At 73.9% G+C, this 55,235-nt stretch carries 53 protein-coding genes and 1 riboswitch (2 of these 54 only partly in view); of the genes, 19 read left to right on the top strand and 34 right to left on the bottom strand.

Annotated features, from left to right (window positions below; translation table 11 throughout):
* On the bottom strand, window positions 1–556 hold the 5' portion of the coding sequence (locus HDA43_RS19440) for a methyltransferase domain-containing protein (protein ID WP_246424461.1). It extends 161 nt beyond the left edge of the window; 556 of the gene's 717 nt are visible here — the first part of the coding sequence; it begins with the start codon at window positions 554–556; its stop codon lies beyond the left edge, outside the window.
* A 94-nt stretch (window positions 557–650) separates the two neighbouring features.
* Between HDA43_RS19440 and HDA43_RS19445 the strand changes: the two genes are divergently transcribed.
* The 3 genes from HDA43_RS19445 (at window position 651) to HDA43_RS19455 (ending at window position 3,408) form a co-directional block, all read left to right on the top strand.
* Window positions 651–1,055, top strand: a complete 405-nt coding sequence (locus tag HDA43_RS19445; RefSeq protein WP_218912320.1) for a MerR family transcriptional regulator — start codon at window positions 651–653, stop codon at window positions 1,053–1,055.
* 121 nt (window positions 1,056–1,176) lie between these two features.
* Window positions 1,177–2,460 (top strand): serine hydrolase domain-containing protein, encoded by a 1,284-nt coding sequence (locus tag HDA43_RS19450; protein WP_179823733.1) that lies wholly within the window; start codon window positions 1,177–1,179, stop codon window positions 2,458–2,460.
* Window positions 2,461–2,625: 165 nt separating this feature from the next.
* Complete coding sequence (locus HDA43_RS19455; protein WP_179823735.1) at window positions 2,626–3,408, top strand: MerR family transcriptional regulator; 783 nt, start codon at window positions 2,626–2,628, stop codon at window positions 3,406–3,408.
* 252 nt (window positions 3,409–3,660) lie between these two features.
* On the opposite strand, the gene HDA43_RS19460 is transcribed toward HDA43_RS19455, so the two are convergent.
* On the bottom strand, window positions 3,661–5,208 hold the full coding sequence (locus HDA43_RS19460; RefSeq protein WP_179826226.1) for an MDR family MFS transporter: 1,548 nt from the start codon (window positions 5,206–5,208) through the stop codon (window positions 3,661–3,663).
* 149 nt (window positions 5,209–5,357) lie between these two features.
* On the opposite strand from HDA43_RS19460, the gene HDA43_RS19465 reads away from it, so the two are divergent.
* On the top strand, window positions 5,358–5,951 hold the full coding sequence (locus HDA43_RS19465; protein WP_179823737.1) for a TetR/AcrR family transcriptional regulator: 594 nt from the start codon (window positions 5,358–5,360) through the stop codon (window positions 5,949–5,951).
* 84 nt (window positions 5,952–6,035) lie between these two features.
* Here the strand turns inward: HDA43_RS19465 and HDA43_RS19470 are convergent, their stop codons facing one another.
* Window positions 6,036–6,659, bottom strand: a complete 624-nt coding sequence (locus HDA43_RS19470; protein ID WP_179826227.1) for a TetR/AcrR family transcriptional regulator — start codon at window positions 6,657–6,659, stop codon at window positions 6,036–6,038.
* A gap of 103 nt (window positions 6,660–6,762) precedes the next feature.
* Between HDA43_RS19470 and HDA43_RS19475 the strand changes: the two genes are divergently transcribed.
* Window positions 6,763–7,974, top strand: coding sequence for a cytochrome P450 (locus HDA43_RS19475; protein WP_179823739.1), 1,212 nt, complete (start codon window positions 6,763–6,765; stop codon window positions 7,972–7,974).
* A 79-nt stretch (window positions 7,975–8,053) separates the two neighbouring features.
* On the opposite strand, the gene HDA43_RS19480 is transcribed toward HDA43_RS19475, so the two are convergent.
* Both HDA43_RS19480 and HDA43_RS19485 read right to left on the bottom strand, forming a co-directional pair.
* The gene (locus HDA43_RS19480) at window positions 8,054–8,320 is read right to left on the bottom strand and encodes a DUF3040 domain-containing protein (protein WP_179823741.1); all 267 of its coding nucleotides are present in this window, start codon (window positions 8,318–8,320) and stop codon (window positions 8,054–8,056) included.
* Between the two features lie 93 nt (window positions 8,321–8,413).
* A complete protein-coding gene (locus tag HDA43_RS19485) occupies window positions 8,414–9,469 on the bottom strand; it encodes a helix-turn-helix transcriptional regulator (RefSeq protein WP_179823743.1) in 1,056 nt (351 codons plus the stop codon).
* 78 nt (window positions 9,470–9,547) lie between these two features.
* Here HDA43_RS19485 and HDA43_RS19490 point away from each other — a divergent pair, with 78 nt between their 5' ends.
* Complete coding sequence (locus HDA43_RS19490) at window positions 9,548–10,309, top strand: alpha/beta fold hydrolase (protein ID WP_179823745.1); 762 nt, start codon at window positions 9,548–9,550, stop codon at window positions 10,307–10,309.
* Window positions 10,310–10,416: 107 nt separating this feature from the next.
* Window positions 10,417–10,911, top strand: a complete 495-nt coding sequence (locus tag HDA43_RS19495) for an FBP domain-containing protein (protein ID WP_179823746.1) — start codon at window positions 10,417–10,419, stop codon at window positions 10,909–10,911.
* Window positions 10,912–10,921: 10 nt separating this feature from the next.
* Here the strand turns inward: HDA43_RS19495 and HDA43_RS19500 are convergent, their stop codons facing one another.
* Entirely contained in the window at window positions 10,922–11,905 is a 984-nt protein-coding gene (locus HDA43_RS19500; RefSeq protein WP_312873442.1) for a GDSL-type esterase/lipase family protein, read from the bottom strand.
* A 181-nt stretch (window positions 11,906–12,086) separates the two neighbouring features.
* Here HDA43_RS19500 and HDA43_RS19505 point away from each other — a divergent pair, with 181 nt between their 5' ends.
* Window positions 12,087–13,316: an isochorismate synthase gene (locus tag HDA43_RS19505; RefSeq protein WP_376770513.1), complete on the top strand. Its 1,230-nt coding sequence runs from the start codon at window positions 12,087–12,089 to the stop codon at window positions 13,314–13,316.
* 147 nt (window positions 13,317–13,463) lie between these two features.
* Here the strand turns inward: HDA43_RS19505 and HDA43_RS19510 are convergent, their stop codons facing one another.
* The 3 genes from HDA43_RS19510 to HDA43_RS19520 all read right to left on the bottom strand — a co-directional run bounded on the left by HDA43_RS19510 (window position 13,464) and on the right by HDA43_RS19520 (window position 15,833).
* Window positions 13,464–14,102, bottom strand: a complete 639-nt coding sequence (locus tag HDA43_RS19510) for a DedA family protein (RefSeq protein ID WP_179823750.1) — start codon at window positions 14,100–14,102, stop codon at window positions 13,464–13,466.
* Window positions 14,103–14,320: 218 nt separating this feature from the next.
* Window positions 14,321–14,950: a YigZ family protein gene (locus HDA43_RS19515; protein WP_179823752.1), complete on the bottom strand. Its 630-nt coding sequence runs from the start codon at window positions 14,948–14,950 to the stop codon at window positions 14,321–14,323.
* A 79-nt stretch (window positions 14,951–15,029) separates the two neighbouring features.
* Window positions 15,030–15,833 (bottom strand): inositol monophosphatase family protein, encoded by an 804-nt coding sequence (locus HDA43_RS19520; protein ID WP_179823755.1) that lies wholly within the window; start codon window positions 15,831–15,833, stop codon window positions 15,030–15,032.
* A 180-nt stretch (window positions 15,834–16,013) separates the two neighbouring features.
* On the opposite strand from HDA43_RS19520, the gene HDA43_RS19525 reads away from it, so the two are divergent.
* The 3 genes from HDA43_RS19525 to HDA43_RS19535 all read left to right on the top strand — a co-directional run bounded on the left by HDA43_RS19525 (window position 16,014) and on the right by HDA43_RS19535 (window position 20,615).
* Window positions 16,014–16,754, top strand: coding sequence for a GntR family transcriptional regulator (locus tag HDA43_RS19525; protein WP_179823756.1), 741 nt, complete (start codon window positions 16,014–16,016; stop codon window positions 16,752–16,754).
* 230 nt (window positions 16,755–16,984) lie between these two features.
* The gene (locus tag HDA43_RS19530; protein WP_179823758.1) at window positions 16,985–18,016 is read left to right on the top strand and encodes a hypothetical protein; all 1,032 of its coding nucleotides are present in this window, start codon (window positions 16,985–16,987) and stop codon (window positions 18,014–18,016) included.
* A 181-nt stretch (window positions 18,017–18,197) separates the two neighbouring features.
* Window positions 18,198–20,615 carry a helix-turn-helix transcriptional regulator gene (locus tag HDA43_RS19535; protein WP_179823760.1) on the top strand — a complete coding sequence of 806 codons (2,418 nt, stop codon included), beginning with the start codon at window positions 18,198–18,200 and terminating at the stop codon, window positions 20,613–20,615.
* Window positions 20,616–20,680: 65 nt separating this feature from the next.
* On the opposite strand, the gene clpB is transcribed toward HDA43_RS19535, so the two are convergent.
* The 9 genes from clpB to menB all read right to left on the bottom strand — a co-directional run bounded on the left by clpB (window position 20,681) and on the right by menB (window position 31,468).
* Entirely contained in the window at window positions 20,681–23,287 is a 2,607-nt protein-coding gene (gene clpB, locus HDA43_RS19540) for an ATP-dependent chaperone ClpB (protein ID WP_179823762.1), read from the bottom strand.
* Window positions 23,269–23,589, bottom strand: coding sequence for a chaperone modulator CbpM (locus HDA43_RS19545; protein WP_179823764.1), 321 nt, complete (start codon window positions 23,587–23,589; stop codon window positions 23,269–23,271). Before HDA43_RS19545 ends, clpB begins: the two co-directional genes overlap by 19 nt.
* On the bottom strand, window positions 23,586–24,566 hold the full coding sequence (locus HDA43_RS19550) for a DnaJ C-terminal domain-containing protein (protein ID WP_179823767.1): 981 nt from the start codon (window positions 24,564–24,566) through the stop codon (window positions 23,586–23,588). Before HDA43_RS19550 ends, HDA43_RS19545 begins: the two co-directional genes overlap by 4 nt.
* Entirely contained in the window at window positions 24,566–25,201 is a 636-nt protein-coding gene (locus HDA43_RS19555) for a nucleotide exchange factor GrpE (protein ID WP_179823769.1), read from the bottom strand. The genes HDA43_RS19550 and HDA43_RS19555 overlap by 1 nt, the downstream gene beginning before the upstream one ends.
* Window positions 25,194–27,089 carry a molecular chaperone DnaK gene (gene dnaK / locus HDA43_RS19560; protein ID WP_179823778.1) on the bottom strand — a complete coding sequence of 632 codons (1,896 nt, stop codon included), beginning with the start codon at window positions 27,087–27,089 and terminating at the stop codon, window positions 25,194–25,196. Before dnaK ends, HDA43_RS19555 begins: the two co-directional genes overlap by 8 nt.
* Window positions 27,090–27,283: 194 nt before the next feature.
* Window positions 27,284–27,898 (bottom strand): YflT domain-containing protein, encoded by a 615-nt coding sequence (locus tag HDA43_RS19565; RefSeq protein ID WP_218912321.1) that lies wholly within the window; start codon window positions 27,896–27,898, stop codon window positions 27,284–27,286.
* 143 nt (window positions 27,899–28,041) lie between these two features.
* Window positions 28,042–28,680, bottom strand: a complete 639-nt coding sequence (locus HDA43_RS19570; RefSeq protein WP_179823779.1) for a DedA family protein — start codon at window positions 28,678–28,680, stop codon at window positions 28,042–28,044.
* 201 nt (window positions 28,681–28,881) lie between these two features.
* On the bottom strand, window positions 28,882–30,537 hold the full coding sequence (menD, locus tag HDA43_RS19575; protein ID WP_179823781.1) for a 2-succinyl-5-enolpyruvyl-6-hydroxy-3-cyclohexene-1-carboxylic-acid synthase: 1,656 nt from the start codon (window positions 30,535–30,537) through the stop codon (window positions 28,882–28,884).
* Window positions 30,538–30,622: 85 nt separating this feature from the next.
* The gene (gene menB / locus HDA43_RS19580) at window positions 30,623–31,468 is read right to left on the bottom strand and encodes a 1,4-dihydroxy-2-naphthoyl-CoA synthase (protein ID WP_179826229.1); all 846 of its coding nucleotides are present in this window, start codon (window positions 31,466–31,468) and stop codon (window positions 30,623–30,625) included.
* A gap of 131 nt (window positions 31,469–31,599) precedes the next feature.
* On the opposite strand from menB, the gene HDA43_RS19585 reads away from it, so the two are divergent.
* The 3 genes from HDA43_RS19585 (at window position 31,600) to HDA43_RS19595 (ending at window position 35,024) form a co-directional block, all read left to right on the top strand.
* Window positions 31,600–32,787, top strand: coding sequence for an AMP-binding protein (locus HDA43_RS19585; RefSeq protein ID WP_376770514.1), 1,188 nt, complete (start codon window positions 31,600–31,602; stop codon window positions 32,785–32,787).
* Between the two features lie 155 nt (window positions 32,788–32,942).
* Window positions 32,943–33,344, top strand: coding sequence for a hypothetical protein (locus HDA43_RS19590; RefSeq protein WP_179823783.1), 402 nt, complete (start codon window positions 32,943–32,945; stop codon window positions 33,342–33,344).
* 237 nt (window positions 33,345–33,581) lie between these two features.
* Window positions 33,582–35,024 carry an RNA polymerase sigma factor gene (locus tag HDA43_RS19595; RefSeq protein WP_179823784.1) on the top strand — a complete coding sequence of 481 codons (1,443 nt, stop codon included), beginning with the start codon at window positions 33,582–33,584 and terminating at the stop codon, window positions 35,022–35,024.
* A 115-nt stretch (window positions 35,025–35,139) separates the two neighbouring features.
* On the opposite strand, the gene HDA43_RS19600 is transcribed toward HDA43_RS19595, so the two are convergent.
* The 3 genes from HDA43_RS19600 to HDA43_RS19610 form a co-directional block, all read right to left on the bottom strand.
* Window positions 35,140–36,060, bottom strand: a complete 921-nt coding sequence (locus HDA43_RS19600; protein ID WP_312873444.1) for an SRPBCC family protein — start codon at window positions 36,058–36,060, stop codon at window positions 35,140–35,142.
* Window positions 36,057–36,398, bottom strand: a complete 342-nt coding sequence (locus HDA43_RS19605) for an ArsR/SmtB family transcription factor (RefSeq protein WP_179823787.1) — start codon at window positions 36,396–36,398, stop codon at window positions 36,057–36,059. The genes HDA43_RS19600 and HDA43_RS19605 overlap by 4 nt, the downstream gene beginning before the upstream one ends.
* Window positions 36,399–36,569: 171 nt before the next feature.
* Entirely contained in the window at window positions 36,570–36,968 is a 399-nt protein-coding gene (locus tag HDA43_RS19610) for a hypothetical protein (RefSeq protein WP_179823789.1), read from the bottom strand.
* A gap of 147 nt (window positions 36,969–37,115) precedes the next feature.
* On the opposite strand from HDA43_RS19610, the gene HDA43_RS19615 reads away from it, so the two are divergent.
* Both HDA43_RS19615 and HDA43_RS19620 read left to right on the top strand, forming a co-directional pair.
* Window positions 37,116–37,703, top strand: a complete 588-nt coding sequence (locus HDA43_RS19615; RefSeq protein WP_179823791.1) for a TetR/AcrR family transcriptional regulator C-terminal domain-containing protein — start codon at window positions 37,116–37,118, stop codon at window positions 37,701–37,703.
* A 493-nt stretch (window positions 37,704–38,196) separates the two neighbouring features.
* A complete protein-coding gene (locus HDA43_RS19620; protein ID WP_179823793.1) occupies window positions 38,197–38,388 on the top strand; it encodes a DUF5999 family protein in 192 nt (63 codons plus the stop codon).
* A gap of 24 nt (window positions 38,389–38,412) precedes the next feature.
* Here HDA43_RS19620 and HDA43_RS19625 read toward each other — a convergent pair whose 3' ends face one another.
* The gene (locus HDA43_RS19625) at window positions 38,413–39,018 is read right to left on the bottom strand and encodes an alpha/beta hydrolase family protein (protein ID WP_179826234.1); all 606 of its coding nucleotides are present in this window, start codon (window positions 39,016–39,018) and stop codon (window positions 38,413–38,415) included.
* A 109-nt stretch (window positions 39,019–39,127) separates the two neighbouring features.
* Here HDA43_RS19625 and HDA43_RS19630 point away from each other — a divergent pair, with 109 nt between their 5' ends.
* A complete protein-coding gene (locus HDA43_RS19630; protein ID WP_179823795.1) occupies window positions 39,128–39,466 on the top strand; it encodes a hypothetical protein in 339 nt (112 codons plus the stop codon).
* Between the two features lie 77 nt (window positions 39,467–39,543).
* Here the strand turns inward: HDA43_RS19630 and HDA43_RS34430 are convergent, their stop codons facing one another.
* The 12 genes from HDA43_RS34430 to HDA43_RS19690 all read right to left on the bottom strand — a co-directional run bounded on the left by HDA43_RS34430 (window position 39,544) and on the right by HDA43_RS19690 (window position 54,096).
* Window positions 39,544–40,227 (bottom strand): class I SAM-dependent methyltransferase, encoded by a 684-nt coding sequence (locus HDA43_RS34430; protein WP_218912322.1) that lies wholly within the window; start codon window positions 40,225–40,227, stop codon window positions 39,544–39,546.
* Window positions 40,228–40,459: 232 nt separating this feature from the next.
* Window positions 40,460–41,239, bottom strand: a complete 780-nt coding sequence (locus HDA43_RS19640; RefSeq protein ID WP_179823796.1) for a tetratricopeptide repeat protein — start codon at window positions 41,237–41,239, stop codon at window positions 40,460–40,462.
* A gap of 391 nt (window positions 41,240–41,630) precedes the next feature.
* On the bottom strand, window positions 41,631–44,486 hold the full coding sequence (gene gcvP / locus HDA43_RS19645) for an aminomethyl-transferring glycine dehydrogenase (protein ID WP_179823798.1): 2,856 nt from the start codon (window positions 44,484–44,486) through the stop codon (window positions 41,631–41,633).
* A gap of 160 nt (window positions 44,487–44,646) precedes the next feature.
* Window positions 44,647–44,739, bottom strand: a riboswitch (glycine riboswitch).
* A 15-nt stretch (window positions 44,740–44,754) separates the two neighbouring features.
* Entirely contained in the window at window positions 44,755–45,375 is a 621-nt protein-coding gene (locus HDA43_RS19650; protein ID WP_179823800.1) for a MerR family transcriptional regulator, read from the bottom strand.
* 144 nt (window positions 45,376–45,519) lie between these two features.
* Complete coding sequence (locus tag HDA43_RS19655; protein ID WP_179823802.1) at window positions 45,520–45,990, bottom strand: bifunctional nuclease family protein; 471 nt, start codon at window positions 45,988–45,990, stop codon at window positions 45,520–45,522.
* Between the two features lie 78 nt (window positions 45,991–46,068).
* Window positions 46,069–46,719, bottom strand: coding sequence for a transcriptional regulator FtsR (ftsR, locus tag HDA43_RS19660; RefSeq protein WP_308426328.1), 651 nt, complete (start codon window positions 46,717–46,719; stop codon window positions 46,069–46,071).
* A 26-nt stretch (window positions 46,720–46,745) separates the two neighbouring features.
* The gene (locus HDA43_RS19665; protein WP_179823806.1) at window positions 46,746–47,258 is read right to left on the bottom strand and encodes a double zinc ribbon and FHA domain-containing protein; all 513 of its coding nucleotides are present in this window, start codon (window positions 47,256–47,258) and stop codon (window positions 46,746–46,748) included.
* 365 nt (window positions 47,259–47,623) lie between these two features.
* Window positions 47,624–50,125, bottom strand: coding sequence for a mannose-1-phosphate guanyltransferase (locus tag HDA43_RS19670; protein ID WP_179823808.1), 2,502 nt, complete (start codon window positions 50,123–50,125; stop codon window positions 47,624–47,626).
* A 10-nt stretch (window positions 50,126–50,135) separates the two neighbouring features.
* Complete coding sequence (clsA, locus tag HDA43_RS19675; protein WP_179823816.1) at window positions 50,136–50,735, bottom strand: cardiolipin synthase ClsA; 600 nt, start codon at window positions 50,733–50,735, stop codon at window positions 50,136–50,138.
* A gap of 317 nt (window positions 50,736–51,052) precedes the next feature.
* A complete protein-coding gene (locus tag HDA43_RS19680) occupies window positions 51,053–51,469 on the bottom strand; it encodes a hypothetical protein (RefSeq protein WP_179823818.1) in 417 nt (138 codons plus the stop codon).
* Window positions 51,470–51,535: 66 nt separating this feature from the next.
* Window positions 51,536–52,237, bottom strand: coding sequence for a response regulator (locus HDA43_RS19685; protein ID WP_179823820.1), 702 nt, complete (start codon window positions 52,235–52,237; stop codon window positions 51,536–51,538).
* Window positions 52,234–54,096 carry a sensor histidine kinase gene (locus HDA43_RS19690; RefSeq protein ID WP_246424462.1) on the bottom strand — a complete coding sequence of 621 codons (1,863 nt, stop codon included), beginning with the start codon at window positions 54,094–54,096 and terminating at the stop codon, window positions 52,234–52,236. Before HDA43_RS19690 ends, HDA43_RS19685 begins: the two co-directional genes overlap by 4 nt.
* A 153-nt stretch (window positions 54,097–54,249) precedes the next feature.
* On the opposite strand from HDA43_RS19690, the gene HDA43_RS19695 reads away from it, so the two are divergent.
* Both HDA43_RS19695 and HDA43_RS36455 read left to right on the top strand, forming a co-directional pair.
* Window positions 54,250–54,864: a class I SAM-dependent methyltransferase gene (locus tag HDA43_RS19695; protein ID WP_179823822.1), complete on the top strand. Its 615-nt coding sequence runs from the start codon at window positions 54,250–54,252 to the stop codon at window positions 54,862–54,864.
* 157 nt (window positions 54,865–55,021) lie between these two features.
* Window positions 55,022–55,235 carry the start of an acyl-CoA dehydrogenase family protein gene (locus HDA43_RS36455; RefSeq protein ID WP_179823824.1) on the top strand. 968 nt of this gene lie beyond the right edge of the window, so 214 of the gene's 1,182 nt are visible here — the first part of the coding sequence; its start codon is at window positions 55,022–55,024; its stop codon lies beyond the right edge, outside the window.

Raw genomic sequence — 55,235 nt, forward strand, 5'->3', positions numbered from 1 at the left:
TGGCCGCGTCGGTGAAGACGCCGGTATGGACTTCCACGGCGACGTCGTCGAACCCGGCGTCGAGCAGCAGGTTGCGGTAGCGGCGGGCGGCGCGGGGGTCGGCCGTCTGGTCGGCGCGGGCGTGCACGATGGTGCGGGTGAGCGCCGGATCGTCGGAGTCGATGAGGAATGCGTCCCAGTCCTGGCCGATCAGGACGATCCGCCCGCCGGGCACGAGCACCCGCGTGGCCTCCTCCAGCGCTTTCCCGGCGTCGGCGAGGTCGTGGAAGACCTTGTCGGCGCGGTACCCGGCCACCGTGCCGTCCTGGAGAGGCAGGTCACAGGCGTCACCGACGCGGAAGTCGGCGTCCGGCCGGCGGCGGCGGGCCGTCGAGATCATCTGCTCGCTGAGGTCCACCCCGATCGCCCGCGCACCCAGTTCCGTCAGCTCGGCCACCGCCCGGCCGGCGCCACAGCCCACGTCCACCACGCCCGCGCCGGCCGGGTGGTCGAGCAGTTCATAGGACCGGGCACGCAGCGCGGCGGCACCTGGCAGGGCGTCGGCCGCATCCAGCATGCGGATGGGCGATTCCGTGTGATCAGATGCAGTCGTCGATCTGGACATGGCACCCAGCATGCGACTTAATGTCGACATGAAGTCAAGTGCGACGATGAGCATCGGGGACATCGCGGCACGGTTCGGCCTGGCAACGCACGTCCTGCGGCACTGGGAGGCGATGGGCCTGCTGGCGCCGGCCCGTATCGGCGGGGACCGCCGCCGGTACGGCACCGAGGACCTCTATCGCGTGGCGGCCATCCTGCGCGCCAAGGAGGCCGGCTTCGGCCTGGACGACGTTCGCGAGATGATCACCGCGTCCGATCCCGCGGAACGGCGCGCCGTCCTGGTGCGACAGCGGGCCGAGCTCGCCCGTCGCATCGCCGAGGCCCAGGTCTCGCTTGAGCTCATCGACTGCGCGCTGGACTGCGAACACGAAGACCTGGCCGGTTGCCCGCACTTCCAAGCCATCCTGGCCGAGCGCATCTCCCCCGCTCCCCCGCCGCACGTCCGCGTGTGACGACCCGGGTCCGCCACGGTGCCGGCCGCAGACGGTTGAGGTTGACCTTGGGTCAGGGTGGAAGCTCGGCGCAGCGGCACGACGCCGACCGGGACATGACAGATTCGAAGGACAGGCCACCATGACGCACGCCCTTTCCGACCATGACGGGAACGCCCTGCGGACCGCCGCGTACGGCGTCGTGCCGCTGAGGACCGCCGCCGGTGGTCATCACGAGATCGCCGAAGCCCCCGGCGCCGCAGGGGCGGCCGCCGCGGACAGCGGGGCCGCACCGGAAACCGCGGCCGGGCAGAGCCGCCCGGAGCTGCGGAAGGCGATCGAGGAGATCGTCGAGTCCGGTTTCGTCGGGGTGTCGCTGCGCGTGCACGACGAGCGGGGCGAGTGGGCCGGCAGCGCCGGGGCGGCCGAGCTGGGCGGGACCGCCAAGCCGCCGATCAACGGACACGTCCGGATCGGCAGCAGCACCAAGACCTTCACCGCGACCCTGGTGCTGCGATTGGTGGCCGAGGGCAGGCTCGGGCTGGACGTCCCGGCGGCGGACCATCTGCCCGGGTTCGGGCTGGACCGGCGGATCACGGTGCGGATGCTGTTGCAGCACACCAGCGGGGTGTTCAACTTCAGCGGCGAGGTCTACGACGACGGGACGGTCGTGCCGGGGATCCCCATCCCCTACGGCACCACGGGCAAGGAGTGGGTGGGCAACCGGTTCAAGGCCTACCGGCCGCAGGAGCTGGTGGAGCTGGCGTTGTCCAAGCCTGCGCGGTTCGAGCCGGGGACGGGCTGGAGCTATTCCAACACCAACTACGTGCTGGCCCGGCTGCTGATCGAGAGGGTCACCGGCCGCCCGCTGGCGGAGGAGATGCGGCGGCTGATCCTGGGGCCGCTCGGGCTGTCGGGCACCGTGGTGCCGGACGCCTCGCCGGAGATCCCCGCGCCGCACGCCCGCGCCTACTACCGGTACGAGGAGGCCGGCGAGCGGAAGACGATCGACGTCACCCGCCAGAACCCCTCCTGGATCTCCACCGGCGGTGACATGATCTCGACCACCCAGGACCTGCACACGTTCATCTCCGCGCTGCTGGGCGGCAGGCTCCTGCCGGCCCCGCTGCTGGCCGAGATGTGCACCCCGTACCCGACGGGCATCCCGAACATGGACTACGGCCTGGGAGTGTTCGTGGTGACCACGGACGGCGGCGGCACCGTCATCTCCCACAACGGCGCCGCCGTGGGCCACGCGGCGCTGATGTACGGCACCCCCGACGGCGGTAAGACCCTGACCGCCGCACTGAGCTGCGTGGACGACGCCGGCCTGTCCATCGCAGCGGCGTTCCAGAAGGCCCAGCGGAGGCTCCTCAACGAGGTGTTCTGCGGCGGGCAGGCCGATCCGGCCCAGCCGACGGGCTGAGCGCCTGTGACCCGTACGCCTCAGGGGGCGATCCCTTCCGGTCGTGCGTCAGGTGGAACGCGAACCGGGGCCGCGCCGAGCTCGTCAAGCTCGGCGCGGCCCGTCCACATGCTCGGCCGTGGTCTGCTCGGTCGCCGGGCTTGAGCACAGGGCAGGATTCTGCAGATGAACGGAGTCACGATCGGGCAGGCGGCGGCATTCGTCGGCGTCACGGTGAAGACGGTGCGGCACTACCACAAGCTCGGCCTGGTGAAGGAGCCGGAACGCGACGGCTCCGGCTACCGGCGGTACGGATCGGCCGAGCTGTTACGGCTGGTGCAGGCCCGGACGCTGGCCGCCGCCGGGGTGCCCCTGGCCGAGATCGGGTCCCTGCTCGACGCCGGCCCCGCGCCGTTCGCCGCCGCGCTCGCCGACGTCGAGCGGCGGCTCACCGAACGGATCGAGGAGCTGATCACGCGGCGTGACACGCTGCGCCGGCTCGCCGACGGTGACCGGGCTCTGCTGCCCGACCGTGCTGTGGCGCTGCTGGAGCGGCTGTCGGGCCTCGGCTTCTCCGCAGACGAGGTGGCGGCCGCCAGGGAGGGCTGGGTGCTGGCCCGGGCCCTGGTCCCCGAGGGCTTCGACGACTACCTCACTCATGTCGAACACGCCCTCGACGACACCCGGTTCGTCGCCTTGATCAAGCGCGGCGCCGAAGCCGCGGCCTGGGAACCGGACGACCCGCGCATCGCCGAGCTCGCCACCGCCATTGCCGACCACTTCCTCGCCAACCCCGCACAGCTGAGGATCGTGACCGGTCTGCAAGCCCGCACCGAGACCGCGGCCCGGTACGAGCTGATCGCCCTCCACGGCGAGGAGCGGGGATCGGCCGCGGCCCGGGGGGTCACGCTCGTCGAGGCCAAGCTCCGCGCCGCCGGCATCCATATCCCCGGACCGGGCGCCCGCTGACCGCGCCGTGCCCCGGTCCTTCGGCCCGGTGACCGGCCGGGATCCGCCCGCGGACACCGCTGGAGCGGCTCGTCCCACGCTGGGCGCATCCCCCCGGCCGGCGCGGGACGTCGAGGTGGGCGGGGCCGAGCGGGGGCAGCCGGGCGGCGTCCTCGCCGGCATGCGGAAAGGCCGCGCTCCCGCGGGCGATGCGGGGGCGCGGCCTTTCCGGCTTCTCCGGTCCCGGTCAGGTGGCCGGGCGGCGGTGACCCGTCAGGAGGCGCCGACCTTCTGTCCGCCGGTCTCCCCGGCCGCCTGCGCGGGCAGGTCGAGGCTGTCGCGCAGCCGGGCGGGCCGCAGGAACGCCGCGGCGATGAGGCCGACCACGGCGATGCCCGCCGAGATCAGGAAGATGTGGCCGGTGGCGTCACCGTAGGCGGCCCGGACGATCGTCTTGACCGGCTCGGGCAGCGCGGCGATGTTGAGGCTGCCGCCGGCCGCCGATCCGCCGCTGACCGGGATGTGGGCCTTGGCAAGGCCCTCGGTGATGCCGGTGGCGACGCGGTTGGCCAGGACGGCGCCGAGCACCGAGACGCCGACGGTGCCGCCGAGGGAGCGGAAGAAGGTGATCGCGCCGCTGGCGGCGCCGATCTCCCGCAGCGGGACGGTGTTCTGCACGACCAGCACGAGGTTCTGCATGGACATGCCGACGCCGACGCCGACGGCGAGCATGTACACCGAGATCAGCGGGATCGGGGTCTCGTGGTCGATGGTGGCCAGGCCCGCGAAGCCCGCCAGCAGCACGACCAGGCCGACGAGGATGTAGGGCTTGGTGCGGCCGCTGGCCGAGACCATCCGGCCGCTGATCGTCGACGACAGCAGCACGCCGAGCATCATGGGGATGGTCAGCAGACCGGCGGCGGTGGGACCGTAGCCGCGGCCGATCTGGAAGTACTGGCCGAGGAAGACCGAGCCGCCGAACATGGCCATGCCGACCGCGAGGCTGGCCAGGATGGCCAGCGCCGGGGTGGCGCGCCGCAGGACGTGCAGCGGCACGACCGGCTCGCGGACCTTCGCCTCCACCCAGGTGGCCACCATCAGCACCAGCACGCCGCCGCCGGCCATGGCCGCGGTCTGCCACGACAGCCAGTCGAAGGAGTTGCCGACGAAGGTGACCCAGATGAGCAGGACGCTGACGCCGACGGCGATGAGGGTGGCGCCCCAGTAGTCGATGCTGACGTCCGCGCGGCGCACGGTCGGCAGGTGCAGGGTCTTGGCCAGCAGCGCGAACGCGGCGATGGTGAAGGGCACGGCGATGAAGAAGCACCAGCGCCAGCCGAGCCAGGAGGTGTCGGCGATGACGCCGCCGAGCAGGGGGCCGCCGACCGTGGCCACGGCCATGACCGCGCCGAGGTAGCCGTTGTAGCGGCCGCGCTCCTTGGGGGAGATCATCGCGGCGATGACGACCTGCGCCAGGATCTGCAGGGCGCCCATGCCCAGGCCCTGCAGCGCGCGGAAGGCGATGAGCTGCCCGGTGTTCTGCGCGAAACCGCAGGCCAGCGAGCTCACCATGAAGATCACGATGGAGATCTGCAGCAGCAGTTTCTTGTTGAACAGGTCGGCGAGCTTGCCCCAGATGGGGGTGGAGGCGGTCGAAGCCAGCAGGGAGGCGGTGACGACCCAGGTGTACTGCGACTGGCTGCCCTCCAGGGCGCCGATGATCTGCGGCAGCGCCACCGAGACGATGGTGCCGCTGATCATGGCGACGAACAGGACGAGCAGCAGGCCGCTGAGGGCTTCGAGGACCTCACGGTGGGTCATCGGCTCCGCCGCGGGCGGCGCTGCCGGCTGTGCGCTCACGCGCAACCTCCGATCAAGGGAGAAGGGAATGCAACCCGGACACCATACATGCCCAATGGGAAACTTTGCGCATTGAGAACTTATTCCCATTGGGTAAGCTCGTCCGCATCATGGACAGCACACCGGGGCTGCGCGAGCGCAAGAAGGCCGAGACCCGCCAGGCGGTGCACGAGGCCGCGCTGCGGCTCGCCATCGAGCACGGCCTGGACAACGTCACCGTCGAGGCCATCGCCGACGCCGCCAACATCTCCCGCCGGACGTTCTCCAACCACTTCGACGGCAAGGAGGACGCGCTGCTGTACGGCGACGAGCAACGCCTGGGCACCCTGGTACGGCGCGTCCACGAGCAGCCGGCCGGCAGCTCCGCCTGGCAGGCGCTGCGCGGCGCGCTGGAACAGCTCTACGACGAGTCCGATGAGGCCGGCGGCTCCGACCGGGAGCTGCACCTGCGCACCCGCCTGGCCATGCGCCACCCCTCACTCCTGGCCAGGCAGCTGGCCAGCAGGGTCCGGCTGGAGAGCGAGCTGAGCCGGGCGGTGACCGGAAGGGCGCGGCCGAACGGCGTCGACCCCGAGGTGATCACCGCCGCGTTCCTGGCCGCGCTGCGCATCGCCATGCAGTGGTGGTGCGCCGAGCAGGAGAGCCGGACGCTGCGTGAGCTGATGGGCAGGGCGCTGGACCAGATGTCCCGCCCGTTCGGCTGACCGGCCGGGACGGCCCGGCCGGCCGTTCAGCCGGACCCGGCACGGCTCAGGCGGACACGCCGGCGTCGCCGTACCGGGTCCGGCTCAGGCGGACACGCCGGCGTCGCCGCGACCGCCGGGGTCGAGCGCGCTCAGCAGCGGCCACGTCAGGTCGGCCATCCGGCCGGGGGACTGCGGGCACTCGCGCTGGAGCCAGTCGGCGGCCACGCCGATGAGCGCGCCGGCGACGAACGCGGCCAGGACGTCCTGCGACGCCTCCGGCGGGCCGGTGGGCCCGGACGGACGGCCGGCGGCGTCGCGGCGCAGGCGGTCGCGGACGGCCGCGGCGAGGCGGCGGCGGACGTGGTCGGCGACGTGGGCGCTGCCCCGCGGCCCGAGCAGGCCGCGGTAGAGCCCGGCGTGCCCGGCCAGGCTGGCGAAGAAGGCCGCCAGCGACCCGGGCCCCTCCCCTTCCGGATCGGGCCCCGAGGCGGGCAGGAGCCCGATCAGGTCGTCGATCATCGCGGTGCAGGCGGCCTCGGCCAGCTCGTGGACGTCCCGGTAGTGGTCGTAGAAGGCGGTGCGGCTCACCCCGGCGCGTTCGGCGACGTCGGAGACGCTGATCCGCGACAGGTCCCGCTCCTCGGCGAGCTCCAGCAGCGCGCGCGCCAGGGCCGCGCGGGTACGGCGGACGCGCCGGTCACCGGAGGGGACGCCGCCGTCCTTCATCGTGGCCACGCCGTAAGTCTAACCTTGCTTACAACTGTCAGTTATCTTGCAGCTGTAAGATAACGTGGCGGGGTAGCCGACCATCTCTCGAAGGAGACGCCGGATGAGCGCCGAGGAGCAGGTCCTGAACTACCCGATCCCGACCGACGCGGCCCTGGAGCCGCCCGCCGAATGGGCCGAGCTGCGCGGCCGGTGCCCGGTGGCGCCCGTCCGGCTGCCCAGCGGCGACCGGGCGACGCTGCTGACCCGCTACGAGGACGTCAAGCGGGTGCTGGCCGACCCGCGCTTCACCCGCCGGCTCACCGCGCCCGACGCCGCCCGGCTGTCCGCCGAGGGCGGCGGGGTGTTCAGCAGTGAGATGGCGCAGATCATCCCCGACGGCGGCGAGGAGCACCTGCACTGGCGCCGCCTGGTCATCAAGTGGTTCACCGCCAGGCGCATGGCCGCCCTGCGGCCCGCGATGACGCGGATCGCCGAGGACCTCGTCGACGACATGATCAAGCGCGGCGCGCCGGCCGACCTCAAGGCGTCCCTGGGCTTCCCGCTGCCGGTGTACGTGATCTGCGACATGCTCGGCGTGCCCGCCGCCGACCGGGACCGGTTCTCGTACTGGTCCGACACCATGCTCAACCTCACCCGCTACGACGGGGCCGAGATCGCCGCCGCCCAGGGCGAGTTCTTCCGGTACATGTCCGACCACGTCGCGGCCAAGCGCGCCGAGCCGGGCGACGACCTGCTGAGCGAGCTGATCGCGGCCGGCGGCCCCGAGGACGGCGGGCTGTCCGACGTCCAGATCGTGGTCACCGGCATAGCGCTGCTGGTCGCCGGGCACGAGACCACCGCCAACATGATCGGCAAGATGGTCTCCATGCTGCTGGCCGACCGCTCCCGGTGGGAGCGGCTGCTGGCCGACCCGTCGCTGATCCGCACCGCGGTGGAGGAGAGCCTGCGGCTGGACGCCAACTCCGGTTTCGGCCTGCCCCGCTACCTGAACGAGGAGGCCGAGGTCGGCGGCGCGGTCCTGCCCCGCGGCACCACCGTGGTGTGCAGCATGGCCGCCGCCAACCGCGACGAGGACGCCTTCGGCGACGCCGCCGAGATGGACCTGACCCGCAGCCCCAACCAGCACCTGGCCTTCGGCTCCGGCTCCCACTCCTGCCTGGGCCAGGCGCTGGCCCGCACCGAGCTGCAGGTCGTGCTGGAGGTGCTGCTGCGCAGGCTGCCGGCCCTGGAGCTGGCCGTGCCCGCGGCGGAACTGGAGCGGGTGGAGGGGCTGGCCGTCGGCGGCCTGCGCACGGTCCCGGTCCGCTGGTGACCGGCGGCGCCGTACCCGGCGCCTCGTGACGCGCCCGCGCCCCCTCATGAAAGGGCCGGGGGCGACGGCGCGGGGAGGGTCAGAGCGGCAGCGCGGCGGCCTCGTGACGCAGGACGAGGATGAGCAGTGTGGCGATCAGTGTGGCGATCAGCAGCCAGCTCGTCATGAGGACGACCGTCGAGCGGCCCGGCCGCCGCGACGGGCGCTCGCGCCTGCGGCCGTCCTCCTCGCGGCGCCGCACCCGCCTGTCGAACGACTCCAGGCGAGCCGCCAGCCTCGGGTCCTCATCGATGAGGTGGCGTTCGATCCGCAGCAGAATCCGCTCTTCCTCCTGCGACCAGGCCATGCCGCACCTCCCCGGAACGCAAGGCGTGTGCGGGTTTCCTGCCCAATCATGATGATCGTTATCCATTCCCGGGGCTGTTGATTTACGGCTTCTTTACACCGGCGGGCGGTCCCCGGGCGCGGGGACCGCGTCGGCGCAGCGGGCCAGCCGCCCGGCCAGGGCCCGGACCTCCTCGCGCAGCCCGTCGGGGGTGACGACGGTGAACGGCCGGCCCAGCCCGGCCAGCATCAGCGCCATACCGTCCAGCCGCTCGGCCCTGGCGCGCAGCAGGACCCCCCGCGGCGTCGGCGTCAGCGTCGCCACCGACGCCGGCACCCGCTCGCGCGCCTCCGCCGGCGGCATCTCCAGCAGCACCTCCACCTCGTGCCGGTACGGCACGGCCGCCAGCGAGGCGACCACGTGCGCGACCGGGTCGAAGCCGTCCGGCACCTCGAAGGACCGCCGCCCCGCCTCGGGTCCCCGCGCCCGGCCCGGCCGCTCCGCCGGCCCCGGACGCCCGTCCGGCTCCCCGGGCCCGGCGGCCGGCTCCACGCGCTCGACCCGGTCCACCCGGAAGGTGCGCACCTGCCCGCTGGCGTGGTCCAGCCCGGTGACGTACCAGCGGCCGGAGTGGAAGACCAGGCCGTAGGGGTCGAGGTCGCGTTCCGAGGACTCCTGCCGCCAGGAGCGGTAGGCCAGCCGTACCGTGTGCCCGCGCCGGGCCGCCTCGGCCAGGGTCAGCAGCGGGCCGGCCTTCGGGCGGGCCTCCGCCGGGGCCGGGTCCCGGGTGTGCCCGAGCGTGGCCTGGACCGCCTCGACGCGCTCGCGCAGCGCCCGCGGCAGCACCCGCTGGATCTTGGCGAGCGCGCTCTCGGTCGCCGTCTCCCCCACCGACAGCCCGGTCCGCCGCCCGGCCAGCAGCCCCAGCACCACGGCGGCGGCCTCGTCGTCGGTGAACATCAGCGGCGGCAGCCGGTAGCCGGGCAGCAGGCGGTAGCCGCCGTAACGGCCCCGGGCGGCCTCGACCGGCACCCCCAGCTCCGACAGCCGCACCGCGTAGCGGCGCACCGTCCGCTCGTCCACCTCCAGCCGCGCGGCGAGCTCGGGCCCGGTCAGGCCGGGGGCGGCCTGCAGCAGCTCCAGCAGGGCGAGCACCCGGGTGACCGTCATCGAAACTCCTCACTGATCAGGACCGGCTCTGTCCGGATTCGATCCTACGGTGGAGCCGTTCCGACGAAGGAGAGATCGATGAGCACCTATGTCCTGGTACCCGGATTCTGGCTCGGCGCGTGGGCCTGGGAGGAGGTCACCGGGCCGCTGCGCGCGGCCGGGCACGACGTCCACCCCCTCACCCTGACCGGCCTGGGCGACCGCTCCCACCTGGCCGGGCCCGGCGTGGACCTGGAGACCCACATCGACGACATCGTCCAGGCGATCGTCTACGCCGACCTGCGGGAGGTGATCCTGGTGGCCCACAGCGGCGCCGGCGCCCCCGTCACCGGCGCGGCCGACCGGATCCCCGAGCGGATCTCCCGCGTCGTCTACCTCGACAGCGGGCCGATGGCCGACGGCCTGACCCAGCTCGACCTCTACGACCCGGCCCAGCGGGAGTTCGTCGAACACAGCGTCGCCGCCTGCGGGGGGACCGCCTACCCGCCGCCCTCCTGGGAGCAGCACGAGCGCTCCGGCGTCAGCCTGGAGGGGATGGGCGCCGCCGAGCGCGCCAGGTTCACCGCCCGCGCCACCGCGCAGCCGTACGGCACGCTCACCCGGCCGCTGAAGCTCGGCGGCGGCGCGGACCGGCTGCCCAAGACGCTCATCTCCTGCTCCTACCCCCTGGAGCAGGTCCGCGCGCTGGTCGAGGCCGGTCACCCGTACTTCGCCGCGCTCGCCGGGCCCGAGTGGAGCTTCGCCGCGGTGCCCACCGGCCACTGGCCGATGTTCTCCGCGCCCGCGGCCACCGCGGCGGCGCTGGCCGAGCTCGGCGAGCCCGGCGGGCCGCGCGGCTGAGAGATCGGCACGACCGAGAGACCGATGCGACCGGGGACCTGCCCCCGCCTTTCCTAGGCTGATTAATCCTTTGCCTATATCTTTTAGGCAAGGTAGCGTTCCGCGGCATGAAAGCAGTCTCTGAACAGGAGATCCGAGGCTCGTTCGTCAACTGTTCCAAGGGAGAGGCCAAACGGCTGACGCTCCCGCGGGACCTGGCCGAGCGTCCCTGGGACGACCTGGACTTCCTGGGGTGGCTCGATCCGGCCGCCCCCGAACGCGGCTACCTCGTCACCGAGCACGGCGGCGAGGTCGTCGGCGTGGCGCTGCGGCTGGCCGCCCGGCAGCGCGGCGGCCTGCACCGCGGCATGTGCTCCCTGTGCCTGACCATGCACCCGGGCACCGGCGTCTCCCTGATGACCGCCCGCAGGGCGGGCCCGGCCGGCCGCGACAGCAACTCCGTCGGCCTGTACGCCTGCACCGACCTGGACTGCTCGCTGTACGTGCGCGGCAGGAAGCTGCCCGGCCTGGGCGGCCGGCTGCAGGAGTCGCTGACGGTGGAGGAGCAGATCGACCGCACCCGGACCAGGCTGACGGCGTTCCTGGAGAAGGTCCTCACCTGAAGGGACCCGCTCAGGTGACCCGCTCCCCGGCCGGCTCGCGCAGCCAGTCCTCGATCAGCGGGAAGGTCAGCTGGGCGATCAGCCGCTGCCCGGAGGCGCTGGGGTGGAAGAAGTCCCACTTGCTCAGCTGGTCCCGGGTGAAGCGGCAGTCGAACAGCGCGTTGCCGTCGAACCGGCAGGCCGGGCCGTAGGCGGCGCACACCTGCGCCAGCGCGGAGTTGTAGCCGGCGACCCGGGCCCGAACCCGGTCCCGGCGCTCCCGGTCGGCCGGGGCCGTCGAACGCGGCCGGGCCAGCATGCTCGGGCAGATGCGGCCCACCGCCCAGAACGCCCGCGCCGCCACGCTGTTCCTGCCCACCTGCCACAGCCGCCTGAGGTCGGGGACGCTGGCCAGGAACACCCGGACGTCCGGCCGCCCGGCCCGCAGCGTCTCCAGCGCCCCGGCCACCCGCCTGCGGTAGACGTCCACCGGCGTCATCTGCCGCTCGTCGGCCACGCACGCGTCCTGCGCGCCGACCAGCACGGTGACGTAGTCGGCGCGCCGGGCGACGGCCCCGGCCATCTGCCGGGCCAGGTCGGCGCTGGTCGCCCCGGGCACGGCCAGGTTGACGCCGTGCCCGGCGACCGGGGCGCCGCCGCCCAGCAGCCGCAGGTAGTGGCTGCGCACCCGCTCGTCGTCGCCCGTCGCCCAGGACCGCGCCGGGCACGGCACGTACCAGCCGCAGGCGTTGAACCCCGAGCTGATCGAGTCGCCGACCGCCACCATCACCACCGGCCGCCACCCGGCGGGCGCGCCGCGACCGGCCGCCACCGCCCGCGCCGCGACCGGCCGCCCTCCGGCCGCCCGGAACCCCGTCCGGGCCCCCGCCACCCGCACCGGCGCCGGCACCGTCCGCTTCGCCGTCCCCGCCTCCACCGGCCGCGACCCGGCCGCCCGCGCCGGCGCCGCCGGGCAGACGGCCACGAGCGTCACCACGCCTGTGAGCACTGTCACAATCCTGCCGGCCATGGCACCTCCGAGCGGTCGATCACCCCTGTCATGGGATGTATCACCGCAGGACACCGCGGCGCCCTTCGTTGACCGAGCACCATGGCTTTCTTGACGTAACGTGGCGGAGGCACTGATACCGGGGCCGTCGTCGAACACGTTCAGTTTCCGGCATAGAGTGTTCCGGGTGAGTGTCGCGCTCGGACTGACCCGCCCCCTCGTGGTGAGAACCACCCTCGTCGGTGACCCCGGCGACCTGCTCGCGCGACTTCCGGAGGCCGCCCCCTACGCCTGGATCAGGCGCGGCGAGGGGCTGGTCGCCTGGGGTGAGGCCGCGCGTGTGGCCGTGCCGCCCGGCCCCGGCCGCTTCGACTGGGCCCGCCGGTGGCTCTCGGCGATCCTCGGAGAGGCCCACGTCGACGACGGCGTCGGCGTCCCCGGCTCCGGGCCGGTCGCCTTCGGCTCCTTCACCTTCGACCCGGACGCCCACGGCTCGGTCCTCGTCGTCCCCCAGGTCGTCCTCGCCCGCCGCGGCGGCCGCGCCTGGCTGACCACCGTCGGCGACGAACATCTCGACCTGGTCACCCCGCCCGCCGACCCCGGCCGGATCCGCTACGGCGACGGCAGCCTGACCGCCCCGGAGTGGGAGCACGCCGTGGCGCTGGCCGTACGGCAGATCAGGTCCGGGCGGCTGGAGAAGGCCGTGCTGGCCCGCGACCTGACCGCCGTCGCCGAGCGGCCGATCGACGTCCGGCTGCTGCTGTCGCGCCTGGCCTCCCGCTACCCGGAGTGCTACACCTTCTCCTGCGCCGGCCTGGTCGGCGCCACCCCGGAACTGCTGGTCCGCCGCACCGGCGAGACGATCGAGTCGCTGGTGCTGGCCGGCACCGTCTCCCGCGGCACCAGCCAGGCCGACGACGACGCGCGAGGCGCCGGCCTGTTCGCCTCGGAGAAGGACCGCTACGAGCACACCTGCGCGGTGGAGTCGGTGCGCGAGGCGCTGGCCCCGCTGTGCGCGGAGCTGACCGTGCCCACCGAACCCGAGCTGCTGGTCCTGCCCAACGTCCAGCACCTGGCCAGCCCGGTCACCGGCCGCCTGGCCGACGGCGCGTCGGTCCTGGACGTGGTGGCCGCCATGCACCCCACCGCCGCCGTCGGCGGCACCCCCACCCACACGGCGCTCGACGTCATCCGCGAGCTGGAGGGCATGGACCGCGCCGGATACGCCGGCCCGGTCGGCTGGATCGACGCCCGGGGCGACGGAGAGTGGGGCATCGCGCTGCGCTGCGCCCAGATCGAGGGACCCCGGGCCCGGCTGTTCGCCGGCTGCGGCATCATGGGCGACTCCGACCCGGCCGCCGAGCTCGCCGAGGCCCAGGCCAAGCTGCGCGTCATGCAGTACGCCCTGGAGGGCTGAGCCCTTCCCCGGGGGCGCCCTGCCCCGGGGGCCCCGCGGCGGCACGGAGCCCCCGGCCGGGACCACCCGCACGGCGGCTCCGCGGTGACCGTGGTCGGCCCGCCGGGCGGGCTCACCATCTCGAACACCCGGGCCGCCGTCCTCAGCTCAGCGCTCCGCGTGGTGCCTGCCCCGGCGCCGCACCCGGAGCACGACGAACACCACCACGGCCAGCGCCACCACGCCCAGCACCACCTTGGACAGGATCCCGGCGTAGCCCTCCACCAGCTCCCAGTTCTCCCCCAGCAGGTATCCCGCCATCACGAAGACCGTGTTCCAGATGAGACTGCCCAGCGTGGTCAGCGCCAGGAACACCGGGACCGGCATGCGCTCCACCCCCGCCGGAATGGAGATCAGGCTGCGGAAGATGGGGATCATCCGCCCGAAGAACACGGTCTTACGGCCGTGCCGGGCGAACCACGCCTCGGTCTTCTCGATGTCGGAGACGTCCACCAGCGGCAGCCTCCGCGCGATGGCCACCACCCGCGCCCGGCCCAGCAACGCCCCCACCCCGTACAGCGCCACCGCGCCGACCACCGACCCCAGCGTGGTCCAGAAGATCGCCTCGAACAGCGTCATGTCCCCCTTGCTCGCGGTGAATCCCGCCAGCGGCAGGATCACCTCGCTCGGCAACGGCGGGAACAGGTTCTCCAGCGCGATCGCCAACCCCGCTCCCGGGGCTCCCAAGGTCTCCATCAGGCTGACCGCCCAGCCGGCGACTCCGTCGACAGTCGTTGAGGTGCTCATGCCCCGAACCCTACGAAGCCGTGAGCACCCGCGAGAATGCGGGAACCCGGCGGCTCCTCACGGCCTCACCCCACCCCGGGGACGCGGAAAACCCCAGCCCCGCGCCGACCGGCCCGGCCATAGGGCCGCCCGGAAAGTTCCGGGAAACCATGTGATCCATCCCACATCCCCGCACCGGCCCACCGGCCCGGCCGCCCCCGCCGGCTGCGGGCCGCGCGTCACCCGGCCCTCAGGTGGACCGCCTCCCCCTCCTCGACCTCCGCCCGGCCCGCCGTCAGCGTGGCCACCCAGCCGCCGAACACCGGCAGGTCCGCCTCCCGCACCGCGACCGTGAACCGGACCCCCGCCCCGTAACCGACCTCCCGCACCTCGTACGGCGAGGCCCGCAGGTCGCTCTCCAGCCGTCCGGCCCGCACGTGGTCCACGCTCACCGCCACCAGCCGCGCCGGGACCATCTCCACCAGGCGGGCCCGGTCGAGCGTCTTGCCGACCGCCGAGCCGTAGGCCCGCACCAGCCCGCCCGCGCCCAGCTTCACCCCGCCGAAGTACCGCGTCACCACCGCCACCACGTCCGACAGCCCCCGGCGCAGCAGCGTCTCCAGCATGGGAGTGCCGGCGGTGCCGCCGGGTTCGCCGTCGTCGTCGGCCTTCTGGACCCCCCGGTCCCCGCCGATCACGTAGGCCGAGCAGTTGTGCGTGGCGTCGCCGTGGGAGCGCCTGCGCCCGGCGACGAACTCCCGCGCCGCCTCCTCCGAGCCCGCCGGGGCGACCGCGCACAGGAAACGCGACCGCTTGACCTCCGTCTCGTGCTCGATGATCTCGTCCACGGTCAGGTACGGCTGGCTCATCGCACCAGGCTACTCGCCTTTACAATGTAGATTAATAAGAGGTCCCCGGGGGCGCGGTGCCCGGCGGCCCCGCGCCGCCCTACGCCGTCGGCGCGGGGCGGCACACCTCGGCCATCACCGAGCCGGCCAGGTCGAACCCGCCGACGTGGGCGAGGTAGCCGCCGGGGGCGAACAGGGAGTCGCCCAGCGGCAGGTAGACGCCGCCGGCCTGCCGGATCAGCAGCACCCCCGCCGCGACGTCCCACGGCTTGACCCCGGAACCGTAGGCCACGTCCGCCCAGCCGGCGGCGACGTGCGCGAGGTGCAGCGCGGCGCTGCCCGGCCGGCGCACCGAGGCGAACGCCTCCAGCATCCGGCCGAACCGGTCCAGCGACCCGGCCCGGTCGGCGGCCAGGTCACCGGCCGTGGGGTAGCCGCTCAGCAGCATCGCCTCCCGGTCACCCGTCGCGCCCCGGCTGCGCAGCCGTACGCCGTTGCACCAGGCGCCGCCCAGGTCGGCGCGGAACTCGTCGTCGCGCACCGGGTCGTAGACCACCCCCGCCACCGGCTCCTCCCCCACGGCGGCGGCCACCGACACGCAGAAGAACGGCAGCCCGGCGGCGAAGTTGGCCGTCCCGTCGATCGGGTCGACGTACCAGCGCGGCTCACCGGAGCCGGTGGTGCCGCCCTCCTCCCCGATGATCGTGCTGTCCGGGAACCGCCGGGAGATGATCTCCCGGATGGTCTCCTCGGCGGCGCGGTCGTGCTCGGTCACCGGGTCGTGGAAGTCGCGCTTGGTCTCGACCTCGGGCCGGGACCGGAACGCCTTGCGGAGCCGCTCGCCGACCGCGCGGGCGGCCTCCGCCGCGACGTCGCACAGTTCACGCGAGGTGCTCAGGTCCATCGAATCCTCCAGCGGCGTCTGCGGGCCGCGCCGGCCTTCGGCACCCGCATGGTCATCCCATTTTCCCTGATACGTCCCTTTCGCTCCGCCCCGAGCCCCCGGGGCGGGACCGGGGCGAGTTGGTCATGACATTCTGATGTCCGCTACCCTGACCAGGACAGAAGTCCACGGGAGGGCGGCATGAGCGCCGATCTCGGCATCGAGCTGGACAGATCCAGCCCGGTCCCGCTGTACTTCCAGGTTGCCCAGCAGATCTCCGACGCCATCGGGCGCGGTGACCTCGCTCCGGGGGCGCGCCTGGACAACGAGATCGACCTGGCCGATCGCCTGGGGTTGTCGCGGCCGACCGTCCGCCAGGCGATCCAGTACCTCGTGGACAAGGGCCTGCTGGTGCGCAAGCGCGGCGTGGGCACCCAGGTCGTGCAGGGCCGGGTCAACCGCACGGTGGAGCTCACCAGCCTCTACGACGACCTGCGCCGGGCCGGTCAGGAGCCCGCCACCCGGGTGCTGGCCCTGGAGCCGGTCCCGGCCGACGGGGCCCTCGCCGCGACCCTCGGCGTCCCGGACGGCACCGAGGTGCTGCGCCTGGAGCGGATCCGCTACGCCGCCGGGGCGCCGCTGGCGCTGCTGCACAACTGGCTGCCCGTCGGGGTGGCCCCGCTGACCGCCGAACGGCTCACCGAGCGCGGCCTGTACGAGCTGCTGCGCGCGGCGGGGGTGCGGATGCGCGTGGCCAACCAGCGGATGGGGGCGCGGGCGGCCACCGCCGCCGAGGCCAGGCTGCTGGACGAGCGGCGCGGCGCCCCGCTGCTGACGATGCTGCGCACCACCTACGACGACCAGGGCCGGGCCGTGGAGCACGGCTCCCATGTCTACCGGGCCTCGCACTACTCCCTGGAGTTCACGCTCATCGAGCGCTGACGGGCCGCCCTTCGCGGGCCGCGTCGGCGCGGGAGCCGGCGGAGGCGTTCACCCCTCCGGCCGACGGGGTGGAGTGGGCCCACGGCAGGACACCGCCGGTGCGGGCGAAGGCGTACCAGCGGCCTGGGCGTTTTCCGGATGACCACGGTTTCGGGGACATACCCGGTCCGGGCCTAATACGGTGGCTTGTTGACGATCGGCTAAGCCCGTAAGCCTTCCGGAGCCTCTCCATGCGTATCGCAGCGGCAATCCTCTCCTTCGTGCTCGCCATCACCATCCCGCCCGCCCGGCCGGCCACCGCCGCGGTCTCCGCCTCGCCGCTGCCGGGCGGCAAGACCACCTATGTCATCTCACAGGGACATCTGAAGGCCGCCTCCCAGCAGAACTGGGTACGCCTGGGCAGCTACCGCTTCGCCGCGGACGGCACGGTGAGCGCCGCCCTGTACCTATGGTGGCAGCGTCATCCCAGGGCCAGACAGCGCACCGGCACCGTCCCCGATCCGAGCTGCACCACCAGGGCGGGCGGCGTCGCGACGCGTCCCCGCGCCTGCGAGGTGCTCACCGCCGGGGGCTTCACCGGCGCCCCCGACGAGAGCCGCACCGGGACGTACACCGTGGCGGGCGACGTGCTCACCATCCGCTGGAAGATCGCCCAGACATGGACGGAGCAGTGGTACGTGCGGCCCTCGCCTGACGGCAGGCTGGCCCGCCTGGACCTCAAGCAGAGCACGCTGGCCACGCACGGGTACGGCTACGGCAGCAACGCCGCGCTCAGCACCCGCCGCGCGATGAGCTCGGTGAAGGCGTTTCCCGGCTCCCTCAGGCAGGATCTGACGAGCTGGGCGGGCGGCGAACTCGTCACGTCCGGCGATCAGCCGTTCGGCCACTCCGCCTTCCGTTCCTGCGCCGCCACCACCTCGTGCCTGACCTACCTGCAGCCATCCTCGCGCGGCGCGTGTCAGAAGTCGGGCGGCTGCCCCAGATACGGTGGCGGAACGCGCCCCGATGTCAGCTCCATCCAGTACTACCTCACGATGATCTCCAAGACCGACCGCCGCGACACGCTGTGGCACTGGTGCACCTGCCTGGCGATGGAGCGCGGTGAGTTCTGCTACACCGGCAACTCCCACGTCAAACCGCTCATGCAGATCATCGACGACACGGGAGCCTTCCGCGGCTGGGTCGGTGCGGAGGCATCCTTCTCGACCGGCTCCCGGGCGACGGACATGATGGCGGTGCTGCGCATCTCCGACTTCCGCTGAACAGCCGCCACGCCGCCCGGCGGCCCCTTTCCGGCAAAAAGACCGTTGATCTGGGTATTCGTCCGCCTAAATGGGTTTTCCCGGGTGGTCCGCGGCGCAGGAACCCGGTCATGGAAGAGCGGCCGCGTGCCGCGACATGACCTCGAGGTGACCTGCGATTCCGGAAACGCTGGGAACGCCGATGCGCGGACGGGAGCGCGAGCGGGCGGAGGTGCTCCGCCTGCTGGCGGGCGTCCCCGGCCCGGGCGCGCACGTGCTCCTGGTGGAGGGCGAGCCGGGGATCGGCAAGAGCCTCCTGCTGGCCGAGGCGGCGGCAGCGGCGGCCGCCCTCGGGACGGGCGTCGCCACGGGCCGGGCCGACGAGCTGGAACGCATGATGCCCCTGGCGCCGCTGCTGTCGGCGCTGGAGGAGACCACCACCCGCGCCGCGGTCGCCCGGAGCGCCTTCCCCGGGGGGCCGGGGCTGCTGATGTGGCTGGCCGAGCGGGTGAGCACCGCGCTGGAGCGGCGCGCCGCCGCCGGGCCGCTGCTGGTGGCCCTCGACGACCTGCAGTGGGCCGATCCCGTCACGCTCATGGCGCTGCGGACGCTGCCGTCGCGGCTGGCCGGCCATCCGCTGGCGTGGCTGCTGGCGCGCCGCGCCACCGGCGACGACGACGGCGAGCGGCTGTTCGGCCTGCTGGAGCAGGAGGGGGCCGCCCGGATAACGCTGCGCCCGCTGGACGGCGCCGCCGTGGCGCGGGTGGCCGCCGACGCGCTGGGCGCCGTGCCGGACGCGGAGCTGACGGCGCTGGCGGCCCAGGCCGCCGGCAACCCGGCGCTGCTGCTGGCGCTGCTGACCGGGCTGCGCGAGGAGGGCGCCGTCCGGGTGGACACCGGCGTGGCCCGGCCGGCGAATGCGACGGGACCCGCGGGAGAAGCGGCTCCGGCGGGAGCCGGGAGAACCGCGGGAGCCATGGAGGCCGGAGGGACCGGGGAGGCCGGAGATGCCGGGGAGGCCGGAGATGCCGGAGGATGCGGGAGGGCCGGGGCGACCGCGGGATTCGCGGGGACCGGAGCTGTGGCGGGGACGCTGCCCCGGCGGCTGCACGCCGCGGTCCGGCGGCGCCTGGAGGAGGTGAGCCCCCGGACCCGCCACCTGCTGGAGGCCGTCGCGGTGCTCGGGCGGTCCTTCTGCCCCTCCTACGCCGCCGAACTGCTCGGCGAGCCCCCGGCCGCGCTGCTGCCCGCCCTGGACGAGGCCCTGGCCGCCGGGCTGCTGGTGGTCACGCCCGAGGAGCTGGCCTTCCGCCACGAGCTGCTGTGGCGGTCGGTCCTGGCGACGGTCCCGGCCCCGGTACGGCAGGCGCTGCGCCGGCAGGCCGAGCGCGTCCCGCCGCCCGTCGCGCCGGTGGCCGCCGCGTTGCTCGCCTGGGACGAGGGCCGCCTCTCACGCGGTCTGGAGCTGGCCCGCGAGGCCGCCGAGCCGCCACCCGGACTCCCCGGGCCGTCCGGCCGCCGGGATCCCCAGCCGCGGGCCGTGCTCGCGGCGATGCTCATCGACCTGGGGTTGCTCGACGAGGCGGAGAAGATCACCGCGAGCTCCGCGGCCGAGGCGGCGGGCCGGCCCGCGTGGGCCGCCGCGGTCCTGGTGCTGCGCGCCCGGCTCGACCTCGCGGCGGGCCGGGCCGGCGACGCGGCCGAGCAGGCCGAGGCCGCGCTGGCGGCCGCCGCCGGCCTGGACGTCCCGGACCTGGCCTGCCTGGCCCTGTCGGCGCTCGGCGCCGCGGCGCTGCGCGCGGGCGACCTGCCGCGGGCGGTGCGGGCCCTCGCCTCCGGCCAGGCCGCGCGGTCGGCGGGCACGCCGTACGGGCGGCTGCGCGCCGAGCTCACGGCCGGGCGGATCGTCGAGGCGCGGGACGGGGCGGCGGCCGCGATGACGCGGCTCGGCGGGCTCTACGACGGCCTGGCCGGTCACGCCGGAGTGCTGACCGGCGAGCCCGCGGCGGCCGCGTGGCTGGTGCGCACGGCCCTGGCGACCGGGGACCGCCGGCGGGCCGACGAGGTGGTGGCCGCCGCCGAGGACCTGGCCGGGCGCAACCCCTGCCTGCCGGGCCCGCCGGTGGCGGCCGCCCACGCCCGCGGCCTGCGCGACCGCGACCCCGCGGAGCTGGGCCGGGCCGCGGCCGGGTACGCCGACCCGTGGGCCAGGGCGTCGGCCGCCGAGGACCTGGGTGTGCTGCTGGGCGCCGCCCCCGGCCGCCGGGACGCGGCCGTCGGGACGCTCGACGGCGCCCTTTCCGGCTACGGCGGCGTGGGCGCCCGCCGGGACGCGGCCCGGGTACGGCGCAGGCTGCGCGAGCTGGGCGAACGGCGGCGCCACTGGGAGCGCGTCGACCACCCCGACTCCGGCTGGTCCAGCCTCACCGGCACCGAGCGCGCCGTCTGCGACCTGGTGTCCCAGGGGCTGACCAACCGGCAGGCCGCCGAGCAGATGTTCGTCAGCGAGCACACCGTCGCCTTCCACCTGCGGCAGATCTTCCGCAAGCTCGGCGTCCGCTCCCGGGTCGAGCTGGCCCGGCTGGCCGCCCTGTCGGCCGCCGGCCCGGACGGGGGCTGACCCGGCGGCTCCGCCGGCCGCCGCCGACCACCGCCGGGACCCGCGGGAGCCGAACTCGGGCGGGGTCAGCCGAAGGAGACGGTCAGCTCCCCGCCGGACAGGTCCACCCGCACCACCGTGCCCTCGCCGACGTCCCCGGTCAGCAGCGCGCGCCCGATGCGGGTCTCCACCTCCCGGGAGATGAACCGGCGCAGCGGCCGCGCGCCGTACACCGGGTCGTAGCCGCGCTCGGCGATGTGGCGGCGCGCCTCGGCGGACAGCTCCAGCCGCATGCCGCGCTCGCCGAGGCGCACGCGCAGCTCGGTGAACATCAGGTCGACGATGTGCTCGATCTCCCCCATGGTGAGCGGCTTGAAGATCACGATGTCGTCGACGCGGTTGAGGAACTCCGGGCGGAAGTGCCCGCGCAGCTCCGCCATGACCTGCTCCTGCACGTCCTGCTTGATCTCCCCGCCGGGCGTGACGCCCTCCAGCAGGTACATCGAGCCGATGTTGGACGTCATGATCAGCACGGTGTTGCGGAAGTCGACGGTACGGCCCTGGGCGTCGGTGAGCCGCCCGTCGTCCAGGACCTGCAGCAGGGTGTTGAAGACGTCGGGGTGGGCCTTCTCCACCTCGTCGAACAGCACCACCGAGTACGGCTTGCGCCGCACCGCCTCGGTGAGCTGCCCGCCCTCCTCGAAGCCGACGTATCCCGGCGGCGCGCCGACCAGGCGGCTGACGGTGTGGCGCTCCTGGTACTCGCTCATGTCGACGCGCACCATGTTGTCCTCGGTGTCGAACAGGGCCTCCGCCAGGGCTTTGGCCAGCTCGGTCTTGCCGACGCCGGTCGGGCCCAGGAAGATGAACGACCCGATCGGCCGGCGCGGGTCCTTGATGCCGGAGCGGGCCCGGATGACGGCGTCGGCCACCAGCCGCACCGCCTCGTCCTGGCCGATGACCCGCTCGTGCAGCACCTGGTCCAGGTGCAGCAGCTTCTCGCGCTCGCCCTCCTTCAGCCGGCTCACCGGGATGCCCGTCCACCGGGCGACGATCATGGAGATCTCGTCCTCGGTGACGACCTCGCGCAGCAGCCGCCCGGCGCCCTGCTTCTCGCGCAGGCTCTCCTCCTCGGCGCGCAGCCGGCGTTCCAGCTCGGGCAGCCGGCCGTGGCGCAGCTCGGCGGCGCGGTTGAGGTCGTAGTCGCGCTCGGCCCGCTCGGCCTCGATGCGGACCCGCTCGATCTCCTCGCGCAGCGACTGCACCCGGCGCAGCACCTGCCGTTCGGCCTCCCACTGGGCGCGCATCGCGTCGGCCTCCGCGCGCAGGCCGGTGAGCTCCCCGCGCAGCTCCGCGAGGCGGGCGGCGCTGGCGGCGTCCTCCTCCTTGCCCAGCGCGGCCTCCTCGATCTCCAGCCGCGTCACCCTGCGGGTCAGCTCGTCCAGCTCGGCGGGCATCGAGTCGATCTCCGTACGGAGCATCGCGCACGCCTCGTCCACCAGGTCGATGGCCTTGTCGGGCAGGAACCGGTCGGAGATGTAGCGGTGGCTCAGCACGACGGCGGCGACCAGCGCGGCATCCTGGATGGTCACCCCGTGGAAGACCTCCAGCCGCTCGCGCAGGCCACGCAGGATCGAGATGGCGTCCTCGACCGACGGCTCGTCGACCATCACCGGCTGGAAGCGGCGCTCCAAAGCGGCGTCCTTCTCGATGTGCCTGCGGTACTCGTCGAGGGTGGTCGCGCCGATCAGGTGCAGCTCGCCGCGGGCCAGCATGGGCTTGAGCATGTTCCCGGCGTCCATGGCGCCCTCGGCCGCGCCGGCGCCGACGACCGTGTGCAGCTCGTCGACGAACAGCAGGATCCGGCCCTCGGCCGCGGCGACCTCGGTGAGCACCGCCTTGAGGCGTTCTTCGAACTCACCCCGGTACTTCGCTCCGGCGACCAGTGCCCCCATGTCGAGACTGAAGATCGTCTTGTCCCGCAGGCCCTCGGGCACGTCGCCGTCGGCGATCCGCTGGGCCAGTCCCTCGACGATCGCGGTCTTGCCGACGCCGGGGTCGCCGACCAGCACCGGGTTGTTCTTGGTCTTGCGCGACAGGATCTGGATGACGCGGCGGATCTCGGTGTCGCGGCCGACGACGGGGTCCAGCCGCCCGGAGGAGGCGGCGGCCACCAGGTCCTGCCCGTACTTGACGAGCGCCTCGTAGGCGGCCTCCGGCATGGCGGAGGTGACCCGCTGGTGGCCGCGGACCTCGGTGAGCGCCCGCAGGAAGCGTTCCCGGTCGAGTCTCTGCCCGGCCAGCAGCCGCCCGGCGGACGTCTCCGATCCCTCCTCCAGCAGGGCCACCAGGAGGTGCTCGACCGAGACGTACTCGTCCTTCAGCCGGTCGGACTCCCGCCTGGCCGCCTCCAGCAGGCGCGACAGCCGCTGCGTCACCCGGATCCGCCCGGGCTCGACGCCGGGCCCGGCGACCCGGGGGCGGCGGGCGAGATCGGCCTCCACCTCCTCCCGCAGCCGCCCCGGGTCGGCGCCGGCGCGTGAGATCAGCCGGGGCACCAGCCCCTCGGGCTGGTCCAGCAGCGCCAGCAGCAGGTGCTCGCCGTCGACGTCCTGGTGACCGTGGCGCAGCGCGGCGGTCTGCGCGTCGTGCAGCGCCTCCTGCGACTTCTCCGTCAGCCGGTTGAGATCCACGGCGTGCCTCCTGCGGGCCGGGAACGGGTGCGGGCGGCGGCCTCCAGCTCGGCGATCCGGTCGAGCAGGTCGATCACCAGGCCGAGGGCGGCGTAGTTGAGGGCGAACCCGGCGCGCAGCCGCTGGATCCGCGCCATGGCCCGCAGCTGGGACTCCTCGAACCACAGGGTCCCCGACGGGTCGGTGCGGGCCTGCAGCGCGCCGAGGACGACCAGGCGGCGCGGCAGCTCCGGGTGGACGCCCGCGGCGCGGGCGAAGGTCTCCAGGTCCAGCCGCCGGGGCCGGGCCAGGGCGTAGGTCACCGCCGCCTCCTCGGGTCGTAGGACGAGGCGGCGGCCAGCCGCTCGAACAGCTCGCGCTCCTCGCCGGACAGGTGCGGCGGAACCGCGATCCGCACCTCGGCGAGCAGGTCCCCGGGCGTGCCGCGGGGGTTGGGCATCCCCCGGCCGCGCAGTCTCAGCCGTCGCCCGCTGGAGGTGCCCGCGGGCACCTTGACCTTGGTCTCGCCGCCGGGGGTGTCGACGGTGACGGCCGCGCCGAGCGCCGCCTCCCACGGGGTCACCGGCAGCCGGACGTGGATGTCGCGCCCCTCGACCCGGTAGCGGGGGTGCGGCGCGATGGAGACGATCAGGTAGAGGTCGCCCGGCGGCGCGCCGCCGGTGCCCCGGCCGCCCTGTCCGGCCAGCCGGACGCGCTGCCCGTCGGTCACCCCCGGCGGGATGTCCACCTGGAGGGTACGGCCGCCCACGGCGATGGACCGGCGGCCGCCGCGGTAGGCCTCCTCGACGGTCAGCTCGATCCCGGCCTCCTGGTCTGCGCCCGGGATCGGCCCCCAGCCCCGCCCGGCCCGGCCCGCGCGGCCCGCCCGCCCGGCACCGCCCGCCCGGCCGGTGAACAGGCCCTGCAGCAGGTCGTCGAGGTCGATGCCCTCGCCGAACTCCACGCCCGGCCCGAAGCCCTCCGGTCCCATGCCCCCGGCGCCGGTCCGCGTGCCCCGCCCGGCGCGGGCCGCCCTGGCGCGCGCCCAGGTCTCCGGGTCCACGTCCTCGGGCACCTGGCGGAACTCCGGGCCGAAGGCGTCGTAGCGGCGGCGGGTCGCCGGGTCCGACAGCACGCTGTAGGCCTCGGAGATGTCCTTGAACCGGTCCTCGGCCGCCGGGTCCTTGTTGACGTCGGGGTGGTTCTCCCTGGCGAGCCTGCGGTAGGCGCGCTGGATCTCCTCCTGGCCCGCTCCCCTGGGGACCCCGAGGATCTCGTAGAAGTCGCGGGCGGGCGGCATCATTCCGCCTTGGAGACCACGACCTGGGCGGGTCGCAGCTGCCGCTCGCCGTCGCCATAGCCGGGCCGCACGACGGCGACGACCGTCCCGGCGGGCACATCCTCGCGCGGGACCGCCGCCACCGCCTCGTGCCGGGCCGGGTCGAACGTCTCCCAGGTGTCGTCCCGGCGCGGGAACCCCAGGTGGGCCAGGACTGTCAGGCCCTGCTGCAGCACCGCCCGCAGGCCCTCGGCGAGGGAGGCGGGGTCGCCCTCGGCGTGTTCCAGGGCGCGTTCCAGGTTGTCCAGCACGGGCAGCCACTCCCCGGCCGCCCTGACCTGCTCCTCCAGCCGCACCCGCTCGGCGTCGCGGCTGACGCGCTTGCGGAGGTTGTCGAGGTCGGCCAGGGCGCGCTTCCAGCGGTCCTCCAGCTCGGCGACCCGGTCCCGCAGCCCGGCCGCCTCCGCCTCAGCCGCCGCCTCGGCCCCGGTCTCCGCACCGGTGGCCGGTCCCCCGGCCCGGCCGGCACTCCGGTCCGCGCCCTGGCCCGCGGCCCGGTCCGCCGCCCGGTCCGTGGTCTGTCCCTCGGACGGCTCCGCGGGCGGCCCGGCGGGCGGTCCCGCGGCGGTGCCCTCCCACTCCAGCGGGTCACTCATCGGTCGTGAACTCCGCGTCGATGACGTCCTCGTCCCCACCGGCGCCCGGCCCGGCACCGGCGGTGCCCGTGCCGACCCCCGGCCCCGCCCCGACCCCGGCCGCGCTCAGGCCCTGGTAGACCTGCCGCAGGTCCTCGGCCAGCGACCGCAGCCGCTCCAGCGGGGTGTCCTGCCGCTCGATCGCCCCGCGGGCCTCGGAGACGAGCATCTCGGCCCGCGCCTTCTCGTGCACCGGGGCGGCGTCCCCCAGCTCCCGCAGGCGGCGTTCCACCTGGTAGGCGGCGCTGTCGACGGTGTTGCGGGCATCGACCGCCTCGCGCAGCCGCCGGTCCTCGTCGCGGTGCCGCTCGGCGTCGCTCACCATCCGCTCGATCTCCCCCTGGTCGAGGGTCGAGCTCTCGCTGATCGTGATGCGCTGCTCGGCGCCGGTGTCCTTGTCCCGGGCGGAGACGTTCAGGATGCCGTTGGCGTCGATGTCGTAGGTCACCTCGATCTGCGGCTCGCCGCGCGGCGCGGGCCTGATGTTCTCCAGCCGGAACCGGCCCAGCACCCGGTTGTCGGCGGCGCGCTCGCGCTCCCCCTGCAGCACCACCACGTCCACCGCGCTCTGGCCGTCCTCGGCGGTGCTGAACACCTCGGTACGGCGGGCCGGGATCGTCGTGTTGCGGTCGATGACCTTCGTCATGATCCCGCCGAGGGTCTCGATGCCCAGCGACAGCGGGGTAACGTCGAGCAGGACGACGTCCTTCAGCTCGCCCTTGATGACGGCCGCCTGGACCGCGGCGCCCAGCGCCACGACCTCGTCGGGGTTGACCGTCATGTTGGGTTCCTTGCCGCCGGTCATGCGGCGCACCAGCTCCTGTACGGCGGGCATCCGGGTCGAGCCGCCGACCAGGATCACCTCGTCGATGTCGGCCGCGGTGAGCCGGGCGTCGGACATGGCCTGCTCCACCGGCCCCCGGCACCGTTCCAGCAGGTCGGCGGTGATCTCCTCGAACGTCGCCCGCCGCAGCGTGGTGTTCAGGTGCTTGGGCCCGCTCGCGTCCGCGGTGATGAACGGCAGGCTGATCTGCGTCTGGGTGACGGCCGACAGCTCCACCTTCGCCTTCTCCGCCGCCTCGAAAAGCCGCTGCAGCGCCTGGGGGTCGCCGCGCAGGTCGATGCCGGTGTCGCGCTGGAACTCGTCGGCCAGCCGGTCGACGATGCGCCGGTCGAAGTCGTCGCCGCCCAGGTGGGTGTCGCCGGCGGTCGCCCGCACCTCGACGACGCCCTCGCCGACGGTCAGCACGCTGACGTCGAACGTGCCGCCGCCCAGGTCGAAGACCAGGACGGTCTCGTTCTCCTTGCGGTCCATGCCGTAGGCGAGCGCCGCCGCGGTGGGCTCGTTGATGATCCTCAGCACCTCCAGGCCCGCGATCTTCCCCGCGTCCTTGGTCGCCTGGCGCTGGGAGTCGTTGAAGTAGGCCGGTACGGTGATGACCGCCTCGGTGACCTTCTCCCCCAGGAACTTCGAGGCGTCGTCGACGAGCTTGCGCAGGACCTGGGCGGCGATCTCCTCGGGCGCGTACGGCTTGCCGCGCACGTCGAAGCGGACCGCGCCGTCCGGGCCGGACACCACGTCGAAGGAGACGGCGTTGATCTCGCTGGAGACCTCGTCGTAGCGGCGGCCGATGAACCGCTTGGCGGAGTAGATCGTCCCCTTGGGATTGAGGATCGCCTGCCGCCGGGCCAGCTGGCCGACCAGGCGCTCGCCCTCCGGGGTGAAGGCCACGACCGACGGCGTCGTCCGCGACCCTTCGGCGTTGGGGATGACCGTGGGCGTGTCGCCCTCCATCGTGGCGATCACCGAGTTGGTGGTTCCCAGGTCGATCCCGACTGCTTTGGCCATGCTGACCTCCGACGAGTGCGCTCTGGCCTCCGGCGGGCGGGCGCCCCGCGGGACGCCGCGGGGCAGGGTCTCGCCCCACGCGGCCCACAATCGCTCCGCACGGCCCGCCGCCACATCCTCAGACCTGACGGTTCGGCCGATCGGCCGGTCCCGGGGACGCGGGGTCCCAGGGACGCCGTCTCAGGGGCGCCGTCTCAGGGACGCGGCGGAACGGCGCCGGGCGGCATCGCCCCCGGTGCCCCGTGCGCTCCCGGCGGCATCGTCCCGGGCCCGCCGGTCGCCGGAGGGGGAACGGTCCCGCCGGGCGTGGCCGAACCGGGCGGCATCGTCCCCATGGGCGTCCCGCCCGGGGACATCGACTCCAGGACCCTGCGCGCCTCGACGACGTGCGGCGCCGTGGCCAGCACCTCGTAGTGGTCGGCGACCAGCTCGCTGGAGGAGATGAAGTCGCGCTTGCCCCCGGTGAGCGCGTGACCGACCAGGCCGAAGATCGCACCGGCGATCACACCCCAGATCAGGCCCCACAGGATCAGCAGGAGGCCGAACCGCCCGGGAACGAAGATCGCCAGGAACAGCCCGACCAGCAGTCCGATCCAGGCGCCCGACGCCGCGCCCATCCCGGTCGCGCGCAGGTAGGTCAGCCGCCCGAGCACCTTCTCCACGAGCCGGAGGTCCACCCCGACGATCGAGGTGTTCTCGACCGGGAACTTCTGATCCGACAGGTAGTCCACGGCGCGCTGGGCCTCCGCGTAGGTGCGGTAGTTCGCCACCGGCTCGCGGGCGGCCGGCGGCGTCTCGGCGGGTCGCATGTGGCCCTCCTCAGGTAGGTCGTACACCCACCGTGACCGGACCGCGACGACCACCACATCCCCAGACCTGGTAGTCAGACGCCGGGCACGGCCCTCAGAGCCCTGAAGACCCGCAACGCCAGGGAAGCACCGGCCGGCCCGGCTCAGGCGGCGCCGACCGGCTTGCCGTGCTCCTCCTTCGCCGCCGCCCTGGCGGCCCGCCGCTTGACGAACACCGTGGTGGCCAGGCCGAACAGCACCGCCGCGACCAGCCCCACCCAGGAGAAGCCCTTGAGCCACTGCTCGGCGACCCGGCCCACCGAGTAGACCGCGGCGGTGGTGCCGCCCGCCCACACGATGCCGCCCAGCACGTTGGCGACCAGGAACCGCCAGTACGGCATGCGCAGCGCGCCCGCCAGCGGCCCGGCCAGGATGCGCAGCAACGCGATGAACCGGCCGAAGAAAACCGTCCACATGCCGTAGCGGTGGAAGTAGTGCGCGGCCCTGGCGATGTGCTCCGGGCCGAAGTGCTTGGGGAACCTGCGTCCCAGCCGGTCGAACAGCGGCTGGCCCCCCTTGCGGCCGATGGCGTAGCCGATCGAGTCGCCGATGATCGCCCCGGTGCTGGCGCAGACGCCGACCCACACCGGGTCGACCACCCCCTTGGCCGCCAGCAGCGCGGCGCTGACCAGGACGATCTCCCCCGGAAGCGGGATGCCCAGGCTCTCCACCCCGATCACCAGGCCGACGATCAGGCAGACCCACAGCGGCGGGATCGACTGGAGCAACGCGTCGACATGCATGGATGCCACCCTATTGGGTCCGGTGCCGCGATCTTCGCCATCCGGACCGTCCGGGCACGGCGGGACCCTCCGTACCGGGCGGGCGGAACCGGAGGCCGGGCACGGCGCGGGGCCGGCCGTACCGGCGGGTGGACCCGGGACGGGGCCGGGCGCGCCGGACCGCGCCGCCGCACCCGGGCGCCGGTCCGGGTGCGGGGACCGTCAGACGGCCCCGCGGATCGCGGCGTGGGCCGCCTCGCGCATCGCGGCGTGCAGCGCCGCGTTGGGCTCCCGCTCGGTGCGGGCCTCGACGATCCGGATCCCCTCCCCGCGCAGCGCCTTGGGCAGCTGCCCGGCCTCGTCCACGAAGGTGTACGGCGTGCCGGTCGCCGCGGCCACGTGCGCCAGGTCCACCCCGTGCGCGGTGCCGAAGACCCGCTCGAACGGCTCGCGCAGCGCGGCCTGGGGCAGCAGCGAGAAGATCCCGCCGCCGTCGTTGTTCACCACGACCAGGCACAGGTCGGGGCGGGGCTCGCGGGGCCCGAGGATCAGGCCGTTCTGGTCGTGCAGGAACGTCAGGTCGCCCAGCAGCGCGTAGGAGGGGCCGTTGTGGGCCAGCGCCGCGCCGATCGCGCTGGAGACCACGCCGTCGATTCCGGCGGCCCCCCGGTTGGCCATGATCCGCAGGCCCCGGCGGGGCCGCATCGCCTGGTCCAGGTCGCGGATCGGCATGGAGGAGCCGGAGAACAGCAGCGACCCGTTGGGCAGCGCCTCGGCCAGGTCGCGGGCCAGGCGCGGCTCGCTGAACCCGGCGCCGTCCAGCACCTCGTCGACCGCGGCCCGGACCGCGGCGTCGGCGCGGCGCCAGGAGCGCAGCCAGGCGTCGTCGCCGGCCGCGACCGGGATCTCCACCGCCTGCGCCACCTGGGTGGCCGAGCGGGTCGGGTCGGGCCAGCGGGTCAGGTCTCCGGTGACCACGATGTGCTCGGCGGCCTGGCCCAGCCAGCCCAGCAGCGACCGTGACAGGCTCGGGCGGCCCAGGGTGACCACCACCTCGGGCCGGTGCCCCTCGGTGAACTCCGGGGCGCCGAGCAGGAAGTGGTGGGCCGACATCGCGTGGTCGCCGTAGCGGGCGTTGCCGTGCGGCTCCGACAGCACCGGCCAGCCCGCCATGCCCGCCGCCGCGACGTACCGCCGCACGTTGGCGGCGCCGTCGCCGACGACCAGCACCCCGCGCCGGGTCGGCGGCAGGTGCAGCGCCGACGCCGGGGGCGCCACCCGGGTGCGGACCCACGGCCCGGCGGCGCCGCCGTCCAGGGGCTCGCACCAGGAGGTGTCGCCGTCGGGGACGAGCGGCTCGCGGAAGGGGACGTTCAGGTGGACCGGCCCGGGATCGGACGGGCCCAGGGCGCGCTGGTAGGCGCGGCAGGCCAGCGAACGCCAGTAGGCGACCTGGCCGGGGCGGTTCTCCGGCACGCCGACCTCGCTGAACCAGCGGACCGCCGTGCCGTACATCTTGATCTGGTCGACGGTCTGGCTGGCGCCGGTGTCGCGCAGCTCGGGCGGCCGGTCGGCGGTGAGCACCAGCAGCGGCACCCCCGACTCGTGCGCCTCGATCACCGCGGGGTGGAAGTTGGCCGCGGCGGTGCCGGAGGTGCAGACCAGCGCGACCGGCCGCTCCCCGCGGCGGGCCAGGCCCACCGCCAGGTAGGACGCCGACCGCTCGTCGACGCGCACGTGCAGCCGCAGCCTGCTGTCGGCGTGCACGGCCAGCGCGAGCGGGGTCGAGCGGGATCCGGGTGCGAGCACCACGTCGGTCAGGCCGCAGCGGGCGAGCTCGTCCACCAGCACGGTCGCGAGCGCGGTGGCGGGGTTCACCGCGCCGCCCTCCGCGGCCGGCGGGCGCGGTGCCGCACCGCACCCGCCCCGCGGCCGCCGGGGCGGCGCGACAGCGTCTCGTCCATTACGGCCGGCGCGGGAACTTGTCGAAGTCGGGGCTGCGCTTCTCCTTGAAGGCGTCGCGGCCCTCCTGCGCCTCCTCGCTCATGTAGAACAGCAGGGTGGCGTCCCCGGCGAACTGCTGCATGCCGGCGGCGCCGTCGCTGACGGCGTTCAGCGCGCCCTTGAGCATGCGCAGCGCCAGCGGCGACTTCTCCAGCATCTCCTTGGCCCACTTGACGGTCTCGGTCTCGAGCTCGGCCAGCGGGACGACGGCGTTGACCAGGCCCCAGTCCAGGGCGGTCTTCGCGTCGTACTGGCGGCACAGGTACCAGATCTCGCGGGCCCGCTTCAGGCCGACGGTCTCGGCCAGCAGCCAGGAGCCGTAGCCGCCGTCGAAGGAGCCGACCTTCGGGCCGGTCTGGCCGAAGACGGCGTTGTCGGCGGCGATGGACAGGTCGCAGCAGACGTGCAGCACGTGGCCGCCGCCGATGGCGTAACCGGCGATCATCGCGATGACCGGCTTGGGGCAGCGGCGGATCTGCACCTGCAGGTCCAGCACGTTCAGCCGGCCGACGTGCGGGGTGGACTTGTCGACGTAGCCGTCGTCGCCGCGGATCTTCTGGTCGCCGCCGGAGCAGAAGGCGCGGTCGCCGGCTCCGGTGAGAATGATCACACCGACCTCGCCGTCCTCCTGGGCGACGTCGAAGGCCCGGCGCAGCTCGAACAGCGTGGTCGGGCGGAAGGCGTTGTGCCGTTCGGGCCGGTTGATCGTGATCTTCGCGATGCCCTCGCCGGTCTCGTAGACGATGTCCTCGTAGTCGCCCAACCGCTTCCAGTCGACCGCGCTCTTCTGGACGCTCTCCGGCAGGGGACGCCCCTCGCCCGCCGCCGGCTCGTTGCTGCCCGGCTCGGCCCGCTCGGTGCTCACGATCGTCTCGCCCCTTCCTCACCAGGGTCTCCCCCGGTCGTCACTCGGCATTCGGCACTAACCTTACGACCGTGACGACCGGACCCGCACATGTGGAGCCCCCTTCCGGGGGGCGGGAGCTGCACGCCCTGACGCTGCCCCCCGGCCCTCGCCTGACCGCCGCCGTCGCCGCGGCGCTCGGCGGGGACGGCCCCGCGGTCCTCCCCCTGCCGCCCGACCTGCCCGCCCCGGCGCTGCGGGCGACGCTCGCGGCGCTGCGCCCCACCCACCTCGACGGCGCGCCGTACGCCGGCGGCGTCCCGGCGGCGCCGGAGGTGGCCGTGGTCATCGCCACCAGCGGTTCGACCGGCACCCCCAAGGGGGTCCAGCTGTCGGCCGCCGCGCTGCGCGCCTCGGCCGCCGCCTCGCTGCGCCGGCTGGGCGCCCGGCCCGGCGAGCGCTGGCTGTGCTGCCTGCCGCCCTCTCACGTCTCGGGCCTGCAGGTGCTGGTGAGGTCGCTGCTCGGCGGGACCGAGCCGATCGTGCACGGGAGCTTCTCGCCGGAGGCGGTGCTGGCCTCAGGGGCCGACCACGTCTCGCTGGTGCCGACCCAGCTGCGCCGCCTGCTGGCCACGGACCCGGCCGGTCCGGCGGCCTTCCGGACGATCCTGCTGGGCGGCGCCGCCGCCCCCGCCGATCTGCTCGCCGCCGCCCGCGACGCGGGCGCCCGGGTCGTCACCACCTACGGCATGAGCGAGACCTCCGGCGGATGCGTTTACGACGGCGAGCCCCTTGACAATGTAGATCTCAAAATCGGCGCCGACGGGCGGATCCGCCTCACCGGGCCCGTGCTGTTCTCCGGCTACCGGCTGCGTCCCGACCTCACCGCCGCCGCCCGCGACGGCGACTGGTTCCTGACCTCCGACCTCGGCGAGGTGTCCCGGGGGCGGCTGCGGGTCATCGGCCGGGCCGACGACATGATCAACACCGGCGGCGAGAAGGTCGTCGCGGCGCAGGTCGCGGCGGTCGTGGCCGAGCACCCCGCGGTCGCCGACGCCGCGGTGGTCGGCCGCCCCGACCCCGAGTGGGGCGAGCGGGTGGTCGCCGTCGTGGTCTCCCCGGCCCCGCCGTCCCTGGCCGAGCTGCGCGCCTTCGTCAAGGAGCGGCTCCCGGCCCACGCGGCCCCGGCCGAGCTCGTCGTGCTGCCGGAGATGCCTCTTCTGTCCAACGGGAAGCCGGATCTCGCCGCCCTCCGTTATGGTCGTCATCCGGAACCGTGACGGTCCGGAGTCATGGCCGTGACCCGGAACCGTTACGGGGCGGCGCGCGTCAATAGGGAGAAACCGGCATCGCCGGGCGCTCCCGGCGGACATCGGCGGGCCGGCGCGCGTCAACGGAGACAACCGGCACAGCCGATACGGAAGGGACAGAACGGATGAGGATCGACCGCAGGACACTGGTCTCGGCGGCGGTCGTCGGCGTGGTCCTGGCCGGCGGCGCGTCCGTCGCGGCGGCCGCCTCGGCGGGCAGGCTCGGCGACGGCGCCGGACCCACGAGGACCGGCGAGGCCGGCGACCCCGGAAAGCCCACGGGCCTCCCGGTGGAGGCCGCGGAGCCGGGAGACGTGGCTCCGGTCCGGCCCCTGACGCCGGGCGAGACCGCCCGGCCCCTCCCCTCCCCCACGGAGGCGGCGCCCTCCCCGGAGGACTACGTGATCTCCCGCCGGGTCAACCCCGACCCGGGCAAGGCCGTGGAATACTGGACCGAGAGCCGCCTGGAGCAGGCGGAGCCGTTCCCCATGCCCGCGGCCGAAGGCCCGGTGAACGTGACGGAATAGGCCCGAAGCGGGCCGTCTCCTCGCAGGTCACCGGCCTGCCACCGGACCCGCCGTACGGGCGCCCGGAGCGGCGGGTCACAATGGGCCACGAACTGCCCATCATATTTTCCCCGTCAAGTCGGGAACAGAAAGTTCTTGGATGGGGTTATTGGTACTGGTGCGCTGAGCGGCCCCCACGCCGCCCCACCCGACAGACAAACCGTATGCAGACGACTCCGTGATGGAGGAGGTGTCCTCATGCCCCCAACCGCCGCGGCGACCTCACCTGAGGCCCCGACGACCCTCGACCAGCTCCTCGACCGAGGGCGAGTTCAGGGTAACCTCTCCCTCGCGGAGCTGCGCCACGCGTTCGCCGAGGCAGGGGTCAGCCCGACCGAGGGCAGGGCCATCCTGCGGGAGCTCACCGAGGCGGGCGTCAGCCTGTCGGCCGAGGACGAGCCCACGCTCGCCAAGGCCACGGCCAGGCCCGCCCGCAAGACCGGCGCGCGCAAGACCGGGACGGCCGCGAAGACCGCCGCCGGGTCCGCCGCCGAGCTCGCGGAGCCGGCGTCCGGGGACGACCCGGAGCCCACCCCCGGGACCAGGGCCACCCGCGCCTCGAAGGCCACCGGCTCGAAGACCACCAGGGCGCCGAAGGGCGTCAAGGCGAAGACGGCCGCCAAGGACAAGGCACCGGCCGACGAGTTCGACGAGGACGAGTGGACCGCCCCGGACGACACCGAGCTGGAGGCCGACGCCGAGCAGGCGCTCGACCTGGACGACCAGTCCTCGGTCATGGGCGACTCGGTGCACACGTACCTCAAGTCCATCGGCCGCCGCACGCTGCTGACCGCCGCCCAGGAGGTCGAGCTGGCCAAGCGGATCGAGGCGGGCCTGTACGCCGAGGCCAAGCTGGAGGCCGAGCCGGGCCTGTCCGCCGCCATGCGGGACGACCTGGAGTGGGTCGCCGAGGACGGCCGCCGGGCCAAGGACCACATGCTGGAGGCCAACCTCCGCCTGGTGGTCTCGGTCGCCAAGAAGTACACCGACCGCGGCATGGCCCTGCTGGACGTGGTCCAGGAGGGCAACCTCGGCCTGATCCGCGCGGTGGAGAAGTTCGACTACACCAAGGGTTACAAGTTCTCCACCTACGCCATGTGGTGGATCCGGCAGGCCATCCAGCGTGGTTTCGCCGACTCCGCCCGCACCATCCGCCTGCCGGTGCACGTGCTGGAGATGCTGTCCAAGCTGTCGCGCGTCGAGCGTGACATGCACCAGCGTCTCGGCCGCGAGCCCACCCCCGAGGAGCTGGCGGTGGAGCTGGACAAGTCCCCCGACCAGATCGAGGAGCTGCTGCGCACCAGCCGCCAGCCGATCAGCCTGAACGCCACGATCGGTGAGGACGGCGAGACCACCATCGGCGACCTCATCGAGGACGTCGACTCGCCCGAGGCCTCGGAGGTGGTCGACCGGCAGCTGCTCGGCGAGCAGCTGCGCGGCGTGCTGGGCAACCTCTCCCCCAGGGAGGCGAAGATCATGGCGTTGCGCTTCGGCCTCGTCGACGGCAAGCCCCACACCCTCGACGAGATCGGCAAGCACCTCGGCCTGACCCGCGAGCGCATCCGGCAGCTGGAGAAGGAGTCGCTGTCCAAGCTGCGCCACCCCAGCAACACCCGGCCGCTGCTCGACTGGGCCAGCTGACCGTACGGACGACGCGCCGCCCCCGGGTCCCCCGGGGGCGGCGTCTCCATGTCGGCGTGCCGGCGCGACCGTCCCGGGGCCCGGGGCGCCGCCGCCGGACGCGGCCCCGGCCACCTCAGGAAGCGGTGTCCAGGAGCCGCTTGGCGAGGTCGCCGACGCGGGTCCGCCAGGCGGCGAGGGCCTCGTCGCGGGCCCCGGGCAGGTCGCGCGGGCCCGTCTGAGTGACGACGAGGCGGGCGCCGTGCCCGGTGCCGGGCGCGAGCTCCCAGCGGACGGTCCCGGCGGGCCGGCCGCCGTGTTGCCAGCCGTACTCCAGCAGGTCGGGGGCGTGGACCTCGGTGACCGCCCCCGGCGTGACCCCGGGGACGGTGAAGCCGGCCGGCACGGCCTCGCCGGGGGTGGGGGCGGTGCCCGGGTGCAGCTCGGCCCAGACCCGTTCGGCCGGGCGGACGAGCTGGCGCTCGAACCGCACCCGCCAGCCGCCCGCGACGTCCTCGCTCGTCCCCTCGTCCAGGCCGAACTTCGCGACCAGCTCCTCGTGCAGGCCCTCGGCCCGTCCGGGCGCCCGGACGAGCCCGCCGTCGAGGGCCTGGATCAGCATGCCGGTGCACGTCCGCCAGCCCGCGGCGAAGCTGGCCGCGCCGAAGCGGTCGGCGAAGGTGTGGGTGAGGATCAGCAGGGTGCCCGCGCCGTCGGGCCGCGCCTCCCAGCGCAGCAGGGCGTCGCCCCAGGTGTAGGCGATGACCCGCGGCGGGTCGAACTCGGTGATCACACCGTCCGTCGGCGGGTGCCCGCCGCCGGGGTCGAAGCTGATCCTTCCTCCGGCCCGCAGGTCCGCCTCGACGCGGGCGGGGAACCACTGGGCGAGGTGCGCGGGGTCGGTGACGGCCCGCCAGACCTTCTCCGGCGGGTGTCCCAGGCGGCGCTCCATCCGCAGGACGGTGCGGTCGCCGTCCACGGCCAGGGTCTCGTTCACCGAGGACTCCGGGGACTCCGGGGATCGCGAGGACGTCGGGGACACCGGGGTTTCGTTCACGGGGACTCCTTCGGACAGGGCTCGCCGTCCTCGTCCGGCATCGCGTCGAGGTGATCTTCCAGAGCGTACAGGCGGCCGGCCCACAGCCGCCGGTACGGCGCGAGCCAGGCGTCGAGCTCGCTCAGCGGCTCCGGGCGCAGCTCGTACCACCGGCGCTGGGCGTCCCGGCGCACCGTCACCAGGCCGGCCTCGCGCAGCACCCGCAGATGCTTGGAGGTGCCGGGCTGGGTCAGGCCCAGCTCGTCGGTCAGCTCCCCGACCAGCCGGGGACGCTCCAGGAGCAGGTCGAGGATGCGGCGCCGGACGGGTTCGGCGAGCACGTCGAGCGGTGATGACACCCTCTGAACATACTCTCCCGGATATATAACCGCAATGGAATGTATGGGTTTCCCGGCGTGGAAAACACCCGCCGCGAAGGGCGCGACGGGTGCGGAGGCGGCCGGCCGTACGAGACGGCGGCCTGTGCGGGAGACGCCCGGCCGCACGGGAGGCGGCCGGGCGTGCGGGCGTCAGCCCACCCAGCCGGCCGGCCGGGGGACGCGGATGAGACCGGTCAGGCGGTTGCGCTCACGCAGGGTGCGCAGCCGGTTGACCTCGTCGGTCCACTCGGCGCCCTTGGGGGTGGCCCTGGCCTTGCGGCGGCGGATCCGGTCGTCGTAGGACCGGACGCCGAACGTCGCCCGCTGATTGGCCTCGGCGGCCCGCAGCGCCGCGGTGAGCGCCATGTCGAAGGCCCGGGCCGCGACCCGCAGCTCCTCGGTGGAGACCCCGGCGGCCTGGGCGCGGCGCAGCTCGGCCTCGGCGGCCCGCGCCTTCCTCAGGAGCTCGGGGAAGCTCTTCCCGACCTCCTGGTCAGCGTGGTAGCGAACCTCCGCCTCCCGGCTCACGCCCGGTCGGAAAAACGCCATCGTCTGCCCTCTCTCTATCGCCGGGCGTTCCCCGGCTGATCACGGCTCGTAGCCTACGCCGTTCCCGTCCGCCCCACACATCCAGGGACCGGTGTCACGGCGCGCCTGCCTTTACGCAGTAAGGTCACGGCTGGCAGGATGGCCGCCATGCCAGCCAAACGACCGCCCATCCCCCTGTCCCGGGAACGCATCATCGACGCCGCCCTGCACATCGCCGACACCCAGGGCCTGCGACGGCTGACGATGCGCCGACTGGGAGACGCCCTGCAGGTGGAGGCGATGGCCATCTACCACCACCTGCCCCGCGGCAAGGACGCCCTCATGGACGCGCTGGCCGAGCACGTCACCGCCGTCCACGTGGATCCCTCCCCCGACTGGCGCGAGGGCGCCCGGCAGTGGTGCCGGGCCAGCCGGGCCCTGCTGCGGGAGCACCCGGGCGTGCTGGCGCTGGCGCTCACCAGGCCCCCCAAGGGGCGGGCGGCGATGGCGCTGCGCGAGCAGACCGACCAGCTCGCCGAGGCGGGGCTGCCGGACGCGCCGCGGGCCGTCCGGGCGCTGCGCGCCTACGTCTTCGGCGCGGTGGCGGTGGAGGTGCAGCAGTCGGGCTGGGCCGAGCCGATGGGCGAGGACGACGAGCCCTGGCGCCCGCCGTCGGCGGGCGGCGGCGACCCGGCGTCCGACGCCGACTTCGAGGTCGGGCTGGAGGCGCTCCTGACCGGGCTGGCCGCCCGCTGACCGCTCCGCCTCCCGCACGGCCGGGAGGCACTCGACCTCGTCGCGGAAGGCGGTGGCGCGCCGCTCCCCCTCCCTCACGGCCGGGGGCTCGGACGCCGCCTCCTTCGCGGCCGGAGACTCGGGCGGCGTCAAGGCGGCGATGCCGGCCGGCCGCCCCGCCTCTCGCACGGGCGAGGGATTTTACCTGGTCCCAGGCGTGTCGAGGTTGGCCGGGTATCTTCCTATAAGGCATGCTGTGTCATAGAACACACCCTCGACATACCGGCGGGGCCCACTCCTGTTCAGGGTGCAAACAGTCCTAACGGGCTATGTCGCCTGGGGCGTGCGGATCGCACACTTGATCTGCCTGATGTGCGCGCCTCAGCGCCGAGACGCGCACGACCATACATGTCCACCAGACGCTCGTCCCGCATGCGCGGGTATCGGAGCCCGACGCCGGTCGTCCGGCGGAACGGTCCCGGCGAGCCGAGAAGAGAGATCCGGAGGCACGCCGATGTGCCCGCATGAGCCGTCCTGTCCTTCCGCCGACGCGCAGAACCGCGAGGCCGCCCGCACGCTGGCATCGCACCCCGAGCAGGGCTGGTCCCTGCTGTGCAACGGTGTGGTGCTGTTCGAGGACACCGGCGAGCTCCTCCCCGACGGCGCCGTCATCGAGCCGCATCGGCCGCTGGCCGGGGTGTCCTGATCCCTCACGTTCCCGCATCGGGAGTCATACCGGGGCCGGCGGCATCCTCGCGCCGAGCCACTCCGCGACGGCCTCGCCCACCCGGCCGGGGTCCTTCTTGAACTCGTGACCCTCACCCGGCAGCACCACCAGCCGGGCGGTGTCGGCTGCCTCGGGCACGCCGAACGGGTCGCGGTCTCCACTGACCGCGAGGACGTCCACCCCGGCGGCACGCAACTCCCCCGCGCGGGAGCGTTCCGGCTTGCCCGGCGGGTGCAGCGGGAACGCCAGCGCGACGACCGCCCCGGCCCCGGCCTGCCGCGCCGTACGGCAGGCGACCCGCGCGCCGTTGCTCCGCCCGCCCTGCACGAGCGGCAGATCCGGGTGACGGGCGCGGAGCGCGGCCACCAGGGCCGTCCACGCCTCGTCCTGCTTGACGGCCGAGCCCGGCGCGCGGGCGCCCCGCACCCGGAACGGCTGCGTCACCCGGGCGACCAGGCCGCCGATCGGCGTCACGGCGTCCCGTACGGCCAGCAGGTCGGGGGCCTCCACCCCGCCGCCCGCGCCGTGCGTGAGCACCAGCAGGAAGCGCGGACGGGCGATCCCGTCGATCTCGGCCACGGCCGGGCCATGCGGGGTCGGGATCTCCAGGGTGGCCGCTTGACGCAGGGACACGGATGTCGTCCTAAAGGCCGATCCCGGGAGCCGGAATCGGGTAGAGAATCGAAGCGTGCAGGAGCATCACGATATCCGACAGGACATGCGCGCCGCTCTGGAGGCCCGCCGGGACCTGGGTCCCGAGTACGAGGCCGCGCTGGTGGAGTCTTTCGTCGACCGGATCGACGCCACCATCGCCGCCCGGGTGCGCGCCGAGGTTCGTGCCGAGATACGCGCCGCGGACGCCGACCCCCAGTCCCCGGGGAACCGGCGCAAAGGCGACGGGACGGTGGCGATCGCGCTGGGCTCCCTGGGCATCGGCGTCCCGCTGACCGCGATCGCCGCGGGTGAGGCGGGGGCCGCGGGGCTGCTGCTCGCCTGGGGCGGCATCGTCGCGGTCAACATCGCCCACGCCCTGAGCCGCCGCCGCACCCGCGACTGACCCCGCGAGGGGGCGCCGGTGCCTGGACCGAGGAGAGAACGAGCGCAGCGAGCGAACGCCGAGGGAAGACACCGGACTTAAGCCCCCGAGCCGCGACGCGCAGCGTCGCCATGAGCCCGCGAGCCCCGGACGTAGTAGAGCAGGACCGGCAGCTCCCCCTCCTCCTCGACGCGGAACCCGGCGGCCGGGATGAGGTCCCCGAGCAGTTCCCGCGGGTCGTGCCGCATCGCGGGACTGCCCAGCGCGTCGGCGAGCCGGGCCGCCAGGCGGCCGGTGGGCCGGCGGGACTCGGCGACCAGCAGGCGCCCGCCCGGCCGCAGCACGCGGAACATCTCCCGTACGGCGGCGCCGCGCTCGGCGGCCGGCACGTGGTGGACGGCCAGGCTGGAGACCACCACGTCGAAGGAGGCGTCGGGCAGGTCGAGCCGCTGTCCCTCGCCCACCAGGTAGGAGCAGTTGGCCGGGGCGCGGCGGCGGGCGTGGCCGATCATGGCCTCGGACGGGTCGACGCCGGTCACGTGCCCCTCCAGGCCGGCGACCGGGGCCATGATCCGGGTGAGGTAGCCGGTGCCGCAACCGACGTCGAGCACCCGGTCGCCCCGGCGCACCCCGGACAGCGCGGCCAGGCGGGTGAACGCCTCGCGCCGCCGTCCCAGCATCCCCACGCCGGTCACGACGTCGTAGGCGCGGGGCCGGTCCATCGTCCCGGCGCCGTGGTCGTGGTCGTGGTGGTGGTTGTGCAGCAGCTTGCTCGGTCCCATCGTCTTCTCCTTCCGGACGGCCTGCCAGGCCGTGAACGATCGGTTCGCCGACGTGGCCGGGCCGGCGACCGATCACATATCTTCGCAGGTCACCTTCGCACGCCGCCGGGCGGGAACGGCGCGACGGGCGAAGACACACCGGCGGGCGGATGCCAGGAGGGACCGGCGGGCCGGACACGGGAGTGGCCCCTCCCCCGGGGGCTCCGATCGCGGCGTCCCGGGGAGAGGGTCATCAGATGTCGCGGTCGCGCCGGAGGCGGACCTCGGCGGCGAGGTCGGCGTCGCCGTCCAGGCCGTAGCGCCACACCCGCTCGGCGTCCTCGTCGCGGCCCCGGAGCGGGAGCGTGCGGGCCAGCAGCTCGATGGCCAGCGCGCTGGTCTCCACGTCGCCGTCCTCCTCGACGGCGGCGGCGAACTCCGCGCACGCCAGGTCGAGATGGGCGATGCCGAGCAGCACCCGCAGCCGGGCGGCGTCGGCGACGTCGGGTACGGTCAGCGCCGCGAGGACCGCGTCGGCGGCCTGCCCCGCCTCGCCCTCCTGGAGGAAGAACTCCGCCAGCCGCTGAGCCGCCCGGGAGGCGATCTCCGGGTCCCCGGTGGCCAGTGCGGCGCGCAGCGCCTCCTCGGCCTCCTCATCCCCCGTGGCCAGCCGGGCCAGGGCCATGTGCGCCAGCGGCACGTAGGCCGGGTTGCCGATGCCGAGGGCGGCCTGCCAGGCGGCCCGCGCCTGGTCCGGCAGTTCCTCGCGCTCGAAGCTGCGGGCGAGCAGGCAGGCGGCCTGGGCGGCGAACTCCGGATGCCCTGTCGCCAGCGCGGTGCGCGCGGCCGACCGGGCGCCGGGCACGTCGCCGCGTTCTTCCAGCACCACCGCGAGCCCCACCGCCGCCTGGGCGCGGTCGGGCTCGGCGGGGTCGGCGGCGAGCTCCGCGAAGATCGCCGCGGCGGCGTCCAGGTCGCCGTCCTCGGCCAGCCTGCGCGCCGTTTCCAAGGGACGCGTGTCCACCTCTGGCATGCGGGGTCCTCTCCGGGTGAGGGAAACGCCCCGAGCCTAACGACTCGGGGCGTCCCGCGTCCCGCGGACGGACGGTGCCGGCATCTCTTGTCGATCATTCCCTGGACGGCGCCGGGGCGACGGCGAGGAAGCCCCGGGCCGGCGCCGGGACCCCCTCGCTGTACTCATGGCGACGCTGCGCGTCGCGGCTCGAGGGCTCTTGCCCGGTGCCTTCCCTCGTCACTCCGCCGCTCCGCGGCTGCGTTCCTCAGTCCAGACACCGGCGCCCCCTCACGGGCTCACGGCGACGCTGCGCGTCGCGGCTCGAGGGCTCTTGCCCGGTGCCTTCCCTCGTCACTCCGCCGCTCCGCGGCTGCGTTCCTCAGTCCAGACACCGGCGCCCCCTCGCGGGTCAGTCCTCGTAGGCCGACAGCGGCGGGCAGGAGCACACCAGGTTGCGGTCGCCGTAGGCCTGGTCGATGCGGCGGACCGGCGACCAGTACTTGTCCTCGCGCAGCGACGGCAGCGGGTAGGCCGCCTCCACCCTGCCGTAGGGGTGGTTCCAGTCGTCGGTGACCAGGCAGTCGGCGGTGTGCGGGGCGTTGCGCAGCGGGTTGTCCTTCTTGTCGTACTCGCCGGAGGCGACCTTCGCGATCTCGCCGCGGATCGCGATCATGGCGTCGCAGAACCGGTCGAGCTCGGCCAGGTCCTCGCTCTCGGTGGGCTCGATCATCAGCGTGCCGGCCACCGGGAAGGACATCGTCGGCGCGTGGAAGCCGTAGTCGATGAGGCGCTTGGCCACGTCGTCCACGGTCACGCCGGTCTCCTTGGTGATCTGGCGCAGGTCGATGATGCACTCGTGCGCGACCAGCCCGCCACGGCCGGTGTAGAGGACCGGGTAGTGCGGGGCCAGGCGGCGGGCGAGGTAGTTGGCCGACAGGATGGCCTGCTCGGTGGCCGCGCGGAGACCCTCGGCGCCCATCATCCGGATGTAGGCCCAGGAGATCGGCAGGATGCCCGCCGAGCCGTACGGCGCGGCCGAGACCGGGCCGACCGGCGAGCCGTCGCGCAGCGGGTGACCGGGGAGGTACTCGGCGAGGTGGGCGCGGACCGCGACGGGCCCGACGCCGGGGCCGCCGCCGCCGTGCGGGATGCAGAAGGTCTTGTGCAGGTTCAGGTGGGAGACGTCCGCCCCGAACTGCCCCGGCTTGGCCAGGCCGACCAGCGCGTTGAGGTTGGCGCCGTCGACGTAGACCTGGCCGCCGGCCTCGTGCACCAGCTCGCAGATCCGGGTGATGCCCTCCTCGTAGACGCCGTGCGTGGACGGGTAGGTCACCATGATCGCGGCGAGCCGGTCGCGGTTCTTCTCGATCTTGGCGACGAGGTCGTCGAGGTCGACGTTGCCGTCGTCGTCGCAGGCGACCACGACGACCCGCATGCCGGCCATGACGGCGCTGGCGGCGTTGGTGCCGTGCGCGGAGGAGGGGATGAGGCAGACGTCGCGGCCGGACTCGCCGCGCGCCCGGTGGTAGGCGCGGATGGCGAGCAGGCCGGCGAACTCGCCCTGGGAGCCGGCGTTGGGCTGGATCGACACGGCGTCGTAGCCGGTGACCTCGGCCAGCCAGCCCTCCAGCTCCCCGATCAGCTGGGCGTAGCCGGCGCCCTGCTCGGCGGGGGCGTAGGGGTGCAGGCCGGCGAACTCCGGCCAGGTGATCGGCTCCATCTCGGTGGTCGCGTTGAGCTTCATGGTGCACGAGCCCAGCGGGATCATCGACCGGTCGAGCGCGATGTCCCTGTCCTGCAGCCTGCGCAGGTAGCGCAGCATGGCGGTCTCGGAGCGGTGACTGTGGAAGACCGGGTGGGTCAGGAAGTCGCTCGTCCGGGTCAGGGCGGCGGGCAGCGCGTCGTGGGCGGAGGCGTCGAGGTCGGCCAGGACCGCGCCGCTGACGCCGAAGGCGGCCAGCACCTGCTCGATGTGCGGCAGCTCGGTCTTCTCGTCGCAGGAGACGCCGACGTGGTCGTCGTCGGCCAGCCGCAGGTTGACGCCGTTGTCCCGGGCCGCGGCGACGACCTCGGCGGCGCGGCCCGGCACGCGGGCCAGCACGGTGTCGAAGAAGGCGTCGTGGACGACCTCGACGCCGGCCTGGCGCAGGCCCTCGGCGAGCACGACGGCGTGGCGGTGGACGCGGCGGCCGATCCGGCGCAGCCCCTCGGGGCCGTGGTAGACGGCGTACATCCCGGCGATCACCGCGAGCAGCACCTGCGCGGTGCAGATGTTGCTGGTGGCCTTCTCGCGGCGGATGTGCTGCTCGCGGGTCTGCAGCGCGAGGCGGTGGGCGGGGCGGCCGTCGGCGTCCTGGGAGACGCCCACCAGGCGGCCGGGCATCTGCCGCTGCAGGCCGTCACGGACCGCCATGTAGGCGGCGTGCGGGCCGCCGAAGCCCATCGGCACGCCGAACCGCTGGGTGGAGCCGACCGCGATGTCGGCGCCCATCTCGCCGGGGGCGGTCAGCACGGTGAGGGCCAGCAGGTCGGCGGCGGCGACGACCTGGGCGCCGCGGGCGTGGGCGGCGTCGGCGATGGAGCGGAAGTCCCTGATCCGGCCGCTCGCGCCCGGGTACTGCACGAGCACGCCGAAGCAGTCGGGCAGCTCGGCGGTGAAGTCGCTCTCGACCAGCTCGATGCCGAGCGGCTCGGCGCGGGTGGCGAGCACGGCCTTGGTCTGCGGCAGGGCGTCGGCGTCGACGACGAACACGTTGGAGGGTGCCTTGCCGGCGCGGCGGGCCAGGGTCATCGCCTCGGCGACGGCGGTGGCCTCGTCGAGCAGGGAGGCGCCGGCGACGTCGAGGGCGGTCAGGTCGGTCACGACCGTCTGGAAGTTGAGCAGGGCCTCCAGGCGGCCCTGGGAGATCTCCGGCTGGTAGGGGGTGTAGGCGGTGTACCAGCCCGGGTTCTCCAGGAGGTTGCGGCGGATGACGGCCGGGGTGATCGTGTCGTGGTAGCCCAGGCCGATCATCGAGGTGAGCACCGTGTTGCGGGAGGCGAGGGCCCGCAGCTCGGCGATGGCCTCCGGCTCGCTCGCGGCCGGCGGGAGATCGAGTCGGTCGGCGGTGCGGATCACCTCCGGCACGGCCACCGCGAGGAGGTCGGCGGCCGAGGCGAAGCCGACGGTCTCCAGCATGCGGGCCTGGTCGTCGTCGGCCGGGCCGATGTGGCGGGTGGAGAACGGCGGGGAGCTGAGCTCACCGAGCGGTGACAGGTCGGTCATGGAAAGCCTCCCGGGGCTGGTGGAGACCGGCGCTGAGCGCGGGCGTATGCCGGATCTCCCCCTCTGTCATCTCCACCTGAGAGCTTCACCTTCCCCACCGGGGAGGGTTTTCACCGTCGGTGAGACACGCCTGGCGGGCGTACCTGCTTTCCAGAGTCGCCTCGTCCGTGCGGTACAGGGTGCCTGAGAGATTCCGGGGAGGGTTGCTCCTTCGGCGCCCCGGTCCAGCCGGGGACTCTCCCGCACGGCGTCTGCGGCCAGACCAACTTTACCCGGTTCGCCGGGCTCTGCGACGGCGGGCCAGTTCATCCGCGTGATGATCGCCTAAAGGGCTCTGGGACGCCTCCGCGCGCTCGCCGGGCAGATCGGCCAGGGAGCCCTCCACCTCCTGCCAGACGCGGCCCAGCGCGATGCCGAAGACGCCCTGGCCGCCCTGGAGGAGGTCGATGACCTCGTCGGGCGAGGTGCACTCGTAGACGCTGACCCCGTCGCTCATCAGGGTGATCTGGGCGAGGTCGCTGACCCCGCGGTCACGGAGGTGCTGTACGGCGATGCGGATCTGCTGGAGGGAGACGCCGGTGTCGAGGAGGCGTTTGACGACCTTGAGGACGAGGATGTCGCGGAAGCCGTACAGTCGCTGGGAGCCGGAACCCTGGGCGGCCCTGACGGTGGGCTCGACGAGCCCGGTGCGGGCCCAGTAGTCGAGCTGGCGGTAGGTGATGTCGGCGGCGGCGCAGGCGGTGGGGCCGCGGTAGCCGATGTCGGCGGGCGGGTTCACCGGTGCCCCGTCGAACAGCAGGCCCTCTTCACCCGCACGCTGGTGGGCCTTCCCGCGCCGTTCCGGGTCATCCTGATCGGCGTTTCTACCCTCGCCGCTGCTGACCGCCACGCGGACCTCCGGCTTTCTCTCATCCCGCGGCCTGATCTGGGGGTTTACGCGCGGCCCCGGGGTTCACTTGCACCGTAGGCTTGGGGCCAAGCCCAGTCAACGACCCCACCCGGCGCGTCGTGAAGCGTAAATGCACCGAAATACCTACCCCGCGCGGCCGAAGTCCTCGGGCGTGATTGTGTCAAGGAACTCCCTGAACTTCTCCACCTCGTCCTCCTGGTCGTCGGGGATGACCACCCCGGCCTCGGCGACCACGTCCTCGCTGGCGAAGATGCGTGCGCCGGTGCGCAGCGCGAGGGCGATCGAGTCCGACGGGCGGGCGCTGACCTCGGCCCCGTTGGAGAACACGAGATCGGCGAAGAAGATGCCGTCCCGGAGGGCGACGATGTTGACGGTGCTCAGCCGGACGCCCAGGGCGTCGAGCACGTCGCGGAAAAGGTCATGGGTGAGCGGCCGCGGCGGCGGCTCGTCGGCCTGGGCCATGGCGATCGCCGTGGCCTCGGTCATGCCGATCCAGATCGGCAGATAGCGCTCCCCATGTGCCTCCTTGAGCAGAACAATGGGCTGGTTGGAAGGCATCTCAACCCGAACGCCCACGACCTCCATCTGCAACACGGGCTGCTCCATCTTCGCTGGATTTCGACCGGTTCGTTCAACGTAACATCCGGGGGGCTACGGCCGTCCGGCCAGGGCTCACCGGCCCAGGGCCCCTCGAACGCCGGAACGCAGCAACGAGGCGTGTAATTCCAGCAGGAGCCCGGATATCTCCCCGGCCGTCTCGTCGGCCTTGGCGATCGCGCCGGGACCCCGGCGGCGCAGCAGCGGCGCGATGGCCTGCTCCACCAGGCCGGCCTCGCGCTCGGCGGCGGCCTTGACCACCCGCAGGTGGCGGGCGCGCAGGCCGAAGGCGGCCAGGGCGCCGACGCTGCGGGCCACCGCCAGGGCCTCGGCGTCGTAGTGGCGGGCCACGGCCTCCACCAGGCCGAAGTCCTCCAGCTCGGTCAGGGCCTCCTCGGAGAGCGAGGCGGCGGCCAGCAGCTCCTGGCGGGTGAGGCGGACCTCCCTGACCGGCTCGTCGGGCAGGGCCCGGGGTGGGGCGACGGGCCGCTCCTCGCGGTCCGCCGCGTCCAGCCGGTCCTTGATCACGCGCAGCGGAAGGTAGCGGTCACGCTGCTCGCTGAGGATGTAGCGGAGCCGCTCGACGTCGGCGTAAGTGAACTTGCGGTAGCCGGAGGGGCTGCGCTCCGGCTCGATCAGCCCCTCGCCCTCCAGGAAACGAATCTTGGAGATGCTGACGTCGGGGAACTCGCCCTGCAGCAGGGCGAGCACCTCCCCGATGCTCATGTGCGCACGAGCGGCCTGCGAGCTCATCATCCTCCAGAGGCGCCGCGGGTGAGGAAGACCAGCCGGAACTTGCCGATCTGCACCTCGTCCCCGCCGTAGAGCGGCACCTCCTCGATCCGCTCACGGTTGACGTAGGTGCCGTTCAGGCTGCCGACGTCACGGACGGTGAACATGCCGCCGCCGCGCCGGTAGAACTCCACATGGCGGCGCGAGACGGTGATGTCGTCCAGGAAGATGTCGCTGTCGGGGTGACGCCCCACGGTGGTCAGATCGCTGTCCAGCAGGAAGCGGCTGCCGGCGTTGGGGCCGCGCATGGCGACGAGCAGGGCGGAGCCCGGGGGCAACTGCTCGACGGCCTGCCGCTCGGCGAGGAGCGTCTCTCCGGTCTCCGCCTCGTACGCCTCGATCCCGGAGAGGGAGATGGTGGACGTGCTGTCTCCGGGTGACTCGTACTTGGTCAGCGGCGAACCGCATTGGGAGCAGAAACGGGCATCCTCAGGGTTGGCGTGCCCGCACTGCGTGCAGTAGACGCTCGGCATCGATCGGCTCGGCCTCCTACCGCGAAGACGCGGCAACGGTGCTCAGGGATGCGCGCCTCGCTTCTTCGCTTCTCAAGTATTTTCTCTGACTGCGAATGCCGCAACATACACCAATGAGACGCAAAGATCAAGGCCGACGCTCGACCGCGGGTTCGGTCGGGACAAAGTTACCGCCGGGTGGCACTTCCGGTCCATGCCGCCGCGCTGGAGTGTCGCACTTCACTGTATTCACGGCGACGCTGCGCTGTGTTCACGGCGACGCCGCGCGTCGCGGCTCGGGGGCTGGTGTCCGATGTCTTCCCTCGTCGTCCGCTCGCTGCGCTCGCTCCCTCCTCAGTCCAGACACCGGCGCCCCCTCGCGGGGCTCAGATGCCGGCGGCCTCCTCCACGACCCGGGCCCAGTGCTCCAGCATGCCCTGCGCCGTGTCGACGTCGTTGCCCTCGGCCCACAGGTGGGTGACGGCCTCGGCCGGGTCGGGCAGCACCAGCGCCCAGGCTCCGTCGTCGGCGACGATCCGCACCCCGTCGGTGGTATCGATGCGGTGGTGCTGGGCGGCCTCGATGACCGAGCGCATCACCACGCCCTTGGCGGCCCACGGCGTCGGCACCGTACGGCGCAGCAGCTTGGCCTCGGGGATCCTGGCGTCGATCTGGCTGAGCGACAGGCGGGTCCTGGCGACCAGGCCGAGCAGACGCAGGAACGCGGCCAGGCCGTCCACGGTGGGGCCGAACTCCGGCACGACGAAGCCGCCCCGCCCGTCCGCCGCGAAGATCATCTCCTGGTTCCGGACGGCGCTCGTGAGCGCGTCGACCGCGGTGGCGGTCCACTCGACCTGTACCCCGTGGAAGCGGCAGACCTGCTCGGCCACCCGGGTGGTGGTGACCGGCAGCGCCACCCGGCCGGCGCACCGCTCGGCCGCCACCAGGTCCAGGACCACCAGCAGGGCACGCTCCTCGCTGATCAGGTGGCCCAGCTCGTCCACCAGTGCGATCCGCTCCCCCACCGGGTCGAACCGCACCCCGAAGGCGGCACGGGAGGAGCTGACGAGCTCCGACAGCCGCTGCAGGTCGCGGCGGCGCTCGGCGAGGGTCTCGGTGGGCGAGGCATCGTCCAGCCGGTTGTTGACGGTCAGCACCTCCACCCCGACCCGGCCGAGGAGGCTCGGCAGCACCAGCGCGGAGGTGCCGCCCGCGCAGTCCACGACGATCTTCATGTCGGCGTCGCGAACTCCCCGCATGTCCACGTGGCGCAGCAGCTCGTGGGTGTAGTCCTCGACCGTCCGGGGCGGGAAGCGCAGCTCGGCGATCTCTCCGGGGAAGGCCCGCCGGAACTCCTGGCGGGCGAAGACCCGGTCGAGCTTACGCTGGGCCGCCTGCGACAGGTCGGCGCCGTGCTCGTCCATGAAGACGATGTCCACGCTCTGCGGGTCGCCGGGGGTGGTGCGCAGCGCGATGCCGCCGACCGCGTTCTCCCGGGCGGTGTGGAAGCGCGACACCGGCAGCGGGGTGGCCTCCAGGTCCAGCACGTTGATGGCGCTGGCGTTCAGCGCGCTGATCACCGCCCGCTTCAGCGCCCGCGCGGCGCGGGAGGAGTCGCGGGAGGTGACGACGGAGGCGCCCTTGCTGAGCGTGGTGGCGTAGGCGCTGGCCAGCCGTACGCACAGCTCGGGGGTGATCTCGACGTTGACCAGCCCGGAGACGCCGCGCGGGCCGAAGAGGTCGCGCTGGCCGCGCGGCTCCCAGATGACGCTGGTGTTGACCACCGCGCCGGCCTCGATGGTCTTGAAGGGGTAGACCTTGACGCCGGAGGAGAGGTAGGCGCCGGCCTCGATGATGCACTCGTCGCCGACGACGGCGCCCTCCTCGATCCGGACGCCGGTCATCAGGTCGGTGTTCTTGCCGACGACGCAGCCGCGCATGTGGGTGCCGGGCCCGACGTAGACGTTGTCGCAGACCACCGCCCGGTGCAGGAAGGCGCCCTCGCGGACCACGGCGTTGCTGCCCAGCACGGTGTACTCGCGCAGCTCGGCCCCGGGCTCGACCTTGGCGTAGTCGCCGATGAACAGCGGGCCCTTGAGCACGGCGTCGGGGTCCACCGAGGCGCCCTCGGCCACCCAGACGCCGGGCGAGACCTCGAAGGCGTCGATGTCGAGCTTCACCCGGCCCGATAGGGCGTCGGCCTGGGCCTTGAGGTAGCTCTCGTGGGTGCCGACGTCCTCCCAGTAGCCGTCGGCGACGTAGCCGTACAGCGGGGCGCCGCGGGCCAGTAGCCGCGGGAAGACGTCCGCCGACCAGTCGACCGGCACGCCGGGGGCGATCTCGTCGAGGATCTCCGGCTCCATCACGTAGACGCCGGTGTTGACGGTGTCGGAGAAGACCTGGCCCCAGGTGGGCTTCTCCAGGAACCGTTCGACCCGGCCGTGCTCGTCGACGATGACGATGCCGAACTCCAGGGGGTTGGGCACCCGTTTGAGGCCGATGGTGACCATGGCGCCGTTCTCGCGGTGGAAGCGCACCATCTCGGTCAGGTCGATGTCGGTGAGGGCGTCGCCGGAGATGACGAGGAACGGCTCGTCGCGGAGCTTGTCGGCGGCGTTCTTGACGCTGCCGGCGGTCCCGAGGGGCGTCTCCTCGGTGGCGTAGTGCAGGCTCATGCCGAGCTCGTCGCCGTCGCCGAAGTAGTTGCGCACCAGGACGGCCAGGAACTGCACGGTGACGACGGTCTCGGTGAACCCGTGCCGCCGCAGCAGCCGCAGCACGTGTTCCATGATCGGCCGGTTGATCACAGGGAGCAGGGGCTTGGGCTGGTTGGCGGTCATCGGCCGGAGCCGTGTCCCCTCCCCGCCCGCCATCACGACGGCCTTCATGAATCACCTCTTAAGGCGTTTTAAGGCGTTTGGCTCCTTTGACGAGCTGCCGCACCTGTACCCAATACAGCACTCCCGACCACCAGTACAGGCCCGTTCCCCAGATGGCCAGCGACCAGCCGACGATCCGGGCCGGATCGGCGTACCAGGAGTCGTGGTGGGCCAGGAACAGCAGGGGGAAGGCGTAGAGCAGGTTGGCGGTGGCGGCCTTGCCGAGGAAGTGCACCGGCAGCGCGGGGCCGTACCCGAGGCGGCGCAGGATGGGCGGGATGCCCAGCATCATGACGTCGCGCAGCGGGATCGCCAGCGCCAGCCACCAGGGGATGATGTCGCGCAGGGCCAGGCCGAGCAGGGTCGCCAGGATGTAGAGGCGGTCGGCCAGCGGGTCCAGCAGGCGGCCGAGCCTGCTGGTCTGGTTCCACGCGCGGGCGATCTTGCCGTCCAGCCAGTCGGAGAAGCCGGCCAGCATCAGCAGCCCGACGGCCCAGCCGTCGGCCTTGGGGCCCAGCACCAGCCACAGAAAGACCGGCACACCCAGGAGCCTGGCCAGGCTGAGCGCGTTGGGGACCGTCCAGATACGGTCCTCGGTTTCCGATGCTTCCGGATTCACCGGTATGTCTCCCCTCCCGTACTTGATGCCGACCCTACCTGTGCGGGGCATGCGCGAACCGTATCCCTGTTACGGGTACGGCCCGCGGCCTCCCCCCTCCCTTCCGGCGGCGTCCCCGCCCGGCCCGCCCCGTACGGCGCCCGGTCCGACCGGGTCGCGCCGGTCCGGACGGCCCGGCGCCGGGAACGCCGAAACGCCGTGGTCCCGGGGGACCACGGCGGCGCGGGGGTCTTCCGCACGCCCGCCGGGGACGGCGCGCGACGCGGACTCGGTCAGCAGCGGACCGGCCAGGAGAGGGCCGGCCAGGAGAGGGGCTGTCAGGAGCGGCGCACCGCCGCGCGGGACGACCAGGCCCAGATCAGCACGGCCACGGCCAGGCCGAACAGCGCCAGCCCGCTGGGCACGTGCGTGCCGAGCATCTCCCAGCTGAAGTGCTGGCCCAGGCCGATCAGCAGCAGGCCCAGGCTGGCCAGCGCGGGCCAGCCGGCGCCCCGGCCGGGCCGCCAGACCAGCACGGCGGCGACGACCTGCAGCAGCGCGATCAGGTGCACCACCATCCCGGCCATGACGTGCGTCTCGGCCAGTGCCTCCCCGCCGCGTACGGCCTGGCCGGCGAACGAGGCCGCGACGATCAGGCCGGCCGCCTGGGCGGTGACCAGGACGCGCAGGCCGTACAACAGGCCGGCGGGGACGGGACGGCCGTCCGCCGTCGGCCGGGCGATGACCTCCTGCATGAGAGGTGTCCTTCCTCGGATGAACGATTCGTGACACATCGTGGCGGAGCAGGGGCCGCCGCGTCGTCACCCCCGGGGCGGATGCGCCGATCCGCCCCGGGGCGGATACCCGACCGGACGGAAGCCGGCGTCGACCAGCCCGATCCGGTGCGCGACCACCGCGGCCTGGGTGCGGTTGCGCACGCCCAGCTTGTCCATGGCGGTGGAGACGTGGCTTTTGACCGTGGTGACGCCCACGTGCAGCGCCTCGGCGATCTCGGCGTTGGACAGGCCCGCCCCGACCAGCGCCAGCACCTCCAGCTCCCGGTCGGTCAGCCCGGCCGGGACGTGCGCGGCGGCCTGCTCCTCCGCGGCCAGCGCCCGCTCCACGACGCGGCGCAGCACCGAGGGGGCGAGCAGCGGCTCGCCGGTGGCCGCCCGGCGCACCGCGTCGACCATCCGGCCGGGCTCGTCGTCCTTGACCAGGAAGCCGATCGCCCCGGCGCGCAGCGCGGCGTAGACGTTCTCGTCCTCGGCGAACGTGGTGAGGATCACGATCCGCGCCGCGGGCCAGGCCGCGAGGACGCGCCGGGTGGCCTCCAGGCCGTCCATCCGGGGCATGCGCAGGTCCATCAGCATCACGTCGGGGCGCAGCCCCTCGGCCAGCCGTACGGCCTGCGCGCCGTCCACCGCCTCCCCGCAGACCTCCATGTCACCGGCCGCCTCCAGCAGCATCCGCACGCCGGCGCGCACGAGCGCCTGGTCGTCGGCGACGACCACCCTGATCACGTTGCCTCCTCCGGGACCGTCCGCTCCTCATGGCACACCCTGTTCCAGCCCGTCCATCCCGGCCGGCCGGTCCGTCCCTCCAGAGCCGCCGGGTCCGCGGGGTCGGCGGGGAGCGTCACCGCCAGACGCCATCCTCCCGCCCCGTCGGGGCCGGCGGACAGCCGCCCGCCCAGCGCCCTGGCCCGCTCGCGCATCCCCGCGACGCCCTGCCCGGCGCCGGGCAGGGCGTCGCGGAGCCCCCGGGCCCCGGACTCCGTGGCCTCCGGGATCTCCCGTGGCTCCGGCGCATCCGGATGCGCCGGGGGGGGCGGGGGCGCGCCGTCGGAGGAGGCCGTGAGAGCGCCGTCGCGGGAGTCCGGGGGCGCACCGTTGACCACGTCCACCGTGAGCCCGTCGCCGGTCACGGCGAGCTCGACGGCGACGGAGGTGCCGGGGCCGGCGTGCTTGAGGACGTTGGTCAGCCCCTCCTGGACGATCCGGGCCGCCGAGGCCCGGCTCACCAGGGGCAGCCGCCCCACCTCGGGGTCGAGGCGCAGTTCCGCCCGCAACCCGGCCGCGTTCATCCGCTCCACCGCCTCGCGCACGACGTCCTCGGGGTCGAGCAGCGGGGGGTGGCCGAGGTCCGGGTCGCGCACCACGCTGAGCAGGCCGCGCAGGTCCTCCAGAACCTGGTGGCCGGTGGCGCGGATGTCGGCCAGCGCTTCGGCCACCGGGCCCGACGGCGCGGCGTACTGGGCGGCTCCGGCCCGCAGCACCATGGCCCCGACGTGGTGGGCCACGATGTCGTGGACGTCGCGGGCGATGCGCTCGCGCTCGGCCAGCAGGTCGGCCCGGGCCCGTTCGGCGGTGAGCAGCCTGGCCTCCTCGGCCATCGCCAGCCGCAGCTCGGTCGTGGCCCGGCGGATGCCGACGTAGCGGCCGATGGCGACCGGCGCGGCGACCATCGCCAGCAGCGCGATCACCCTGGGCGGGGTGATCCGGGACAGTTCGTCGCCCACGAAGCTCAGCGCCGTGACGATGGAGGCGGTCACGTAGGCGACGCCCGTCCACGACCAGGAGGCCCGCATCGCGAACACGCCCAGCGTGACGAGGAACAGGCCCTGCATCGGTCCGACGGCGAAGCCGGCGGTGCGGTCGGCCATCAGCACCAGCAGCGCCTGTACGGCGAAGGCCGTGCCGGGCAGGGTGCGCGCCAGCCCGGCGGTGAGGCCGCAGCAGATGGTGAACCAGCCCGCCCCCCACACCGGCAGCGGCCCGTCGTGCCACTTGGTCCAGGTGTCGAGCACCATGAAGGCCACCCCGCCGCCCGCGAGCAGCAGGTCGAGGCCGGGACGCCGCTCCACCAGCGCCATCGGCTCGATGGGGTGGCGCAGGTAGCGGCCGACCGCCACCGGGATGACGCCCGCCACGGCCGGGACGTACCAGGAGGCGGTGGTGAGGGCGATCCCGGGGTCGGCCACGTTGACCGCGGTGGCGGCCGCCGTCAGGACCGCGGCGGCCGCGGCGCGGCGCCGGTCGCCGCGGTGGGCGGCCACGCCCGCCGCGACGGACAGCAGGATCTGCGCGGTGTTGGCGGTGTAGGCGCCGACCTGGTCGCACACGACGAGGACGGCCGCCAGGAGGGCGCAGACCGTCAGGGGGAACCGCCGGACGAACCCCATGGGCGCCCCGGCCAGCAGGGCGAACCCCCAGGTGATCAGCGCCGGGACGGTACCGCCGGAATACGTGCCGCCCGAGATGAGCCGGTCCAGGGCGACCGCCGCGGCGGCCAGGCAGACGTCCACGGCCCAGCCGCGGCGCCCCCCGCCTGGCGCCGGGCCGCGGGACGGCGGGGCCGCGGACGGGTCACGGAATCTCATGTGGCACGCCACGCAGTCGCATACACAGCACGGTATAGGCCCCAAGGAGGGGAGGTTCATCCTCCGGAAGGACGGCCGCCTCCTCCAAGTGGCCGCCGGGTCCGGCCGCCCGATGGGGCGATTTCCCAGCTCACAACACCTATGGTGCACTGCATGAGCAGTGACGCCGCACTCTTCCTCAGGCAGTGGATGCGCTCCCCGGCGACCGTCGGGGCGGTGGCCCCCAGCTCGCGCCGGCTCGCCGAGGCGGTGACCGCGCCGATCCCCCGCCGGGGCGACCCGGTGGTGGTGGAACTCGGCGCGGGCACGGGCGTGTTCACGGCGGAGATCCAGCGGCGGCTCGGCGGCCGGGGGCACCACCTGGCCGTGGAGATCAACCCCCGGATGGCCGGGCTCCTCGCCGCCCGGCATCCCCGGGTGGACGTCGTCGCCGCCGACGCGGCGCGGCTGCCCTTCCTGCTGCGGGAGCGCGGGCTGGCCGGCGCCGACGTGGTGGTGAGCGGCCTGCCGTGGGCGGCGTTCCCCGACGATGTCCAGGTGGGGCTGCTGGGCGCGGTCCGCGCGGTCATGGGGCCCGACGCGGCCTTCACCACCTTCGCCTACGGTTTCGCCCGCCATCTGCCGCCCGCCCGGCGCTTCCGGCGGCGCCTGTCGAACGCCTTCGAGGAGGTCGTGACGGGCCGGACCGTGTGGGGCAACCTGCCGCCGGCCTTCGTCTACCACGCGCGCCGGCCGCGCCCCGCCGCCGAGGCGGGCCGTCCCGGCTGAGTCCGTACGGCGGCGGGCGGCCCGGAGGGCGGGCGGCGGGCACGGGCTCCGAGGCGGTGGAGACGGGCTCCAAGGAGACGGGCGGCGGGCGCGTGACACTGGATCGGGAACAGAACTTCGTTCTAAGATCGCGCGACCGGAATGGAGTTGATCGCCCGTGGACTTCACCCTTCCCGAGAGCGCGCTCGCCGTCCAGCGCGGCGTCACCGACGTCTGCGCCCGCTACGACCTCGGCTACTGGCAGCGCTGCGAGTCCGAGAAACGCTGGCCGCAGGAGGTCTGGGACGACCTGGCCCGGGGCGGCTGGCTCGGCCTGGCCGTACCGGAGGAGTACGGCGGGGGCGGCCAGGGCCTGCTGGAGCTGGCCGTGG

The sequence above is a fragment of the Streptosporangium sandarakinum genome, from assembly GCF_013409935.1.
GTDB classification, from domain to species: Bacteria; Actinomycetota; Actinomycetes; order Streptosporangiales; family Streptosporangiaceae; genus Streptosporangium; species Streptosporangium nondiastaticum.

What these genes read in the sequence shown, in the direction of transcription:
- HDA43_RS19485 (WP_179823743.1), bottom strand. Translation starts at nt 9,469, where the DNA reads ATGACGGTCACCCGGGTGCTCGCCCTGCTGGAGCTGCTGCAGGCCGCC.
- HDA43_RS19590 (WP_179823783.1), top strand. Translation starts at nt 32,943, where the DNA reads ATGAGGATCGACCGCAGGACACTGGTCTCGGCGGCGGTCGTCGGCGTG.
- HDA43_RS19595 (WP_179823784.1), top strand. Translation starts at nt 33,582, where the DNA reads ATGCCCCCAACCGCCGCGGCGACCTCACCTGAGGCCCCGACGACCCTC.
- HDA43_RS19565 (WP_218912321.1), bottom strand. Translation starts at nt 27,898, where the DNA reads ATGCGACCCGCCGAGACGCCGCCGGCCGCCCGCGAGCCGGTGGCGAAC.
- HDA43_RS19470 (WP_179826227.1), bottom strand. Translation starts at nt 6,659, where the DNA reads ATGAAGGACGGCGGCGTCCCCTCCGGTGACCGGCGCGTCCGCCGTACC.
- HDA43_RS19530 (WP_179823758.1), top strand. Translation starts at nt 16,985, where the DNA reads ATGCGTATCGCAGCGGCAATCCTCTCCTTCGTGCTCGCCATCACCATC.
- HDA43_RS19695 (WP_179823822.1), top strand. Translation starts at nt 54,250, where the DNA reads ATGAGCAGTGACGCCGCACTCTTCCTCAGGCAGTGGATGCGCTCCCCG.
- HDA43_RS19680 (WP_179823818.1), bottom strand. Translation starts at nt 51,469, where the DNA reads ATGCAGGAGGTCATCGCCCGGCCGACGGCGGACGGCCGTCCCGTCCCC.
- HDA43_RS19490 (WP_179823745.1), top strand. Translation starts at nt 9,548, where the DNA reads ATGAGCACCTATGTCCTGGTACCCGGATTCTGGCTCGGCGCGTGGGCC.
- HDA43_RS19630 (WP_179823795.1), top strand. Translation starts at nt 39,128, where the DNA reads ATGCGCGCCGCTCTGGAGGCCCGCCGGGACCTGGGTCCCGAGTACGAG.
- HDA43_RS19480 (WP_179823741.1), bottom strand. Translation starts at nt 8,320, where the DNA reads ATGGCCTGGTCGCAGGAGGAAGAGCGGATTCTGCTGCGGATCGAACGC.
- HDA43_RS19515 (WP_179823752.1), bottom strand. Translation starts at nt 14,950, where the DNA reads ATGAGCCAGCCGTACCTGACCGTGGACGAGATCATCGAGCACGAGACG.
- HDA43_RS19465 (WP_179823737.1), top strand. Translation starts at nt 5,358, where the DNA reads ATGGACAGCACACCGGGGCTGCGCGAGCGCAAGAAGGCCGAGACCCGC.
- HDA43_RS19460 (WP_179826226.1), bottom strand. Translation starts at nt 5,208, where the DNA reads ATGACCCACCGTGAGGTCCTCGAAGCCCTCAGCGGCCTGCTGCTCGTC.
- HDA43_RS19445 (WP_218912320.1), top strand. Translation starts at nt 651, where the DNA reads ATGAGCATCGGGGACATCGCGGCACGGTTCGGCCTGGCAACGCACGTC.
- HDA43_RS19495 (WP_179823746.1), top strand. Translation starts at nt 10,417, where the DNA reads ATGAAAGCAGTCTCTGAACAGGAGATCCGAGGCTCGTTCGTCAACTGT.
- HDA43_RS19455 (WP_179823735.1), top strand. Translation starts at nt 2,626, where the DNA reads ATGAACGGAGTCACGATCGGGCAGGCGGCGGCATTCGTCGGCGTCACG.
- HDA43_RS34430 (WP_218912322.1), bottom strand. Translation starts at nt 40,227, where the DNA reads ATGGGACCGAGCAAGCTGCTGCACAACCACCACCACGACCACGACCAC.
- HDA43_RS19620 (WP_179823793.1), top strand. Translation starts at nt 38,197, where the DNA reads ATGTGCCCGCATGAGCCGTCCTGTCCTTCCGCCGACGCGCAGAACCGC.
- HDA43_RS19550 (WP_179823767.1), bottom strand. Translation starts at nt 24,566, where the DNA reads ATGCCGCCCGCCCGCGACTTCTACGAGATCCTCGGGGTCCCCAGGGGA.
- HDA43_RS19555 (WP_179823769.1), bottom strand. Translation starts at nt 25,201, where the DNA reads ATGAGTGACCCGCTGGAGTGGGAGGGCACCGCCGCGGGACCGCCCGCC.
- HDA43_RS19670 (WP_179823808.1), bottom strand. Translation starts at nt 50,125, where the DNA reads ATGAAGGCCGTCGTGATGGCGGGCGGGGAGGGGACACGGCTCCGGCCG.
- HDA43_RS19610 (WP_179823789.1), bottom strand. Translation starts at nt 36,968, where the DNA reads ATGGCGTTTTTCCGACCGGGCGTGAGCCGGGAGGCGGAGGTTCGCTAC.
- HDA43_RS19665 (WP_179823806.1), bottom strand. Translation starts at nt 47,258, where the DNA reads ATGCCGAGCGTCTACTGCACGCAGTGCGGGCACGCCAACCCTGAGGAT.
- gcvP (WP_179823798.1), bottom strand. Translation starts at nt 44,486, where the DNA reads ATGACCGACCTGTCACCGCTCGGTGAGCTCAGCTCCCCGCCGTTCTCC.
- HDA43_RS19475 (WP_179823739.1), top strand. Translation starts at nt 6,763, where the DNA reads ATGAGCGCCGAGGAGCAGGTCCTGAACTACCCGATCCCGACCGACGCG.
- HDA43_RS19690 (WP_246424462.1), bottom strand. Translation starts at nt 54,096, where the DNA reads ATGAGATTCCGTGACCCGTCCGCGGCCCCGCCGTCCCGCGGCCCGGCG.
- HDA43_RS19570 (WP_179823779.1), bottom strand. Translation starts at nt 28,680, where the DNA reads ATGCATGTCGACGCGTTGCTCCAGTCGATCCCGCCGCTGTGGGTCTGC.
- ftsR (WP_308426328.1), bottom strand. Translation starts at nt 46,719, where the DNA reads ATGAGCATCGGGGAGGTGCTCGCCCTGCTGCAGGGCGAGTTCCCCGAC.
- HDA43_RS19535 (WP_179823760.1), top strand. Translation starts at nt 18,198, where the DNA reads ATGCGCGGACGGGAGCGCGAGCGGGCGGAGGTGCTCCGCCTGCTGGCG.
- HDA43_RS19640 (WP_179823796.1), bottom strand. Translation starts at nt 41,239, where the DNA reads ATGCCAGAGGTGGACACGCGTCCCTTGGAAACGGCGCGCAGGCTGGCC.
- HDA43_RS19510 (WP_179823750.1), bottom strand. Translation starts at nt 14,102, where the DNA reads ATGAGCACCTCAACGACTGTCGACGGAGTCGCCGGCTGGGCGGTCAGC.
- dnaK (WP_179823778.1), bottom strand. Translation starts at nt 27,089, where the DNA reads ATGGCCAAAGCAGTCGGGATCGACCTGGGAACCACCAACTCGGTGATC.
- HDA43_RS19525 (WP_179823756.1), top strand. Translation starts at nt 16,014, where the DNA reads ATGAGCGCCGATCTCGGCATCGAGCTGGACAGATCCAGCCCGGTCCCG.
- HDA43_RS19450 (WP_179823733.1), top strand. Translation starts at nt 1,177, where the DNA reads ATGACGCACGCCCTTTCCGACCATGACGGGAACGCCCTGCGGACCGCC.
- HDA43_RS19615 (WP_179823791.1), top strand. Translation starts at nt 37,116, where the DNA reads ATGCCAGCCAAACGACCGCCCATCCCCCTGTCCCGGGAACGCATCATC.
- HDA43_RS19520 (WP_179823755.1), bottom strand. Translation starts at nt 15,833, where the DNA reads ATGGACCTGAGCACCTCGCGTGAACTGTGCGACGTCGCGGCGGAGGCC.